Raw genomic sequence first — 56,989 nt, 5'->3', positions numbered from 1 at the left:
ACGCGCAGAAGCTGGAGGACCCGGCGCTGCTCGAGCAGAAGGACCTCTGGGACCAGCACCTGGTCTCCGAGACGCGCGAGGTGTACCGCGCCGAGTACCTGGCCGCGTGCATCCTCTCCGACGCGGAGGAGGGCAAGAACGGCCTGTCCCTGACGGGGCTGCACGCGGCGGTGATCGGCGGGACGCTGCTGGAGCCCGTGCGCGCGTACGCGGCGGACCGCTTCGACGAGGGCTACGAGCGCGGCGTGCACGACGTGGACGCGGCCGCGGTGCTGGAGAAGCTCCTGGCGCTGCACCAGGGCGCGGGCCTCTTGCGCTTCGCTCCGGTGCCTCGCGCCCTGGCGGCGCTGTACTGGGCCTTCGACACCGAGGAGGCGGCGCGGGCGCTCCTGCACCGTCGGGCGCGCAGCCTCGCGCGGCTGCGGCAGACGTTCTCCGCGGCGGGCGGCCTGCACGAGCTGGGCATGGCGCTGGGCGAGGCCGTGGGGGCCTTCCTGAAGGCGCAGGGGCTTTCGCACTCACCGGCGGAGGCGCGGCTGGCGGGTGGCTACCTGGTGGAGGAGCTGGCCGTGGAGCGGCCCCGCTTCACCACGAGCGGCGAGGCGCTGGTGCTCCGGGACGCGTTCCTGGCGCAGCTGGAGCGGCAGGGGACGCGCACGGCCTTCGAGGAGGATTTGCGCGGGCTGGAGAAGGACCTGGCGTCGCGGCTGGACATCGCGCGCGCGTGGGTGCAGGCATGGCTCGCGCAGCGGGACGGCGGCCCCGGGGACTCCGGCTACTTCGTGCTGGAGACGGCGGTGTTGCTGCTCACCGAGCGCAAGCTGGACCGCGAGCCCGCGGGCGCGCTGACGGCGGCCGAGGTGACGGGCCTGCTGGGCAGCCACCCGCGCATCCAGGACCGCAAGCTGCCGTTGCGCCTGGATGAGTTCCTGGCGCGCCTGGGTGAGTTCCGGCAACTCCGCGTGCCTCGCTATCAGGCCTACCGCGCGCTGCAGCGCGACCTGCTGGAGCGCGAGCGGCGCAAGCTGCGCCTGGAGGAGCTGACGCCGAAGGTGCTGTCGTCCTTCGTGCGCAACCGGCTCATCGACGAGGTGTACCTGCCGCTCATCGGCGCCAACCTGGCCAAGCAGCTCGGCGCGGCGGGCGAGGGCAAGCGCACGGACCGCATGGGCATGCTGCTGCTCATGTCGCCGCCGGGCTACGGCAAGACGACGCTGATGGAGTACGTGGCGAGCCGCCTGGGCCTCACCTTCGTCAAGGTGAACGGCCCCGCGCTGGGTCACTCGGTGAAGTCGCTGGACCCGGCGGAGGCGCCCAACGCCACCGCGCGGCAGGAGGTGGAGCGCATCAACCTGTCCTTCGAGATGGGCAACAACGTGATGCTCTACCTCGACGACATCCAGCACACGGACCCGGAGCTGCTCCAGAAGTTCATCTCCCTGTGCGACGGCCAGCGCCGCGTCGAGGGCGTCTGGAATGGCCGCACGCGCACCTACGATTTGCGCGGCAAGAAGTTCTGCGTCGTCATGGCCGGCAATCCCTACACGGAGACGGGGGAGCGCTTCCGCATCCCGGACATGCTCGCCAACCGCGCGGACACGTACAACCTGGGCGACATCCTGGATGGGAAGGAGCACCTGTTCGCGCTGAGCTACCTGGAGAACGCGCTGACCTCCAACACGGTGACGGCGCCGCTGGCCACGCGGGACTCGGCGGACACGCACCGGCTCATCCGCATGGCCCAGGGCGAGGAGGTGCCCGCGGGCGAGATGAAGCACGGCTACGCGGCGGCGGAGCTGCAGGAGATCATCGCCATCTTCCAGCGGATGTTCCGGGTGCAGTCGGTGCTGCTGAAGGTGAACATGCAGTACATCGCCTCGGCGGCGCAGGACGAGCGCTTCCGCACCGAGCCGGCCTTCAAGCTCCAGGGCAGCTACCGCAACATGAGCAAGCTGACCGAGAAGCTCGTCTCCGCGATGACGGACGCGGAGCTGGAGCGGCTCATCGACGACCACTACCAGGGCGAGTCCCAGACGCTCACCACCGCCGCGGAGCAGAATCTGCTGAAGCTGGCGGAGATGCGCGGCCGGCTCACCCCGGAGAAGGCGAAGCGCTGGGAGGAGATCAAGCAGGGCTTCGCGCGCGTCAAGCGCATGGGGGGCAAGGAGGACGACCCCGTGGCCCGCGTCACCGGGCAGCTCAGCGGCATCGAGGAGCAGCTGGGCGCGGTGCGCGACGCCGTCTCGCAGGCGGCCACGCAGCTGGCCCAGGGCGCCGCGAATGACGAGGCGGACCCCACGGCCGAGGCCCTGCCGTACCTGGAGGCCCTGCGCGACGCGGTGCTGGAGGTCGCGCGGGTGGGCCGTGAGGTGAAGCAAGCTCCGGTCGTCGCGGCCGCCGCGCCCGTCGCCGCGAGCCCGGATCTGACGCCGTACCTCAAGCACCTGGCCCAGCTGCTCAAGGCGCTGACGGAGCGCGCGGCCGCGCCCGTGCAGGCGCCCATCGTCCAGCAGGCGCCCGCGCAGGACTTCGGGCCGTACCTGGACCAGCTGTCGCGAGCGCTCGCGGCGCTGGCGGATCGTCCGGTGAACGTGTCGGCCCAGGTGCCGGCGGAGGCGCTCCAGCGGGCCGCCGTGGCCGGACCCTCGCCCGCGGAGCTCAGCCGGCAGATCGAGCTGGTGGAGGGTGTGCTGCTGCCCCTGGAGCGGGCCTCCCGTCGCGCGGTGCAGGGCGAAGGGGAGGGCGTCAAGTCGCTCCAGGTCTGGCAGAACGTCACCGAGGCGCTGGAGCTCCTTCGCTCGATGCTGCGGCGCTGAGGGGCTGGCCGGGGCTCGCTTCGGGCGAGCCTCGGTCCGCGGCGCTCGGGGTCAGCGGAACTGCTGGGTGCCGCGCACGCTGTCGTCGTCGAGGACGCGGGGGAGGGTGTCCTCCACCTGCTCGCCGGTGGACGACGTCACGCGCACGGTGAACGCGCCTTCGCCCATTCCGCCCGACTCGACGAAGTAGTTGTAGTCCTCGCGCGGCACGTTCTTCCAGGCGCCATCGCCGCGTCGCCACTCGAGCTTCGAGATGGGCAGCCGGTGGTTGCGGACCTGGATGGCGGTCCACCACGGGTTGCTGCCGTTCTTGAAGTGGTACTCCAGGTTGCCGGCGACGTCGCAGGAGACCACCTTCCAGGTGATGTCCACGCGGCCCAGGCGCATCTCGGCGATCTTCGCGAAGGCCTCGCGGCTCAGGTCCAGGTGGCCCGCCTCGCATTCAGGGCAGCGGTCGACGATGCGCACTCGCACCGAGCCGCTGGGGCCCTGGATGTCCACACACTGGCCACAGGCGGCGCTGTTGGCGTACTGGGGCGTGTTCATCGCCGCCACCATCAGGTCGTCCGGGCTGGCGTCGTAGCTGCAATTGCCCGCGCCGGTGGCGTCGTAGAACGTCGCGATGCCCTTCTGCTCCTCGCCCAGCGGCACGCCTCCGCCGGAGGGGTCATCTTTTCCGCAGCCGCCGCAGGCGAGGAGGGAGGCGGCGAGGGGAACGAGCAGCACTCGGGAGGACAGGTGGGATGGGCGCATACGTGGCGGAGGATACCGCAAGGCGTCCTCCCGGTGCCCGGGCCCGTTGCCCGGAAATGTCGGTGCAATGACTTGCAGGCTGCTAGCGTGCGGGCGCTGTTCGCGAACCAGGGGGTTGTCACGTCATGCGAAGCTTCCGACGCGCTGTCTCTCTTTGTGCGGCGATGGTCCTTCCGGCCTGTGGTGTGGAGGAGCCCACGGGCGGACTCGAGGAGGTGTTCGACGTCCGCGAGGCGGAGCTGGTCTCGGCGGTGTCCCGTGGGTGTGTCTTCGAGCTCACCTCGGTGGTGCGCGCGGGCACGCTTCCGCCCATCCACGACATCTTCCTGAGCCGGCTGGCCTCCGGGACGTGCGCGTGGCCCGCGGCCAGCATCGGGCTGGGCACCTCCGTCAACTCCACCCCCAGCCTGTCCCTGGTGGCCAATGACCTGGGCGTGGCGGCGGGCTTCACGGTGAAGAGCGGCTACAGCGGAAGCTCGCCCAGGACCGTGGGCATCAGGCATGTGGACCCGGAGCTGCTGACGGTGGTGCGCAACACCGGCTTCGCCGTGTACCTGGGCACCGGCAGCGTCTTCCTGGGCTACCTGGCCATCGGCGCGGACGGCACCACGCTCACCGCGGGCGGGACGAAGGCGGGCATCATCAGCCCCAACGAGACGGGCAGCGGCAGCAACTTCATCGCGACGTTCCCGGACTTCTTCACCAGCACCACCCCGCCCAGCGTCGTCGCGTACTGAGCGCGGCCGCGGGCGGGCCGGGCCTCCAGGTGATTCTCGGAGACAGAGAGGATGGGGTTGGAGTTCTCAGCGCGTGAGCCTTTGTCTGGGCTGCGATTCCGGATGCAAGGCATTGCGGGGGTGGTACGGTGCCGCCGCCGTATTCCTGAATCGGGGGTTGTCACGTCATGGGGTTCCTCAAGAAGTCTGTCTGTCTTTGTGCGATGTCCGTCCTCTCCGCCTGCGGTGGCGAGATTCCCGGGAGCGAGCGCGAGGAGACGCTGGAGGCCCGGGAGGCGGCGCTGTCGTCCACGGCGACGTCCAGGGGCTGCACGTTCGAGGTGACGTCGGTGGTCGTGACGCAGGCCCCGGTGCCTCCCGTCACGGAGAACAAGCTGCACCGGCGCGCGTCCTCGTCGTGCCCGTGGGCCGCGGCGAGTCTGTCCCTGCCCTCGTCCAGCGGCTACGCGCCCCCGTCGCTGTACGTCGCGGCCAACGAGCTGGGCGTGGCGGTGGGCCTCACCTACAAGAGCAGCTACGGCGGCGGGCCCTACCGCACGCTGAGCTTCTTCCACGTGGACCCGGAGACGATGACCATCGTCCGGCGGGATGGCCACCAGGTGTCCGGCACGATTGACCTGACGTCGGTGGCCATCGAGCTGGACGGCACGACGCTGACGTCCTACGGGACCAAGGCCGGCGTCATCTACGGTGAGACGGGCACCGGCTCGGAGTTCGTGGTGTCCTACCCCGACTTCTTCACCAGCACCACGCCGGGCACCGTCCTCGCGTTCTGAGCGGGCGTGTCGGAAAAGAAAGTGGGGTGGAAGGCTCCCCCAGTGGGCCTTCCACCCCACGACCCCCGACAGCGAACGTCTCTTCAGCGACCGCGCGCCGAGGCACCTGACAGCGCGCGGGCCTGCGTCACCAGCCGGACGAACTCGGCGCGGTCCGCGTCACCGCCCACCGCGCCCTCGGCCAGCTTCTGCGCGGTGGCCAGGCTCCAGCCCTCGGCGGCCGGGTTGCCGCGCAGCACGTCGGCCGTGGCGGCCACGGCCAGCGCGAAGCGGAAGTCGGGCGAGGCCGCCTCCAGCGACTCGCGCAGCAGCGAGCGCTCCAGCGGGAAGGCCTGCTCGGAGGCCTCCGTGCCGTTGGGCGCCTTGGCGCGCACGCGCACCGTGGCCAGCGACTCCCTGGAGCCCTTCACCAGCTCCACCTCGTACAGCGCCGTCACGTTGTGGCCCGCGCCAATCTCCCCCGCGTCCACCTTGTCGTCGCGGAAGTCCTTGTCCGCCACGTCGCGGTTCTCGTAGCCGACCAGGCGGTAGCGGCTCACCGAGGCGGGGTTGAACTCCACCTGCAGCTTCACGTCCTTGGCGATGACCTCCAGCGTGCCCGTCAGCTGCGTCTCGAAGACCTTCTTGGCCTCCTTGTAGCTGTCCACGTAGAAGCTGTTGCCGTTCCCCTTGTCCGCCAGCTTCTCCATCATGTCGTCGCGGTAGTTGCCCATGCCGAAGCCCACGGTGGTGAGGGTGACGCCCTCGGCCACGTACTTGCGGATGCTCTCCAGCATGGACTCCGGGGACACGCTGCCGATGTTGGCGTCGCCGTCGGTGAGCACCACGACGCGGGAGATGACCTGCCCGGACGCCTTCTTCACCGCGTGCTTGTAGGCCATCTCCATGCCCGAGCCCATCGCCGTGCCGCCGCCGGACTCCAGCCCGTCCAGCGCCGCGTGGATGCGCTTGACGTCCGTGGCGGGCGTGGGCGACAGCACGTCCCGCGTCGAGCCCGCGTAGGTGACGATGGCCACCGTGTCGTTCTCGTTGAGGTTCTTCACGGCGATCTTGATGGCCTCCTTGGCGAGCGGCAACTTGTCCTGCGACGCCATGGAGCCGCTGGTGTCGATGAGGAACACCAGGTGCGCGGGCTTGCGCTGCGAGCGCGAGACGACCTTGCCCTGCACGCCCACGCGCACGAAGTGGCGCTTCGAGTCGAACGGGGAGGGCGCCGCCTCCAGGTGCACCGTGAACGCGCCCTTCTCCGGCGGGGCGTAGCGGTACTTGAAGTAGTTGACGAACTCCTCCACGCGCACCGCGGAGGCCGGCGGCAGGTTGCCTTGCTGCAGGTAGCGGCGGGCCACCGTGTACGACGCGGTGTCCACGTCCGCGGCGAAGGTGGACAGCGCGTCCTTGGCCGTCTCGGTGAAGGCGTTGGGCTTCCAGTTCTCGAACGTGTTGCCCTGGTGCGTGGTGTCCGCGTCCGCCGGGGCCAGCGTGTCCTGCGCGGGCTTGCGCGTGGGGAGGCTGGGCATGCTCTTGCTGGGGCCGGGGGCCGCGCGCTTGGCGAGCTCCATGGCCCTGGGCGCGGCGCCCGCGCCGCCCAGCGTGGCGGGGCTCGGCGGAGGAGGCGCGGCCATCATCACTGCGCTCGGCTCCTCCATGGGCGCGCCTTCCACCGCGGAGGACTCGTCGTGCTCGGTCTCGGCGAACGTGTGGGGGTCGGCCTTGGGCGCCTCGGGCCGCATCGCCTGCGCCACGGCGCCCGCGGGGGCCTTCTCCCTGCGCTCGTCCTTGGCGCCGTCCTGCGCCGAGTCATCACGGTGGGCGGCCCGAGGCTTGTAGTCGGCCTGGGGGGCCGCGGAGAGGCCCTCCGCGGTGGGCTTGGACGACGTGCACGCCGGCAGGGTGCAGGCGACGAGCAGGGCACTTCCCCACTGGCTCAGGCGGCGCTTCAGGAAGGACTGGGACATGCGTTCTCCGGGGGACGGATACGACGTTCGCCGCTTCGAAACGCACGACCTGGGAAATGGGTCTATTCCCCCGGATTTTCCCGTGACAGGGTGCCCCTCCATGGAGACCTCGAGACCCTTCCGAATCCTGGGCGTCCAGCAGATCGCCATCGGCGCCGCCGACAAGGCCCCCCTGCGCAAGCTGTGGGTGGACCTGCTGGGCCTGACGCCTCACTCCACCTATCGCAGCGAGCGCGAGAACGTGGACGAGGACATCGTCACGGCCGGAGCGGGCCCCTTCAAGGTGGAGGTGGACCTGATGCAGCCCATCAACCCCGAGGGCAAGCCCCGGGTCCACGAGACGCCGCTCAACCACGTGGGCCTGTGGGTGGATGACCTGCCCGTCGCCGTGGCGTGGTTGGAGAAGCAGGGCCTGCGCTTCGCCCCCGGCGGCATCCGCAAGGGCGCCGCGGGCTTCGACATCTGCTTCGTGCACCCCAAGGCCAACGAGCAGTTCCCCTACAGCGGAGAGGGCGTGCTCATCGAGCTGGTGCAGGCCCCGCCGGAGGTCATCTCCGCCTTCGAGAAGCTGGCGTCAGCTTCCCACTGACGTCAGCGCCCCACGCGGGCGCTTCGTCACGGCCCGGAGCGCGCTCTTCACCAGGCGCTCCAGCCCGTCCCACGCCAGACACAGCATCCACGTGGCGACGATGAGCACGGCGGTGAGCAGCCAGTACTGGGGCCAGTCGCTCTGGTCCCCCCAGAAGCGCTGGAACGAGAAGACGCCCCCCAGCCGGTAGAACAGCAGCATCTCGTGGAAGAAGTACGCGGAGAGCGACGAGGTGCCGAACACCTCGATGAACCGCCGCAGGCGCGAAGGCGCGCTCGCCTCCGCCACGCGCCCCTCCAGCCACATCAAGCCGAGCAGCACCGCGCTCACCCACGCGAAGCGCGCCGCGGAGTTGGACGGGTTGGCCACGAAGAAGCGGTGGTGCGGGTAGAGCTGGAAGAGGAAGTCGCCGGACGCGGCGCCCACGGCGCCCACCGTCACCAGCGCCAGCAACGCCAGGGCCAGCGCGCGCCGGCCCCACGCCCCCGCGAGTGTTCCCGCGAACGCGCCCAGCCACCCGAAGCCCAGCCAGGGCAGCAGGGGGAACGGCGCGAAGGAGGACTTGTTCGTCAGCGTGGCCCACGGCCCCGTCACCTGTTCCCCCAGCGGCGCCACCGCGAAGACGGCGAACGCCAGCGCGAGGCTCAGTCCGGCCAGCACGCGGGGACGCGAGGCGAGCAGGGCGGCCACCGGCAACATCAGGAGCAGGCACACGCCCACGCACTGGAGGATGTCCATGCGCAGCAGCCACCTCGGCTCGCTCAGCAGGGGGAACCAGGCCCAGTTGACCAGCGAGGCCACCAGCAGCACCTCGCAGGCGCGGCGGAGGTTTCGCGGCACGCGCTCGCGCAGCTTCCCGGCGGCGGCGCTGCGCACCATGACGAGGGCCAGGGCGAAGCCCGCGGAGAAGATGAACGCGGGGGCCACCAGCCCGTCCACCTTGAGCAGGCGGCCCACCCAGACGCTCTTGCGCAGCTCCGGGGTGAGCAGGGCCAGCGAGTGCGTCTGGACCATGAACAGCACGGCGATGCCGCGCAGCCAGTCGATGGCGCGCACGCGCTCTTGGGACACGGCGAAGGTGGGGGATGGGCTCACGGCGGGCGAACCCTACGGCAACCCCGGGCGAAGGTGTACGGGGAGCGGGCTGGCGGGCCCCGGACGTGAAAGAATGCGCCCCGGGCTGGCCGGGATTAGAGGCTCCGGACGGCGTCACGCGTGGCAGGAGGCCCCTTGAGCGAGGAAGTCAGTCGGAGAGCGGCGCTGCGGTTGCTCGCGGTGGCGGGGGCCACCACCACGGCGAGCTGCACGAAGAGCCCGGGAAAGGCAGAGGAGCAGGGGATGAGCCAGTCGTCGAAGGGGAGTGAAGCGCCACCCGTCATCCTGGGGATGGGCCCCCTGCGGGGCATGCCCTGGCCCACGCCGGACCCGTTCCTGTTCTGCGTCCACCACGTCGACGCCTACCCCCAGGGCAACGAGCAATTGGGGCCCACCGCGTCGCTGGCGGGCCGGCAGCTGGGCCAGGACTTCGAGGGGCGCGACGGCTGGAACATGTACCACGGCACCGTGGTGCCGGGCTTCCCGCAGCATCCGCACCGGGGCTTCGAGACGGTGACCATCGTCCGCAGCGGGCTGCTGGATCACTCGGACTCGCTAGGCGCCGCGGCGCGCTTCGGCGGCGGGGACGTGCAGTGGCTCACGGCGGGCAGCGGCGTGCTGCACTCGGAGATGTTCCCGCTCCTGAAGAAGGACGCGCCCAACCCCGTGGAGCTGTTTCAGATCTGGCTCAACCTGCCGCGCGCCGACAAGCTCGTGGCGCCGCACTTCTCCATGCTCTGGGACGACGCCATCCCCCGCCACGTGGCGAAGGACGAGGCGGGGCGCACCACCGAGGTCACCGTGGTGGCCGGCAGGCTGGGGGACGCGAAGCCGCCGTCGCCTCCGCCGAAGTCCTGGGCCGCGCGGGTGGACTCGGACGTGGCCATCTGGACGGTGAAGCTGTCGCCCGGCGCGCGCTGGACGCTGCCCGCGGCCCAGCGCGGCAGCAACCGCTTCGTGTATTTCTTCAAGGGCTCGGCGCTGAAGGTCGGCGGCCGGGACGTCCCCGCCCGGCACGTGCTGCAGCTGCGCCCGGACGCGGACGCGCTGCTGGAGAACGGGCCGGACGAGACGGAGCTGCTCATGCTCCAGGGGCGCCCCATCAACGAGCCCGTCGTGCAGCACGGGCCGTTCGTCATGAACTCGCGGGAGGAGATCGTCCAGGCGTTCAACGACTACCAGCGCACCCAGTTCGGCGGGTGGCCCTGGAAGAGCGACGACCCGGTGCACGCGCGCGAGGAGGGGCGCTTCGCCCGGCACGCGGATGGCCGGCTGGAGCGACCGGCCTGACGAGTCCCCCGCGCCCCGTGCGTGATTCCGCCGGGGCGTCGGCCGAGTGCCGGCCGCCCGGTGGCAGGGTGGGCGAGGGGCCGCCCGCGCGCAGTGTCGTGGAGCGTGACAGTCGCGCGGCCACATGTGCATAGAAGAGAGGTGTCCGACTCCCCTGGCTCCTCTCCACCCGGCTCGCCGCCCGCGTCCTCCCAGAGAGGCTCCCGGCTGGCGTCCATCGCGGTGGCGAGCGCGCTGTTCATGGAGTTCGTCGACTCCACCGCGCTGTCCACCGCGCTGCCGACGTTGTCCGCGGCCTTCGGCACGGACCCCATCCACCTCAAGCTGGCGCTGACCTCGTACATCCTGGCCCTGGCCGTGCTCGCGCCGGCGAGCGGCTGGGTGGCGGACCGCTTCGGACCTCGTCGCGTCTTCATGGTCGCGATGAGCGTCTTCCTGCTGGGCTCGGTGCTGTGCGGCTTCTCGCGCACGCTGCCGCAGCTGGTCCTCTTCCGCACGCTGCAGGGGCTGGGCGGCGCGCTGATGACGCCCGTGGGCAGGCTCATCGTGGTGGGCTCGGCGCCACGCGAGAAGCTGGTGTCCGCGCTGAGCTGGTTCACCATGCCCGCGCTCGTGGGGCCGCTCATCGGTCCCCCCATCGCCGGGCTCATCCTGGGCGTGGCCGACTGGCCGTGGATCTTCTTCGTCAATGTCCCGGTGGGCCTGTTGGGCATGCTCGCGGTGGCGCGCTTCGTCCCGGAGCTGCCGCAGCCGCACCCGGGGCCCTTCGACTGGAAGGGCTATGCCATCGCCGCCGTGGCGATCACGCTGACGATTGTCGCGGTGGAGACGCTGGGCGTGGGGCTGGTGCCTCCGGAGACGCAGCTGGGCATGGCCCTGGTGGCCGTCGGCGCGGGAGTGCTCTACGTGCGCCACGCGCTGCGGCGCCATCGGCCGGTGCTGGACGTGCGGCTGGTCAAGGTGGCCACGTTCCGCGCCAGCATCGCGGGCGGAGGGCTGGTGCGCATGGGCCTGGGCGCGACGCCCTTCCTGCTGCCGCTGCTCTTGCAGGTGGGCCTGGGATGGGGCCCCTTCGAGGCGGGCATGATGACCATCGGCACGGGCCTGGGGGCCATGTCCTGCAAGCCGCTGGCGCCGTGGGTCATCCGCAAGCTGGGCTTCCGCGCCACGCTGACGGGCTCCAACCTGGCCGCCGCGGTGCTGACGGCCGTGCCGGCGTTGTTCCGCGTGGGCACGCCCATCCCGGTCATCGTCGTCACGCTGTTCGTCAGCGGCTTCGTGCGCTCGCTCCAGTTCACCGCCATCAACGCCGTGGCCTACGCGGACATCCCCCCGGAGAAGATGAGCCAGGCGTCGACCATGGCGGTGGTGACGCAGCAGATGGCGTTGAGCGTGGGCATCAGCTTCGGCGCGCTCATGCTGCACCTGGCGCGCGGAGCCGGCGAGCTGCCCCTGACGCCGGACCGCTTCCTGCTGCCCTTCATCGCCATCGGCGTGGTGTCCTCGCTGGCGGGGTTCTTGTTCCGCCGGCTGCCCGAGGACGCGGGCTCGCGCATCGGTGGACGCGCGGCCCGGGCCTCGTGAGGCACCCGGGCCGCGAGGAATGGCGGTGACTACAGGCCGTCGTGGTAGCAGAAGCCCATGGTGCGGTCGAAGCCGCCGGGCGGACGCGAGTAGCTGAAGTAGCCCAGCTCCTCACCCGGGCCGCAGTTGGTGCGGGCCCGCTCGTAGCGCAGGCAGGTGGCGGTGCCCGTGCGGCCCAGGTCCAGGCACGTGCCGCGCGCGCCCTCGCTGCCGCAGAACTCGGCGAACGTCACGCCCGGGGTGCACGTGGAGCCCACCGGCGCGGTGTCGAACCGGAAGCCGAACGACTGCAGCACGGCCTGCGTGGTGCACAGGCCGTAGACGCCGCACATCATGCCCTCGGGGCACCCGGGGTCGGCGGCCAGGAAGTCACACGTCTGGGTGCACTGCGCGTTCTCCGACAGCAGGTCCGTGCAGGTGTAGCCCTGCTCGCAGTCCGTCGACGCCAGCTCGTACTCGCTCGCGGCCGGCGTGGTGGTGCACGCCTCGCCCTGCGTCTTGGTCCCCAGCGAGCGCTCCAGCGTGCCGTCCGAGGCCACGTAGTTGGTGGGCACGCACGTGGTGTCCGGCAGGTTCGCCGTCAGCGAGCCCTGGCGGGGATCACACCCGCCCTGGCGCACGGTGTTCCACGTCGCGAAGCGGATCCACTTGCACTCCCCACCCGGCACCAGCGCGCTGCCCCAGAAGGGCGCGTTGAGGGGCGGGGCGTCCACGGCCTCGCGCAGCACCACGTTGGCCAGCGCGCCGATGGTCTGGTCGGGGGACACCTTCAGCGCCAGCAGCAGCGTGCCGGACTCGGCCACCAGGTCCTTCTGCGTGGCCGCGCCCGAGTCCTTCGTCCCGAAGACGCACTGGTCGCACGCGAAGGTGTTTCCGCCCGCGGTGGCCAGGTTGTAGAGGCCCGGCGTCGTGTCCACGTCCAGGCGGATGAACGCCCGGTCCCGGGCGGCCGGGTCTCCGAAGCTGCTGAAGTCGCCGCGCAGCGTGGGCTGGTTGGTGTACATGACCGGCGTCAGCTCGACGCCATTGGCCATCTCCCCGAGGGTGATCTCCTCACAGCCCGGAGGCGCCGTCAGCAGCCTGGCCTGCTCCTCCAGGGAGCCCACCTCCTGGTGTTTCGTCGCGGGCTCCTTCGTCGTCGTGGGCTCACAGCCCACCAGGCCCGCCAGCAACACCGCACCCCAACGCAAACCCTTCACGCTCGAAACAGCTCTGACGTAGGACGCCATGTGTCTCCCTTTCGCTCGAATGCTGACTGGAATGACATGGGCGCCGGTGTGCCGGCCTCCCATGCATTGGATTGAACGAGCGGGGGCGGGAATTGTCGCGGGAGATTTGTCAGGATTGGCTATTTTGTCTGGATTTCATGGTTAGGTGTGGCTGGGTGTGTGATTGATGTCACTCGCGGCGTGGCTCATCTCGCGGATGGGGTGGGGTGGCCAGACGTGGCGGCTCCTTCCTTTGAGAGGAAGGGGCCGCCATGCTGCGGACGTCAGGGCTGGTAGTCATTGACGCGGAAGCCGCCGACCCAGGTGAACCCGTTCGGGTCCCTGGCCGCGAAGCCAATCACATACCGCTCACCGGCCAGGATGGTGTGCGCGGGAGGCGTGCCCCGCGCGTCCATGCCTCACCCCAGGCCGCGCGGCTCACGGCAGGAAGTAGCGGGCGCGGAAGCCGTAGAAATTGACGCTCGCGTTGGGGTCGCGCGTGCCGAAGCCAATCGTATACCGGTTACCCACCGTCACCGTGTGGGCCGGCTGGGACGCGGAGAAGATGGGGAAGCTGGTGAAGCCGCCGTTGAACGCCACACCCGAGGACTGCCAGGTGCCTCCGAAGCTGCTGAAGTAGGTGGGCGCGAACGTCGTATCCCCCGTGCTCCAGATGGCCGCCTCGAAGTATCCGGCGGTGGAGTAGTCCAGGCCGTAGGCGATGACCTCCTGGATCTGCGCGCCGTTCGGGAGGTCCAGACCGCAGACGAAGGTGTTGCGGGTGGCGTTGGCGTTCACGGTGCAGGGGAAGAGGTTGTCCCCATCGGTCCGGAGCGTGCCGCCGCCACTGCATTGGCCCGTCGTCGCCGCGGCCGCGGTCCCCTGCGGCGTGCAGGCGATGGCGGGGATGGACACGTAGTACGTCCCGGCCAGCAGCTCCCGCGGGCCGGTCTGCGCGAGGGTGGCTGGCTTGGACTGGCAGCGGATGGACCCGTCCGGCGTGACGCTGCCAATGGCGTCCGCGCCGCACGTCCGCGCCACCGACTCCATCCTCGCGTCCGAGTACGTGGGCGCCGCTTGGGGCGAAGCCTTCTCGGTGACGACCACGGCGGGCGGCGTGGCCTGGGGGGCGACGGGCTCGCCGCGCTCCTCGGCGGAGGCAGTGGACAGCGTGACGAAGGCGGTGAGCGCGGTCAGCGCGTGCACGGTCGACAGATGACGAGGCATGTCGATGTCCTTTGGGTTCGGAGCGCGTGCGTGGGTACTCGCGCCCGAATGTCGATGGGACAACACATGTTGGAGTTGCTGCAATTGCGGTTTGGTCTCGTTGTTGTGAATCCTACGTTTCCCGCCGCACCTCGAGGATGATGCCCTCGGACTCGGGCGTGCCGAGCGAGACGAGCTGCTCCAGCTCTCCGCAGACCAGGAAGTTCGCCTGGGCGCGGAAGTAAGCCGTTGCATCCTGCAACTCCAAGGTGCGTTGGACATCCACCAGGGTGGCCTGGGGTTGGAGCAATCGCAGACGCACTCCGGACGTCTCTGCGTCCGTGTTCTCATCTTCCAGGTTACCCATGTCCGCAGACGCGGCGAGGGTTGCGGCGAGTGCGCGGGACATCAGCGGAGCCGCGTCCCCGACGGCAGTCTTCACCCAAACCAGGATGGACAGTCTCACCTCACATCGACGTCGCTCAAGAAAGCCTGCGGCGCGCGAGCCTCGCAGGTAGGCCACCACGGCCTCGCTGGCGGTCGCGGGCGCGCGGTAAAGGCGCAGCATGGATTCCTCCACCACGTAGTCGTCCCCCCGTCGCAGTGGACGCCCTGGTGGCGATTCCACCTCTACCACCTGGCCCGCCGCGTTCGCAGGCAGGGCGAAGTCCTTGCGTATGCCATCGCCGGCCCAGCGAAACACCTGCGCGAAGTAGGACGGCTGGCGGAGCGAGGTGAGGTCATCGCCCTCGGGCAACGCGAGCCGCATCCGCGTGGCGATGACCTCCACTCCTGCATCGATATCGGTGGAGGGGCCTTTTGACGGGCCGGCCGACACCTCCACCGACTCGGGCATCGCGGCGCGAAGCACATCGTGGAAGTAGGACTCGATGGCGAGGAGCATGGGATGGGGGCTCGCTATCTCGGGAAGAGCGCGTACGTCTCCTGCCGGGGGATGACGACCTGGAGTCCGGAGAGGGTGACCTCACCGGCCACGCGGGACTGGACGATGAGCTCGAGCGGTGGTGCTTCGCCCGTTCCACCGGGCGGAGTGAGCACCGCCAGCGCCTGGGCGTCCAGGTGGACGACGCCGTCACCATCCGGTGTCACGTCGAGCACCTTCGTGCCCCAGCGCAACTGGAGCCGGGGCGGTGGCGGCGGCACGGGCGCGAAGGGGCGGAGGCGGGGACGGGCGCAGGCCCAGAGCGGCGCGGCTCCCGGGGCCTCTCCGGGCAGCTCGCTGTCGCGCGGCAGCCAGGGGCCGGTCGGCTCGGTGCGATGCAGCGTGGTGTCCGGTGTCACCGCTCCCGGCTCGGGTGTGCCGGACGCGGGCTCGAGGAGGCTCCAGAGGACCTCTCCCTCGTCGGTGGTGACGACCACCCACCAGCGCCCCTTGTTCAGCGCGAGGGGCTTGGGGAGCGTGAAGGACACCCAGCGCGCGGTCCACGGCGGAGGCCCCGACGCCTCGAGCAGCAGTGGCACGGCGCTCCCCGGGAGCGGTGCCTCGTCGGGCCGGTCGTGCACGTCCGCGTGGAGGGCGACGGTGCCCGTCACCTGGCGCGTCCCCGGGCGCAGGTGGAGGTCCACGGCCGTCAACGCCCCCGGAGCACGCGACGCGATGAAGGCCTGTGCGGCGGAGCGCCCGGAGCCGCAGCGATGAGCGCGCGAGGGCCGCGCGGGTGGACGCGGAATCAGCGGCAGGTGCTCGTCGCGCAAGGCGTGGCGCACGTGGAAGCGCACCTCCGACAGCGCGCGGTCCCTTGGGACGGAGACGCTCGCGATGGCGGTGCCGTCCGTGTCCAGCGCGAGCGTCCGCTCCTCGGCGCCGTCGCTGAAGCGCCGGATGTCATCGAGCGTGTCCAGCGCGAGCCGGACGCGGTCGAACATGCCCAGGCCGGAGGCGCGCAGGGACACCGTCACGCGGCCCGCCTCGAGGTTCGCGGGCCAGGCGCGCTGGAGCGCCTGGGTGAGCACGTCCTCCATCACCAGCTCCTGGCGCGCGTTCATCGGGAGCGCCTGGTGGAAGAAGAGCGCGCCCGAGCCCGTACCCGCGGAGGCGGTGAGGTCCGGCGGACGCGCGGGCGCGCGCAGGGTGAGGCTCGCGAGCTTCGTCGCCGACAGCGTCTTCGGCGTCCCCAACGGAGGATGGGAGTTGTTCGCCTCCACGAACTCCACCAGCAGGCGGCTGGCGAAGATGCCCGGCAGGGGCTCCACGGCGTTGACGCCCACGGTGTCGGACGGCGTGGGCGGATACCAGGCGCCGCCCTCCGCGATGCTGAGGCGGCCCTTCTTGGCCGTCTGGGTCGGTGACGCCGGAAGGGTCAGCTCCATCGAGGACAGGGGCCGCCGAGAGCCCCAGTCCAGGCTGAGCCAGGTGATGGCCTGGCTCGCGTCCACCACGTTCTGCCCGGTGCTCGTGGCCAGCGTGGCGGTGGGAATCAGGTTCACCGTCACGTCGTCGCCCGGGGCGCGCAGGGCGAGCGACGCGCGCAGCAACACCACCCCCGCCGGCACCTCCAGCGCGACGACGAGCCCGGCCGGGTCCACCGGCACCTGCGCGGGCGTGGGAGGAGTGGCCGTTCCGGTATAGGTCAGCGTGGCGCCGACGCGCGTGTCGCTCATGGCAGGAGTCTCTGCGCCGCGGGGCTTCAGCGCGCGGCGTGCGGGAGGTTCGTCACGGTGGCGTTGTTCGCCTCGTCGGCGGGCAGGAGCTCCTGGAGCACCTGCATGGCGCCCTCGATGCGCAGCATCGTCTGCACCAGCCCCGTGCGCTTCGCGTCCAGCTCCGCGAGCATCTTCTGTCCCGCCTCGTGCTCGGCCTTGAGGTCCGCGAGACGCTTCTCGATCTGGCTCTTCATCCGTGCTGCTCCTGGTCGTGGAGGCGCTGCTCCAGCGCCTCGATGCGTGTGTCGTAGTGCGCCTTGAGCTCCTGGAGCGCCGCGATGGCCAGCACGCTGAAGGCCTCGTACGCGAGCCCCTTGAGCGGCTTGCCGTCCTCGAGCATGGGCGCGTCCGAGACGAGCTCCGGGAACAGGGGCTCCACCTCCTGCGCGACGAGCCCCAGCTGGTGATGGCCCGTGGACTTCAGGTCGAAGCTCACCGGGCGCAGCGCGAGCACGCGCGGGAGGATGCCCTGGAGCGACTCGATGTTCTCCTTGAGCTGGACGTCGGAGAACTTATGCCACTCACCATCCTGGGGCATGTAGCGGCCGTTGCCGCTGCTGTGGAACATGTGGAAGGTGCCCTGGCCCTCGTACGCGATGTCGATGTAGCGACCGGAGGTGTTCTCGCTGAGGCGGATGCCCACGTTCGCCTCGCGCTGCTGGACATGCAGGGGGGCCGAGGGCCGCGCCGCGCCGATGCCGACGTTGCCGTTGACGATGCACAGCCGCTCCGCGGTCCCCTGGAAGATGGCGAACGCGTCCCCTGGGTCGTTCTCGACGCCGATGACCAGCCGGCCATTCTCCTCGTCGCCCGGGAGCGGATTGGGGAGCCGGTAGTAGCGGATCCACGCGCCGTCGCCCGCGCCACCGAAGGCGTCCACGGGGAACTGGATGCCATTGCCCGTGGAGTTCCCGATGGAGGGCGTGATGGCGCCGCTGACGCGCAGGTTGCCCCCCTGGACGTCCAGCCGCGCGCCCGGCGTCTGCGTGCCGATGCCGATGTTCCCATCCGCGTTCATCCACAGCGTCGACGTGTTGTTGACGATGAAGGAGAACGCGTTGTTCGCGCGCGCACCCACGTCCCAGAACAGGCCGGAGGCCGTGCCGCCGCTCAGGCCATAGCGGATGGAGGCCCGCGACTCGCCCTTGTGCCAGACGACGTGGGGGTTGTTGATCATCAGCCCCGCGGCCTGCCCCGCGCCGATGGTGACGTGGGACATGCCAGGGGACCAGTCGCTGGTCAGGTTCACCACGAAGCGGTCGAACCCGGACGCGCCCCCCGGCAGCCGCACGTCCAGCGCGCCCTGCGGATCGTTGGTGTTGAGCCCCACGCTTCCGCCGGCCTTGATGTGCAGCCGAGGCGTGCCCGGGCCCGAGCCCGTCTCCGGGTCTCCTCCGTCCTCGGTGATCTGCAAGCCCAGCGCCGCCGAGCCGGGCTCTCCGCGCACCTGCCAGCTCTTGGTTCGGGTGCGCAGGAGCATGGACGCGCCCTCCGCGCCGCCCATCGTCTTGACGACGAGGCCGATGCCCCAGGTCTGGCTGCCCGAGGTGCGCACCTCCAGGGGCGCGGGGGCCTCGGTGTTCGGCGGTGCCACCACCAGCAGGCGCTTGGTCCCCGGCGCCGCGCCGATGCCCACGTTGGCGTTCACCGTCAGCGGGCCACTCAGGGTGCCCCCCGTGAGGGACAGCTTCTGGGCCTCCAGGTCCAGGAAGCGCGTGGTGACGTCGACATTCCTCACCACGAGGGTGTCGGTGGCCTCGACGCGGGTCACCTTCAATATGGCGGAAGGGGAGATGCTGTCGCCCGCGAGCTGCTTGCCATCCAGGCCGCCGCGGTGGGTGTGGTTGTGGATCTCCGCTCGCGCCTGCAACTGCATGTTGTTCCAGGTGTCCGCGAGGATGGGGTCACCGGGACGGGCGGGGTAGTAGGGCTGACTCATGGCTGGAACCTCGAGGTATCGAAACGGGTGCCGTCGAAGACGCCACCCCAGGTCAGCGACTCCTGGGGCGCGGGGAACTGTTCATGCAATTCGATGTGGGAGCCGAACGACGTCAGCGCGTCGGCGGGGACGAGCCGCTCGGAGAAGTCCGCCTCCAGCACGACGCCCAGCGGGCCCTCGCGCGCCACGAGCGCCTCGGCGGGCATGGGCAGCGTCAGCTCGATGCGCGTGCGCACGCCGGCGCACCGTCCGTACTCCAGCGCGGCGGTGAGCTCCTGCACCAGCCCTGGCAGTCCGGGCGTCACGCCCTCCTCGTTCGGCTCCAGCAGGTGCGGCGGGATGTGGTCCGCGGGGATGCGCAGCGAGAAGGTGGCGGGGGACACCTCCGTCCAGTCGAAGCGCAGCTCCAACGGCGGGGTGTCCCGCTGGGGCAGGGCCTGGGCCTCGGCCTCGAGCACGTCCTCCTCGCTCCACCCGAGCAGATAGGCGCGCACCTCGGGCCGCTCCAGCGTGCCGTAGGTCCAGTGACTCTCGCCGGGCGGCAGCTCCGGCAGCCGATGGTCCTCCTTGAACACGGAGAAGCGGGAGTCCACCGCGTCGAAGCGCGTCGGTGGGCTCGTCCCGTTCTCGTCGGAGAAGCGGGTGGGGTGGGCCAGGATGATGGGCCGCTCCACGGGGACGCCGTCGAGCATGGGCGCGAAGCCGTCCCGCAGCTTCAGCGTGGCGCCCTGGGGGATGCGGCCCAGGTAGATGAGGTCGAGCCCGGACTCCGCGTGCCGCAGGATGGGGACCGCGACCTCGCGCGAGGTGGCGCGCAGGGTGATGGTGGGCATCGCCGTCGCGAGCCCCGCGTTCGTGGTGAGCAGCCGCTGGCCGCCGCTCACGTCGCGGAAGCCGGCGGTGGCGGGCGTCTGCGGATTGTCCACCAGCTCCAGGGTGAGCGGCCGGAAGGTGCCGTCCTTCCGGGGCACGACGAGCCGGGCCACCGTCCGGCCCTCCTCCCACGTCACCGCCGGAGGTTGCCGCGCCATGTAGACCAGGGAGACCAGGCGCAGCAGCGCGGACGCCGAGCCCAGGCCCGTGCGGTGCAACTCCACCACCGTCGCCAGTCGCGTGCGGAAGTACTCGGCGGACTCACCCCGGCGGGGCAGCAGCCCGTGGAGCGCCCCGAGCCGCCCCAGCTCGGAGAGAGCCTTGTCCGCGGGCGACTCCGCCACGGCGAAGCCCCGGGCCAGGGTGTACCAGCGCGAGCGCATCAGCCGCGTCAGCCCGCCCTCCATCTGCTCCAGCTCCAGGGCGAGCGTGGAGAAGAACTCGTTGAGCTTCGTCCCCGATTGGAGGACCGGGGGAAGGTAGCCGACCATGCGGCGTCTGCGCTGGTCCGCGCTCATCCGACCCCCACCAGCTCCGCTCCGCCGAACACGAGGCGCAGGTCGGCGGACACCTCGAGCTGCGTCACCTCCTCGGTGAGCGCATTCGCGGACGGGGCGGAGACCAGGGCCACCGTGGTCCCCGACGGCAGCGTGACGTCACAGCCGAGCAGCCCCGCGACGTGGGCCTGCGAGCGCAGCGCCTCCTCCAGCTTGCCGCGCGTGAGGTACGTCGGGAGGGTGGGGCGCTGCTGCGCCTCCTCGGTGAGCCGCGCCGCGTGGACCTCCATCGCGCCGCGCAGCGCGTCGCGCACCTGCTCCGCCGTGCGCGTGTCGCCCTGGGCGAGCGTGACGACCAGGTCCAGCCGCCACGTCGGGGGGCGCAGCCGGGTGATGCGTGGCGGCTTGCGCACCAGGTCCACGCGCGCGGCCTCGAGCGACTCCAGCCGCCAGTCCCGGTTGGCCCCATACAGGCGGCTGGTGGACTCCAGCACGAGTGTCTTCTCGAGCGCGGCCTCGGAGGCGGTCCCCCACACGTACGTCTCCACCTGGATGTCGGAGATGCGCCGCACCGCCGGGTCGCCGTAGAACAGCGCCTCCAGCTTGCGCCGGCTCACCGACGCGCCCACGGGCAGCTCCCGCATATAGCTGGACAGCTTCTGCTGGAGCTCGCGGCGCAGCCGGTCGAACGTCGCCTCGTCCATGGCGTCGTCGTTCGGCTCCACCTTGAAGTCGAGCAGGAAGAAGATGGTGCGCGCATAGCGCAGCCGCACCAGGATGCCCGCGGCCTTGGACTCGCGGATGGCGGCCTCGACGCGCCGGACGCCCTCGACGTCCGACTCGAAGTCCGTGTCGCCCACCAGCACGTCGACGACGCCAGGCGGCGCGTCCGCGGGCTCTCGCACCGTGACGTGTTGGACCCCTTGCTTGCGCACCGCCGCGGCGATGGACTCCAGCGTGCCCTTCTCGCCGTCGCGCATCGCGGTGCGCGCGCGGGCGCGCAGGTCCGTGTCCGTCTCGTCCTCCGAGTCCCGGCGCAGCGGGGCCGGGTTGGAGACGGCCTCGATGCCCAGGATGGGCCGGGGCATCAGCGTCAGCTGGAAGGGGTTGATGACGGGGGGCGCCTGACGCGCGTCCTCGTCGTCCGACTGGACCTCCTGCACCGGGATGAGCACGCGCGTGTCGCCCTTGCGCAGCGTGGCGTCCTCCCGCGTCTCGAAGAGGGGCAGGGGCTGGCCGTCCGCCGCCATGCCCGTCACCTGGCGTCCGGCGGGGATGCCGATGTCCTCCGGCGCGGGCGCGGCGCGGCTGAGCTCCACCTCCCCGGTGAGGCGTCCGGCGCGTGCGCGCGTGAGGCCCAGCACGGCCACCACGTTGTCCAGCGCCGCGCCCTCGGCGGTGTCCAGGTAGCCCGAGCGGTGCGCCAGCTCCATCATCGCGTAGAACGTCGCCATCTCCCGCGCGTACGCCTCCGCGAGGGTCCGAGCCATGCCTCCGGCGTTGGGGTCCGTTCCGGCCCCCATGTTCGCCAGCAGCCGCTCGACGATGGCGCTGAACGTGGTCGTCTCCGGAGGGATGAGGCTCAAAAGGAGATCTCCCACGTCATCTTCATGACCATGTTGGAGCCCCGGTTGACCTCCTCGAAGCGCACGCGGTTGAAGAGGATGGGCGCCCCCGTCCCCAACGTGACGAGGATGCCGGCCTCCGTCAGGGGCTGGACCGTGGACTGGGCCGGCGGCGGGGGCAGGGTGGCCGTCACCAGGGCGCGCACCGTGCTGGTGCCGTCGCCGAGGATGACCTCCTCCACCTTGGGCGCGGTGTCCGCGGCCAGGTCCACCTGGTTGTCGAGCTTGATGTTGGAAGGCATCGGCTGCGTGGTGCCGGTGCCCACGGCGATGGACCAGCTCGTGGTCAGCGCGTTGACGCGCCCCATGAGCAGCTCCGCCACCAGCCGCTTGCCGGCGATGGTGATGAGGTTGGGGACCTTGCGGCGCTCCATCAGCGTGCCGTCCAGGTTCAAGAGCTCCAGGGTCAGCACTCCGTTCATGCCCTGCGTTTCCTTGCCGTTCATCACGCTCTCCCGAAGTCGTGTCCGTACCCCGTGTGTCCCGCCGCGCTCAGCCCAGGTCGAGCGACAGCCCCAGCTCCACCGGGTCGCCGGTGATGGCGCGGATGCGCGCCCGCACCTCCACGGCCCCCGGGAGGTCCGGCCGCGCGGAGACGGTGAGCTGCAGCACCTCGTCCACGCGCGGGTCCTCCTTGATGGCCTGCCGCACGTACCTGCGCAGCAGGTCCAGGTTGGCGCGGTCCAGCGGCTCGCCGATGAGGTCCGCCACCCGGCTGCCGTAGCGCTGGTGGCCCAGCTGCTCCAGGTGTCCGCGGTAGACGAGCAGCCGCATCGTCAGGGCCTGGATGAGGTTGTCCTTGCCGCTCACCGTCGCGGCGCCGCCGTCGTCGGACCAGTCCAGGTCCACGCCGCCCGACTCCTTGAAGGAGAGCCGCAGGTCGGTCTTGAGCGCGTCCGCCATCAGAGCAACCTCCCCGGGCCCGCGGTGGCGCCGGGCGAGCTGGGGATGCCCGGGGCGACCTTCAGGCGCGTCATCATCTGCGTGAGCGCGTCGGCCAGCGTCTGCGCCATCGCGCCCGCCAGGTCCGGCGCGTTCTCTCCCCGGATGCCACCGGCCTGGAGGAAGCCGAGCGCAATCGGCTGGAGCATGGGCTTGGCGGGCGCGGCGCCCATGAGGCTGCCCGGCGACGTGGTGGTGAAGCCCGCGATGGCCATCCCCGGCGCCACCATCACCGTCGTGGTGAAGAGCACCAGGGCCTGCTCCACCGTCTGCGCGATGGCCTTCGCCAGCGCGTCGCGCTGCTCGCCGTTGAGCTGGTTGGACGCGAGCAGGCCCTTGGCGATGGGCTCTATCTGCGACGCGCCGGGGCCGCCCGCGGGCGGGGGCAGCATCATGCCGGGCCCCGCGGTGCTGCCGGCGCCCGGCGGCGGAGGCGCGGCGGCGGGGATGCCTGGTGACACGATGGCCATGTTCGCGAAGAGGGTGAACGCCTGGCCGCACGCGTCGCCGAGCGCGGTGGCCAGGTCCGGGGCGTTCCCTCCCCGGAGCCCCGCGGACTGCATGGCGCCCTTCGCCAGGCCGCCTATCTCGCTTCCGCTCGGTGCGGGCATGGTTACTTGGCCTTCACGTCCTGCGAGCCCTTGAGCGGCGCGCCGGTGAAGTAGCACTTGTGGCTCTGCTCGGTGATGACGCCGCTGCCGCCCTTGCCCAGGTCGATCTTCCCGGACGCGTCCACCGTGCAGTCGGTGCACTTGAGCTGCACGTTGCCCTCCACCTCCAGCGACAGGTCCGTCTTGCCCTTGATGGTGATGACGTCGTCCTGCTTCACCGTGACGACGGTCTCCCCGGCGGTGATGACCACCGACTGCTCCTGGTCGATGGCGATGGACGTCTTGCCGTTGGGGGGCGAGACGACGCGCCACTCGTCCGCCTCGTGGATGGGCGGGTTGAGCGTGTCCGAGTAGAGCCGGCCGGTGATGACGGGGCGGTTGGGGTCGCCGTTGAGGTACGTGATGACGACGAGGTCCCCGGCGTGCGGCGCGCTCACCATGCCCAGGTGCGGCGTCGCGATGGGCACGCGGCGCAGCTCCAGGCCGCTCTCGCGCAGCTTCACGTTGCACTCGTGGTTGTGCGCGTCGCCGTCCGCGTGCGGGAAGGCGCTCGTCACCACGCCCAGGTCTCCCAGGCGCAGCGAGGCCAGCTCGTCGCGGATGATGGCGCGGATGATGGTGACCAGGTCGCTCATGCTCCGCCTCCCACGAGCTGGGGCGCGCCGGACGGCAGGGCGGTGAACGACTCGGTGCCGGGGGCGACGAGCGCTTCGGCCAGCTCCTTCAGCGTGTCCTTCAGGTCGATGACGGCCCCGCGCAGCGACGCGAGGGACTGCTTGGGCAGGTAGCCCTGGAGGACGACGGTGACGCCCGCGCGGATCTTCTCCAGGAGCTGGTGCGCCGCGTGCGCCGCGCCCGCCAGCGGGGCCAGGGGCTCCAGACCCATGTCGCGCATCTCCTGTTCGGACTTCTCGCCCAGCGCCTTGAGTCCATCGAGCGCGGGGTCCAGCGCGTCGAGCAGGTCCGGGATGGCCGCGACCTGCTCCAGCTTGCCGATCCACGTGATGATGAAGTCCAGCGCCTTGTCCATGCCGTCGAGGACGACCTTCACGGGGGCGCCGATGCCGCACTTGCGCACCAGCCGGACGATGGCGGCGACGGTCTTGGACTCGAGCAGCTCGTCCAGCGCGTCGATGAGCCGGGTGATGCCATCCACGATGTCGGCCGTCGTGCTCACGGGAGTTTCTCCAGGTCCTTGAAGGGGCCGAGCGGATCGAACCCGCTGATGACCTCGCCCAGGGCGACGGCCTCCTTGCCCACGCGCTGGACCTTGGCGAGGAAGTCCCCGGCGCCGGCGATGTCCTTGATGATTGCGAGCGCGTCGCCCAGGTCCAGGCCCGTCATCTGCTCCAGGATGTTGATGCCCTCGGTGGCGAGCTTCTCGATGAACTCGCCCAGGCTCCCCGCCTGGCTGAGCGACTGCACGAAGCCGATGATGGCGCCGGGGTTCACCTTGCCGAGCTTGCCGAGCAGGCTGCTGAAGTTGCCTCCGGTGAGCGATCCCCTGGTGCCGTTGACCACCGAGCCCAGCTCGTCCGGCGACAGGTGGCCGAGCAGCTCCGGGTTCGCGTCCACCGCGTCCATGAGCGTCTCCGGCTTCTGGAGCACGCCCGCGGCGTCCGTGGAGCTCCTGGCCCAGGACCGCGCATCCTGGGAGACGGCGTCATTCACCGCGCCCACGCCCGCGTCCGCCTTGGCGGGGGGCTCGACGTACTCCTTCACGCGCAGGAAGAAGCTGAAGCGGCTCTGGTGGCCCGCGAGCTGGCGCACCTGGAAGTCCGCGATGAGGACGTCGGTGAGGTCCGCGCCGGCGATGGCGTCCGAGGCGAACGACAGGGGCGTCGCCTTCATCTGCGCCTGGCGCAGCTCCTCCAGCGCGGCCTGCGGGTCCTCGCCGAGCAGCAGGCCCTCCATGACCACGGTGACGGGCTCGCGGCCCAGGTCCTGGAAGACGCTGCCGGCCTGACCGGGCACGCGCTGCTGGACGAGGTTGCGCGCGTCCTCGGTGTAGATCTTCGTGAGCCCGATGAGCTCGATTCTTCCGATGCGGACGGGCATGTCAGAGCTCCATCCGGGTGGTGAAGCCCGTGCGGGCGTCGAGCTGGTGGCGCACGGTGCGCACGCGGAGCACCTGTCCGGAGAGCAGGTCCTCCACGGGGTGTCCCTGGGGGATGTCCGTCACGGCGATGAGGTCTCCGGGTTGGACGGCGGGCGCGCCGAGCACGACGAGGAAGCCCTGGAGCTTGCGTGACGCCAGCGCGGTGACGCGGCCCTTGGCCTGCGCGGAGGCGCTGTCACCGCTGCGCACGGCGCCGTCCTTCACCTCGCGCGAGTGCTTGCCCACGGAGCCAGCGCGGACCTGCCCCTGGTCACCCAGCGCGGCCTTGCCGTGGATGGGGGCGACGTCGTCCACCAGCCAGTGGGCCTTGCTGTCGCCCTGGGAGCTGGCTGCGCCCTCGCCCCAGACCTCGAAGCCGTCGATGGCGGGGAGCGCCTGGTGCAGCTGCGTGCGCAGCACCTGGGTGCGGTAGACGAACGTGTGGTCCGCGCCGCCCTTCCTGGGCGCGGAGAAGTGCACCTGGCCTCTTCCGTTCGTGAAGACGTCGAAGCCGCACTGTTCGGCCAGGCGCTGGATGTGGCGCAGGGCGCGAGGGCCGCGGTGGAGCACGTAGCTGGGGAACGTCAGGCCGTCCTCGACGGTGCCCGCCTTCGCGCTCGCGAGCCCGAGCAGGTCCCGCACGATGGCGCCCGCGGACATCTGCTCGTAGGCGCCCGTGGCGTCGATGCGCGCGAGCTGGGTGAGCGCGTCGCCCCCGATGACGACGGCGGAGTCCGCGGCGGCGCGGGCCTCCAGCACCTGTCCGGTGAAGACGGTGACGGAGCCGTCACCCGGGTCCAGGGCGATGGTGGTGGACTCGCCGGGAGCGGGGAGCCCCGCGTCGGAGGGGACGAGCTCCACGGTGCACCGTCCGCCCACGCCGTCCATGGTCAGCTCGCTGGAGATGGAGCGGACCAGGGCCTGTCCCTGTCGGGAGGAGTTGGAGGCCCGGAGCGAGCCGATGCTCACCGTGTATCCGATGCCGGCCATGGCTCAGACCTCCAGTCCGTGGCGACGCGCCGACTCGCGGAGGATGTCCACCAGCGCGTCCTCCAGCGTGCGCCGGTCCATGCCCGTCGCCGCGTTGTCGGTGCCGACCTGCACGCTCACGTTGAACGTGTTCTGGACGGGGGCGCTGGTGTTGGGCTCGGTGCTCGGGGCGGGGACGGAGAGCTGTCGCGCGTGCTCCAGCATCGGCGCCATCGCGTGGGAGACCTCACGCGAGAGGGGGAGCACCGGCTGGGGGGAGGGCGCGGCAGCGGGCGACGGCGCTTCGGGAGGCGCGAACGTGAGTCGGGACTTGGGACGAGCGTGGGGAGTCGTGGGCGACGGCGGTGTGGGAGACAGCAGCTGCACGACGCGCGGGCGTGGGGCGACGTCCGCGCTCGTGGGAGTACCGCTCGCGGCGGGCGAGGGGAGGGGGACCTCGAAGGCTCGCTCGTGCGGAGCCGGGAGGTTCGTCGCATCGGCGACGAGCGGCGGCGCGGAGGTTGGCGCGGGCACGGCGGCGCTGCTGGGAGGCAGGGCTCTCATGAGCCGGACGACCTGTCGCTTCGGCGAGGCCGGGTCCGTGGACTTGACGGTGATGCGGAGTCCTTCCGGTGCGGGTCTTGTTGCGGCGGAAGCAACGGGCGTCCCGGCGGAGACCTCGGGCCCTCGGGGAACGCTGGCGTGCGGCGATGCATCGGGGCGCGGTCCCACGGAGACGGACAGGGGCGTCGTGGCCATGCCGCTTTGGTCATCGCTCGCGAACATCGAGGTGTCGGAGGACCACCCCCTCGGAGCTGGAGAAGCTCCGAGGGACTCGGACGCCCGCGACGCAACTCCGTGCTGCATGAGCGGAGCGTGGTCTCGTGTCGCGGAAGCACCGGTTCGCACCGAGTCACCCGACGAGGCGTGAGACGCGGACGCTTCAGGGGAGAGCCCCCGAGCGGGGAGGGCGGCTTCGCTCGATGACGCAAGCGATGTGAGGTCGGATGCCCCATGCGCCGCATCACGGGATGAGGCCCAAGACGGGCTGGAGGCCGCTGCTCCATCTGCTGCGTGACTCGCGACGGGACCGTGCCGAGCCTCGCGCGTCGCAACCATCGAGAGCGCAAGAGCGCGCGTCCCATGGGCTGTGTGACTCGCGCGCGAAGCGTGCTGCATCTCACGCGTCGCATCCGTTGAGAGGGCGAGGTCGCGTGTCCCCTGCGCAGTGTGACTCGTGGAAGGAGCCTGCTGCGCCTTGTGCGCGGCATCCGCGGAGGGGACGAAGTCGCGCGGCCCAGGCGCAGTGTGACTCGCGAAAGGATCTTGCTGGGCTATGTGAGCGGCATCCGCCGAGGGGACGAAGTCGCGCATCCCAGGCGCAGTGTGACTCGCGGAAGGAGCCTGCTGGGCCTTGTGCGTGCCCTCCGTCGAGAGGGCGAAGTCGCGCGTCCCAGGCGCTGTGTGACTCGCGGAAGGAGCTTGCCGCGCCTTGTGCACGCCATCCGTCGAGAGGGCGAAGTCGCGCGGCCCAGGCGCTGTGTGACTCGCGGAAGGCTCCTGCTGGGGCATGTGCGCGGCCTCCGTCGAGAGGGCGAAGTCGCGCGGCCCAGGCGCTGTGTGACTCGCGGAAGGAGCCCGCTGGGCCTTGTGCGCGGCCTCCGTCGAGAGGGCGAAGCCGCGCGGCCCAGGCGCTGTGTGACCCGAGGAAGGGCCTTGGGGGGCCATGTGCGCGGCCGCCGTCGAGAGCGCGAAGTCGCGCGTCCCATGCGCTGCCTGACTCGCGGCCACGCCCCGCTGGAGCTTGTGCGTGGCATCCGTCGAGAGGCTGTTCGGAACGGATGCTCGGGACGCAAGCCCCCGCGTCTCACTCGATGGGGAGAGGGGTGCTCGTTGGGGCGGCTCTACGTCCCTCGACGAGAGGCCTGAGGACGCCTCGTGTCCATGCGCGGGCTTCAAGAGGGCTCCGTCATTCGCCATGACGAGCGCTCCGGACCGCATGTGGCTTGACGGGTTCGGAGTGCGAGCCAGGCGGGATGCGTCGGTTCCAGCTGTCGCGCTCGCGACGTTCTCCTCGGCTGGCCCGGGACGTGGCTCCTCGACGGGGCGCGGGAGGGGCGCGCCGATCTGCCGCGCGACCCCTTCGAGTGCACGCAGCGCCGGGGTGCGCAGGCGAGAGGTCAGCTCCGCGGTGGTGAACGTCGTTCGCATCAGTCGTCCTCCACCTGGATGACCACCGCATCGGGAAAGTCGGACAGCCGCGGGGCCCGCGATGCGGGGGCCTGCCGCGGAGGCGGAGCAGGAGGCTCCGTGAGCTTCAACATCGTCAGCAGTCGGTCCACCTCGGAGGCGGGCGTCGCCCAGACCTGGGCGGGAGTCCACCCCAGGGCACGGCACAGCTTCAGCGTCATCTCCGCGAGGACCCGGGCCTGCTTGCCGGGCGCCTCCAGCATCCGGTCCTCGGGACTCGCGGCGTCCGCGTTGACGGTGACCACCGCCTCCAGCAGCGCCGCGGTGGTGGCGCCGTCCAGCGACTCCAGCGCCACCGGGGGAGCCCACTCGACGACCGACGCGTCGAGCATCCCGCGCAGATACCGCTCCAGGCTCAGCTCGCGGGCGCCATCGGCCAGCGTGACCAGGCTCGCCTCGAGCACCTGGGTGCGCTCGGCGAACGTCCAGGGGCGCAGCCGGGCACGCACCTCGCCCACCTGCCGCCATCCCTCGGGTAGCACCCCGACGGACGGCTCGCGAAGTCCACACAGCGCCCACCACAGCGCGAGCGGCGCCAGCTCCGTGAAACGCGACTCCGCAACGCCCGAATCCCGCAGCACGTCGAGCGCGAAGCCCTCCGCGTCGAAGTCCAGCCTGGCGCCCTCCAGCCGCGCATGCGAGTCCAGCGCGCGCAGGTGCGCCCCGAAGCCCCACCGTCGGAGCGGGACGCGCTCCCCGGTGGCGACCTCCACCTCGATGCTCCGCGAGGAGTCATCGGTGTGGAGGCGGAAGCGCCGGCCGTCGATCTCGATGGAGAGCGACGCTCCGGGCGACTCCGTGTGTGGGCTCGCGGGCGCCTCCCTCACGGACTATTCCTCGCGCAGGCGGGTCGCCGTGAAGGCGTACGTCGTGGCGGCGCTGCCGTGGGCGTCCATCTGGAACGACTTGCTCTCCACGAAGCAGTCGTCGAAGGACAGGGTGCGCGTGTCGTCCGTGCCCTCGGTGCGCTTGAGGTTGGCCACCAGTTGGAACTTGCCGCGCGCGTCGAGCAGCGAGTCCAGCTTCACGGCGGCGGAGCGGATGACCAGCTCACCGATGACGGTGCGCAGGCCGAAGATGACGTCCACGCGCTCGTTGGAGCCGATGGCGCGGATGTCCTCGCGCTCCGTGACCACCCGGAAGGCGAGCGACTGGAGGCCGTCCACGGCCTCGCCGTCGACGAGGATGCTGCTACGGTTGGCTGAGAATACCGTTGGCATCGATGCGTTCCCTCATCAGACCTGGACCGTGATGGTCGCGTAGATGTAGTCGATGGCGCGCACGGGCCTGACGGCCATGTTGACCCTCACGATTCCGAGCGCGAAGTCCTGCTGCGACGAATAGACCTCCACCTTGAAGGCGGGGTCCTTCCCGTCGGTGGAGGGGACGATGGCGCCGTCCTTCTCCATCTGCACCAGCGCTTCCACCAGCTTCTGCTTCAGCGCGCTGCGCCCGTCCGCGTTGTTGAGCAACCCGATGAACAGGTCGCCCACCATCTTCAGCGTGCGCACCGCGCGGTCCGCCACGCGGCGCACGTTGATCTGATCTCCATCCGTCGTCAGACCCCGCACGACGATGGTGCCCCGGCCGCGCTCCGTGACCACCGGCACCACGAAGGCCCTGAGCAGCGCCTTCTGCTCCTCCACGCTCAGGGACAGCTCGTTCAACCCGGACACGCGCTTGAACGTGGGCGACTGGTGCGGCGTGAGGCCGCCCACCATGCCCGCCACCGCGCCCACCACGCCGTGCGGCGCGACGAGCACGAACCTGTCACTCACCAGGTTGGAGGCCAGCTGCGCGGTCTCCTCCAGCGTCCCCGTGGGGGGGATCTGTCCGAAGCCCAGGCGCCCCTTGCTCTCGCCGCTCAGCGCGTTGCAGTGGCTGATGACATCGCCATAGATGCGCGACAGCTTGGCCCTGTCCGTGAAGTCCTGCACCGCGGCCAGCACCAGGTCCACGTCGGGGTGGTCCTTCAGCTTCCCCAGCGCCGTGGCGTACTCGTCCGGCGACGCGTCCTTGCCGCCCGCCAGCGTGTACGTGCCCGCCGTGGGCCAGCCCACGCCCTTCGTCGTGTCCACGCGGATGAACGACGAGGTGTCCAGCGTCGACACCAGCCCCGCCGAGTTCACGTTGCGCAGCACCTCCGCCGCGCCGCTCGCCGGGTGGATGACCTCCAGGTCGAACGACACCGTCTTGTCGATGTTGTCCCGGTAGCTCACCTTGACGGTGATGCCGTTGGCCCACGGGCCGGCGACTCGCGCCTGGAACGTCGCGCCATACTTCTCCCCGGTGGAGCCGGAGGGATACTTGCTCGCATCCGGCGGCGCGGTGATGGTCGCGCTCGTCCCCGCCGTCGCGGCGAGCGGTGAAATCACCAGCTCCGACACACCGTTGTCCAATGCCTGCCGCGCCTCCGGGAGGCTGTAGGCGCTCGCGCGCCCGGCCACCTCCAGGAACCGCGACCAGCTGCTGGCGCGTATCACCTTGCCCTGGGCTGACTCCAGGAAGCCGGTGATACCGAGAACCCCCGACGGCGCGAGCTGTTGGGGCAACACTTCCTTGACGACCGTGACCTGGACACCGGGAATGATGAGACCTGTGGCCATACGCTCCCCGACCCTCGTGAGCGAGGGGGTATCGAACCCTGCTCAGGGTGCAGGTTCCCCGGACCGTGTCACTGGGCACACGCCCACCCCGACCGGGGCACGGTCCTATTCAATGACTGGTTGATTTTGAGCCGACGACGTCTGGAATCAGGGATTGGTGGCGGGAATCTGCACGCCCGTCTTGCGCAGCGCCGCGAGCGTCGCCGGCAGCAGCGTGGACGCCTCGTTGATGAGCGCCTTGCCCACGTTGAGCAGCAGGTCGACGATGGCGACGATGTGCTCGACGCCCGCTCCCACGAAGTCGACGATGATGTTCAGGAAGCGCTGTCCCGTCAGCGCCAGGTTCCGCGCCGAGTCCGGCAGCAGGTCCAGCGTGGAGTTCACCAGGTCGCGCCCGGCCTCCAGCACGTTCTTGATGGAGTCCACCACGTTGGGGTCCATCAGGGGCTTGATGAGCCCTTCCACCTGCTTGAGCACCGAGCTCAGGACGTTGCGCACCGGCGTCCAGATGACAGCAATCTTGTCGGTGATGCTCTTGAAACCCGAACCGCTCACCGCCAGATACAGCTTGTACAGCGCCTGCTCGACCTGGATGGCGATGTTGTCCACCGTGGCCAGGGCGTCGGATACGTTCGCCGCTGCGTCTGCTGCCATGGAATGTCCCCCTCGGATGATTTGAGTGCGCTCATGCGAAACATGAACGCACACGGAGAGTATGTGAGGGAACACTCCGGATTCAAGGTTTTATCGGGTAGGCAACAAAACAGCGTTTCACCCTACCAGGCTTGAGTTGTCGCGAGTGACCCATGCGAGGGCCTTCTAGAGCGGCGCGGGCCAGACGAGCGCGCCCAGGCCCAGGTGGGCTCCTTGCGCGTCATGGACGAGCCACAGCTCCACGTCGTGAATCCTGAACAGCTCCCCGCCCTTGGTGACGCGGATGCCGGAGTAGCCCTTCATGAAGCCGCGCTCCTGGACGGATTGAATCAGGGCGGCGCGCTCCTGCTGGCCGTCGGGTGGCGCGCTGAGCCGAGCGGGCGTCTGGAGGAACTCGTCGGCGGAGTAGCCGAACTGCCGGGACGCGGCGGCGTTGGAGTAGAAGTAGACCGGCTCTGGCTGGGTGTCCTGGGCCAGCAGCATGAAGGGCGCCTGGGTGTGGACCCACGAGAGGCGGGTCGGGTCGGAGACGTGCTCGAGGTGGGGAGGGCAGAAGCCGACGCCCAGGGGCTTGTTGAAATATCGCCGGTAGGTGGTGTCGAGCAGCTTCAGGAGAGGCATCACCTCATGGATGGCTTTCATCGGGGTTTCTCCGGGCAAGCGCGGGCGGTCAGAGGTTGCCGGCGCGGGGGTTGAGGCCGAGCACCTGTTCGCTGTCGACGGGGATGGTCACCAGGATGGACTGCCCCGCGCGAGCACGGTGGAGGCTCAGGATGGCGTCCAGGTTGGTGAGGTCTGGCTTCAGCTCGAACCCCACCCAGCCACAGGCGCGAGCGATGTCGCCGAACTCCATGGGGGTGAGCTGGGTGTGACGGCGCGAGGCCTGGATGCCCGGGAGGATGGTGGGCAGGGCCTGCTCGACGATGCCGTAGCTGGAGTTGTCGAGCACGAACAGGAGCAGGTCCAGGTGGCTCGCCTCGGAAAGACATCCCGCGAAGAGCCGGAAGCAGCCGTCGCCGGTGAAGCCGACGACGTGGCTGTCGGGGCTTGCCAGTCGCGCGCCGATGCACAGGCCCAGCACATTGCCCATGGCCGAGCCCCGATAGAGTGAGAAGAAGCGCGCGTTCGGATGGGGGCGCTGGGTGACGTATTGCCGGTCCTTGTAGGAAAGACAGACATCATCGAAGCCGAGTGTCCCCGGAGCCCAGCGGGAATCCAGCTGGGTGAAGAGCTGGCGCAGGTCCACGAAGCCAGGACGGGGTGGGGGGCGCGGCGTGTGGTTGAGGTTCGCGGGCGCGGGGGAGGCGCGTCGGGTTCGCGGAGGGCTGTGCTCCAGGTGCTCGACGAGCGCATGCAGGGCGCTGTCCAGGGGCGTCACCCATTGATGGAACTCGTGCCGCGCGCGGTGGGCGAAGCTGCCGTCGAGCTGGCCGTAGCCGTCCTCGATGGACGTGACGACGAACGTCTTCCCGGCGGGGTAGGGCTGGAGGTTGACGGTGTATTCGTCCGGACAGGCTCCGAGCACCAGGAGGACATCTTCCTCGCCCAGGCCCTTCCAGACGTCCATGGCCGCGTCGTTGCCCCCGAAGCAGATGTAGCCATGGCCCCACGGGTTCTGTCGTTCGACACCGTTGGCGCCGTTGATGCTCCAGACGAGCGAGGCTCCGAGCTGCTCACACAGGCGGGTGGTGAGCTTCGGTGCCCCCGGCGCGCGCGCCAGCTCCTCGCCAGCGAGGATGACGACGCGCCGCCCCTCCGCCGCGGCGTGGAACGTCTTGACGAAGTGACGGACGTCCTCCGGCTTCGCCTCGGGTGGACGGAGCGGGTGGAATTGGCAGGACTCCTCGCCGCTGGGGAGCTTGAGGAGGTTCGGCTCGATGACGAGCACGATGGGCTTGGACTGCTGGAGCCGGTGCTGGGCCTGGCGCAGCTGTGGGATGAGGGTGGCGGGCTGGTCGAGCACGAACACGCCCCCGGGGAGCTCCGCCTGGAGCTGGGGAACGATGTTGCTGCCGAGCGGGGAGGTGTCCTGGAGCGGGCTGAGCCCCGGACTCTTCGTGGAGCACAGGGGCACCAGGAAGACCGCCGGGATTTCATGCAGCTTGGCGTCGCTCAAGCCGCAGGACAGCAGCTTGGTCGCCGCGCCCGTGGTCGCGACGCAGCATCCCAGCCCGCCCGTGGCGAGATAGCTGCCCAGGGGTGTGAAGCCCGCGGCGTACTCGCCCAGCGTGAAGAACCAGGGAGCCTCCTCGCCGCGCGGCTCCTCCCGTCGTCCTGGATGGGGCTCCAGGTTCTGGAGGAAGTGCAGCAGGCCGCCACCCGTGACGCCAGTGCAGGTCGTGACGCCCCAGGCCCGCAGCGCGGACAGGAGCACGTCATAGCCACTCGGTCGCTTCATTGGATTGGTTGTCATGAGCACCAGGATAGGGGTGCGAGCATTTGTCTGCACGACTGTGTTTGTGAGGGATGGGAGCATGACAGGGCCTCCCTGCGGGCAATGGTCGTGTCGAATGTTTGTATTTGATTTTGCGTGGATGACTTGTTTCAGGGCGGGGCTCTCAGCGGGCCGTGTCATGCGGGCTCGTCCGGGTGCGGCATGCGGGCCCAGGCAACTCATTCGGGGGTTGGACCGACAACTGGGTGGTCAGTCATTTCCTCCAGCGCCCGGGAGTCTGCCCATGACCGCTCGCATCGATGGCAAGCCACGCCCACACGTCGGGAACACCCAGAAGAAGGAGGTGGCTTCGGCCGTGCCGGTCCGGATTCCCTCCGGGAACAGCGTCGCGGAGCGGGCGCGCCAGCAAGGGGGCGTGGATGCCTTTCAGGGAGCACGGCTGAGCGAGCGTTCGCTGGCGAGCCTCGGCAATCCCACGGCGCTCGCGAAGCAGGGGGAGGCGTGTCCTGTTCCGGTGCTGACGCCCGCGGAGGAGGCGGAGGCGCGGCGGGCCATCGAGGAGGCGACGGGCGGGGAGAACCCGGAGTCCATCGCGGAGTGGTTGAGGGCGCACCCGGACCCCGCGGAGCAGGCGGCGTTCATGGACATGCTCTTCGAGTACGGCCCCACGGTGGGGAACATCCTCGACAACGCGGACGACCTGAGCCCCGAGGACCAGCAGCTCCTCTCGGACGCGCTGGACGCGGCCTACCGGCGGGGAGAGGTCACGCTCGACGAGCTGAAGGAGGCGGTGGGCTCCCACGGGAACGGGACGTGGAGCGGCGAGTCCCACGAGATGTTGGCGAAGATCATCGCCGGGACGGGGAACCCGGACCTCATCAATGCCTACGTGGAGCGCGAGCTGGAGATCATGCAGGCCGACAACGTGGAGGACCCCGCGCGAGCGGTGGCCATCGCCACGGCCCTGGCGAGCCTCCCGCCAGGCGAGCTCCAGACGTTCCTCGAGCGCAACCCGGAGGTCGTCTCGCGGGTGTTGAAGAACCTCGAGGAGCCCATCGCGCGCATGGGGACGGGGTCGTACGAGGCGCTCGGGAAGCTCCTGGACGCGGCCGGCGCCATCCAGCCGCCCACGCCTCAGTCCCTCCAGGTGTTCATGGACAGCATCCCGTACCTGGGTGAGAACGAGGAGTCCCGCGCCGCGGCGGCCCGGTTCTTCACGCGCAACGCGGATGCCATCCTCGCGTCCGTGGCGGACGCCTCTGGAGCCATCAGCAGCCAGAGCGCCGGGAAGCTCGCGGAGTTCTTCACGAGGACGCTCTTCACCGACCCTTCATTCGAGGGACAGGAGGCCCTGCACACGTTCGTGGTGCAGAAGCTGGGGGAGATGCAGAGGCGGCTGGAGACCGAGGCGACCGCCAATCCTCCTTCCCAGGACGCTCAGCGCCTGGCCCGGGGCATGGGCAGCCTCGTGGGCGCCATCGAGGGCGGCTTCATGCTCGCCGTCGAGGAACTGGACGCGCGCAACGAGGCCACCAAGGGCCTGGTGGGGTTGATCTTCAAGGCCAAGGACCTGCTTCCGGACGTGTCGCTCCCCGTGATTGGGAGCGTGCGCGACCTCACGCTCGACCAGATCCAGGACTGGGTCACCGACGCGCTGAAGGAGCATCCGGATGACCCGAAGGATGCGATTCCCTTCCACCTGCTCTTCGGAGAGGCCATCTCCAATCCGCTGCTGGCGACCATCTACGAGACCGCGCGGGGCACCGCCCTGGACAACCGCGAGCTCGGCCTGGACGACTGAGTCCGGACGGGAACGGCACGGCTCCGGCCCTCGAGTCGAGCGCCGGAGCCGTCGTGGTGGTTGCTACCAGGCCACGCTGTCCAGGTGGACGGTGCCCGTCCAGCCCGCGTTGGTGATGAGCTCCACGCCCAGTTGGTACAGCGGCGTGGTGCTGTCCGAGGGCAGGGGAATGGTCAGCGTGTTCCAGGCCCCCGTCTGGAGGCTGCTCGCGGCGGTCCACTTGCCCCTGTAGCGCCAGTTGCTCGTGGCGCCCTCCAGCGCGAACGGCTGGACGGCGGTGAGCTTGCTCCCCGCGGGAACCCACAGGCGCATCGTGACCACGCCCGCTTGAGGCACGGTGGCGGTCATCACGGACACGACGCCCGTGCCCGCGGTGCCACTGAACGGAATCGCGAGCGAGCGCGTGCCCGACTGGGGCCGGGTGGTGGTGGACGTCGCGGTCTTGAGCGGCGCGCCCGTGGCGGACCAGCCCTCGGTGCCGGACTCGAAGCCATACCCACGACCCGTGCCCCCGCCCGAGCCGGCATCCGGTGTCCCCGCGTCGGTGCCGCCCGAGCCGGCGTCTCGCGGTCCCCCTGCATCCGGAACCCCCGCGTCGGTTCCTCCGTCGGTGCCAGTGCCCGGGACGGGCAGGGTGGTGCCCGTGGCCGGGAGCGTCAGTCCACCGGCGGTCAGGAAGGGCGACGCGTTGCTCTTGAGATAGGGCTGGCCGTTCGTGCCCAGGTCATTGGTGTAGGAACTCTGTCCGCCCGCGCCCGCGCCGAAGAGCAGCGCGATGACACCCGCGTTGGCGAACTTGCGCCGGTGCGCGTCTCCAGCGGGGCCGAAGAAATACTCGGTCCGGTTGTCTCGGTAGCCCGCGCGAGGGGTGCCATCGTTGTTGATGTTGCGGTGCTGTGAGTTGCCGAGCGGAATCTGCCAGAGCACCCAGCGCTTGCCGGAGGTCTGGTTCATCAGCGTGAGCCACTGGTGGTAGCGATTGAACGAGCGCGAGGCGATGGCGGCGTTGTCGTTCGTGTCCCACCACACGTCCTGGCCCCGGGTGAGCTTGTAGAAGTCCGCGTCACGGTCCAGCGGGTCTCCGACGAGCACGTCGTACGTCGCGCCGGTGCTGTTGGCGCCCAGGCCCAGCGGCTTGAGGAAGTTGACGACCTTGTCCACCTCCGGCTGCAGGGGATCGCTGATGGAGCAGCAGGAGATGTCCTTGCCGCTGGCCCACGCGGAGATGTGGAGGCCGAGGATGACGTTGTTCGCGCCCACGGCCTTGCGGAGCTGAAGGAAGGCGAGCCCCCATCCCGCCACGGTGTTGGGCAGGCCCGCGAGCTCCGGCATGCCCGTCGCCGCGACGGCGGCGTACGTGTTGGGGTTGGAGTTCGTATAGAACTGGAGCAGGCCCACCGCGTCCGGTTCGATGGGCATCAGCACCGGCCTGCCGTACTCCTTCGCGCGCTGGAGGAGGATCTTGAAGTCACTGAAGTAGCCGCGCATGGTGTCGATGTTCTGCACCTTCGCGAGGGACTCGGCCTCGCCGCCGCCTGGCTCCGCGAAGAGCTGGTAGAAGACGGGCGCGGGGATGAAGCCCTGGGTGTTGGACTCGGTGAGGAAGGTCTTCGCCCACGCGCCGTCGCGCTGGCCCCAGCCCCAGTTGTCCACCCAGCCCTTGGTGAGGTAGCGGTAGCGCACGTCCCAGGGGACGCCGCTGTCACGCATCCAGTTCTGGCCCGCCTCCTCGAAGAGGCCGATGGACAGGCGATTGGGGAGGCCCGTGGGCACGGGGCCCTTCACGCCGGGCGGTGCGGCTTGAGCGAACGCGGACGACACAGCCAGGGTCGTGCAGGCCAGCGCCAGCACGGCGACGGTTCTTCGGAGCGTTGTTCTCATGCCCCTGAATACAAACGGCGTGCGGTCGCCACGCCGGTTGCCCGCAGCGGGAGTCTCGTCGCCCGCTGCACGTCCGGGGCTTCAGCCCCTCGGTGTCACGGACCGGGACAGGCGAGGCCCGGCTCGGGCGCGTCCGTGTCCTGGAAGGCGAGCAGGCAGCGGAGCGCTTCCGGGTCCGCCGAATCCGCCAGGTACGTGCGTCGCCACAGCATCGCGGCCACGCGGTTGGGCAGTCGCGGGTCCTGCGCGATGAGCGCGCGTCGCACGCCGTTGGCGCCGATGGGCACGGTGGCCGCCGCGGCCTCCAGCTTCGCCACTTCGTCGGGACAGCCGTCCGGGCAGTTGTAGAGGAACACCGCGTGCCCGTGCTCCAGGTTGTGGACGTACAGGCATCGCGACACGGGCTCTTCGTAGATTCCACAGCGAGCCACGCTGGCGCAGTGGGGCCCGGAGTTCGGAGGGTTCTCCCCGTTGCCGCAGGCAGGGCTGTCGCAGACGGCGAGGTGCCCGGAGGACGTCTGCGTGGAGAGGGGGAAGCTGAACTGGCCGCAGCCGCCAGGCGCCGCGTCCGAGGAGTCGCAGGCGGACAGGGACAGGAGCGCGAGCAGCGAGGGGAGGGTGAGGAGGCGTTGGGCGTGCACGCCCCCGTCATACCGCATCAGCCGGGGAACGCGCCGCGACGCTCCACGTCCTGGGCGCGCAGCCCTGGCAGCCCCACGGCATCGGCGAAGCGGAGGAAGTCGGACTGGCTCACGTTGCCTCCCGTGGCGCGAGCATGGCCGTGGCCCAGCTCCTCGCCCATCGGCGGCAGGCCCAGTCCCTGGATGAAGGCCCTCAGGTCGATGGGCGCATGGCTGCGCATCGCGAAGTTCACGCGGCCGGGCAGGTAGCCCGTGTTGGCCGCGATGACGATGTGCTCGGGCAGCCGCTGCGTCCATCGCACGGCCACCAGCGGATGAACCTGCGCCTCCGAGCTGAACAGGAGCAGCGCCACGCGCGACGCGACACGGGGCGGCGTGCGAGCACACCGCTCGACCTCGCGGCGCACCTCCACGCGGCAGTCGTGCAGCTCGTCCACGCCGGGCACGCGACCCTCGGAGATGTCCTTCGCGGCCCCCGCGCGCAGCAGGACCTCCAGGGCCCGGGGCGCGGCGAAGCGGGCCGAGCGTCGGGCCGCGTTGATGAGGGACACCGTCTCCGTCACCGCCTTGCGGTTCGCGCGTCGCAGCGCGTCCTTGAGGAACGGCATGGGGGCATCCGCGCCCAGGTCCCCCACGGTGCCCAGCACCGCCAGCCACTCCAGCGGCCCCGGCACGACGAGCGGCGACACCAGCACGTAGGTGAGCAGGCTGCTGCTCGCGATGGGCTCATGGCCATCCGCGGTGACGACCTGTGCCCCGGGAGGGAAGGACTCCGCCGCGTGGTGGTCCACGATGAGGGTGGGGACGGAGGGCAGGAGCGGCGCGGGTCGGCTGCCCATGTCGAGGACGACGAGCGCGTCGGGCTTCGTCGCATGAAGCCGCTCCAGGAAGCCGGGCGAGTGGGCATGCTCTCCCTTCCCTGGCACGCGGACGGCGACGCGGGCGCCCACGGCCTCGAGCGCTCGCACCATCAGGACGCCGGAGGCCAGGCCATCCGCATCCGAGTGGGGCGCCACCAGCACGCGCTTGCCGCGCTGGGCTTGGATGAAGAGGCGGGCCTCGGCGAGCGCATCCTCGGACGCGGGCCAGGTGGGGTCCTTCGTGTGACCGAGCAACATGTCTTCAAGCTGTAACGCCAACCTCTGACAGCAGAAGGAGCGGCAAGGGGGGCCTGCCTGCTCCACGAGCGTGCCCGAGTGGGGCTGGTGGCCCGCTGTGCGTGGGCCCGTTCGTGGCGAGCTTGTCCCAGGTGATGGAAGGCTTCGACACCTATCGACTCGGCTATGTCGCGCAGAGCCTGACGCTGGGCGTGAGCGCGGGGCACACCTGCCGCCTGGCGGGCGCCACGCCCCAACGCCTGGAGTCGCTCATCGCGCAAAACCTCGAGGAACTCCAGCGCCTGCTCGAGTTCAACGCCTCGCGAGGCATCGAGCTGTTCCGCATCGGCTCCTCGCTCATCCCGTTCGGCTCGCACCCGGTGAACACGCTCCCGTGGTGGAAGACCTTCGGCCGGGACTTCGAGCACCTGGCCCGCCTCGCACGCCGCTCGAATCAAAGGCTGTCGATGCATCCCTCGCCGGCGGGAGCCTCGCTGTCCTCCCGACACGCGCGGGTTCGCGAGGCCTCGCTGGCGGAGCTGCGCTACAGCGCGCGCGTGTTGGACTTGCTGGAGGCCGGGCCCGAGTCGCGCGTGGTGCTCCACGTCGGGGGCGCCGCGCCGACGCGCGAGGAGGCCCTGGTCGCCGCACACCGATTCCTGGACGAGATGCCCGTGTCGCTGCGCGAGCGGCTCACCATCGAGCACGACGACAAGGTGTGGAGCGCGCGGGAGGTCCTGCCCCTCGCGCGCGAGCACGGCGTCCCGATGGTGGGAGACAACCTCCACAACGCGGTCCTCGCCTCGACGCCTGTGATGTCATTGAAGGAGCTCCTGCGCGAGGCCGCGTCGACGTGGACGGCGCTGGACCTGCGGCCCAAGTTCCACCTGGCCAGCCAGCGCCCCCAGTCGCGGGCCGGGGCGCACTCGGACCGGGTGGACCCGGCGGACTTCCGGAAGATGGTGGCCGCGCTGCCGGTGCCGGCGGACCTGATGCTGGAGGCGAAGGAGAAGGACGTCGCGGTTTTCGCATTGCGTCAGCTTGCGAACGAACGCCGAGGCCGACGCGGTGGGGTGGGCGCGCCGGCGCCGTAGACATTGTTTTCTTGGATGTCTTCGGGCAGCGGTTCCTCTACGGTCCGCGTCCATGAACCGGACCCGACTCACGCAGTCGTTGCTGCGCTCGGCCCTCGCGGCCCTGGCGCTGACCGCCGCCCCTGGCCTCGCCCAGACGCCCGCCGCCAAGGCCACGCCCGAAGAGGCGAAGCAGTTCGCCGAGAAGGTGAACGCCGACCTCAAGCGCCTGTGGACGAAGCAGGCCACCGCCGAGTGGATCAAGTCCACGTACATCACCGACGACACCGAGCGGAACGCCGCCTACGTCAACGAGGAGGTGCTCGGCTACGTCAACGGCGCCATCAAGGACTCGCGCCGCTTCGACGGGCTGAAGCTCGACGCGGACACCGCGCGCATGCTGCACCTCCTGCGCGTGTCGCAGGCGCTGCCCGCGCCGTCGGACGCGAAGAAGCGCGCGGAGCTGGCCACCACGGCCGCCAAGCTCGAGGGCCTCTACGGCAAGGGCAAGTACTGCGGCGCCGACGGCAAGGGCAAGTGCCGCGACCTGGAGGAACTCTCCGACGTCATGGCGGAGAGCCGCGACTACGCCGCGCTGCTCGACGCGTGGCAGGGCTGGCACTCCATCTCCCGGCCCATGCGCCCGCTGTACGAGAACCTGGTCACCATCTCCAACGATGGCGCCAAGGACATCGGCTTCAACGACCTGGGCACGCTGTGGCGCTCCGGCTACGACATGCCGCCCGCGGAGTTCGAGAAGGAGGCCCAGCGCCTCTGGGGCCAGGTCAAGCCCCTGTATGACGACCTGCACTGCTACGTGCGCGGGCGGCTGGCGAAGCAGTACGGCGCGGACAAGGTGCCCGCGGGCAAGCCCATCCCGGCGCACCTCTTGGGCAACATGTGGGCCCAGGAGTGGAACAACATCTACCCCCTGGTGGAGCCGTTCCCCGGTCAGGCCAGCCTGGACGTGGACGCCGCGCTGAAGGCGCAGAACTACGACGCGCTGAAGATGGTGCGACTGGGGGAGAAGTTCTTCACCTCGCTCGGCCTCAAGCCGCTGCCGGAGACCTTCTTCGAGCGCTCACAGTTCACCAAGCCGAGGGATCGCGACGTCGTCTGCCACGCCAGCGCCTGGGACGTGACGTACGAGAACGACCTGCGCATCAAGATGTGCATCAAGCCCACCGAGGAGGACCTGGTCACCATCCACCACGAGCTGGGCCACAACTACTACTACACGTACTACTACAACCTGCCCGTGCTCTATCAGGCCGGCGCCAACGACGGCTTCCACGAGGCCATCGGTGACGCGCTGACGTTGTCCATCACCCCCGCGTACCTCCAGCAGGTCGGCCTGCTCAAGGAGGTGGCGAAGAACGACAAGAACCTCATCAACCTCCAGCTCAAGGACGCGCTGGAGAAGGTGGCCTTCCTGCCCTTCGGCCTGCTCGTGGACCAGTGGCGCTGGGAGGTCTTCTCCGGCCGCGTGAAGCCGGCCGACTACAACAAGTCCTGGTGGGCCCTGCGCCAGAAGTACCAGGGCGTGGCCGCGCCGGTGGCCCGCTCCGAGCAGGACTTCGACGCGGGCGCCAAGTACCACGTCCCCGCCAACGTCCCCTACACCCGCTACTTCCTGGCCCGCATCCTCCAGTTCCAGTTCCACAAGGCCCTGTGCGAGGCCTCCGGCTACAAGGGCCCCCTCCACGAGTGCTCCATCTACGGGAACAAGGAGGCCGGAAAGCGGCTGCAGGCGATGCTGGAGCTCGGCGCCAGCAAGCCCTGGCCGGATGCGCTCCAGGTCGTCACTGGGACTCGTCGCATGGATGCAACACCGTTGCTGGATTATTTCAGCCCTCTGCGTCAGTGGCTGAAGACCCAGAACAAGGGCCAGAAGTGCGGATGGTGAAGGTCCCTGGTGGACTTCCCGGGGAAAGGCCGCGTAGATTCTCGGGGTCCGTTAGAGTTCGCTCGGTAGGACCGGACGGCGGATTTTCGCGTCCGTGACGAAAGAAGAAGAAAGCAAATGGCTACTGGTACCGTGAAGTGGTTCAACGATGCGAAGGGCTTTGGCTTCATCACCCAGGACGGCGGTGGTGAGGACGTGTTCTGCCACCACACCGCCATCAACATGGATGGCTTCCGCACCCTCCAGGAGGGGCAGAAGGTGGAGTTCGAGGTCGCCCGCGGCCCCAAGGGTCTTCAGGCGCAGAACGTCCGCGCTGCCTGATTCCCGGCGTCGTTCGTAACGACTTCCTGGATGCATCATGAGGGTCCGGCCTGCCAAGGGTCGGGCCCTTCGTGCTTTTTCGGAGCGGTCCATGTCCTCGTCGAAGTCGTGTCTGGTGTCCCCGCTGCGTGCCTGGACCCTGGTGATGTTGCTGGGGTGCTCCATGACGCCCCCCACGCCGACGCCCGCCTCCGCGGTGGACGCGCGGCCCGCTCCCGAAGGCCCCGCGATGAAGCCCACGTCCGACGCGCTGGCCCAGGTGACGGCGGAGCTGGTGGCGAAGCACGGCGAGGCGCAGCGCGCGCGAATCGAGCGCGGCGTGGCGCAGGTGGCGCTGCTGTGGCGCGCCGAGGACGGGGACCTGGCCGGCTTCGCGCGCGAGCAGTTCGTGTCGGACCCCCAGGTGCTGGACGCGACCTTCGCGCGGCTGGAGCGCCTGTTCGAGCAGCTCGACGGGCACATGCTGGAGCTGGGGCGCGAGACGCAGTGGTACACGGACCTGGACCTGGGGCCGCTGCTTCCCGTGGAGCCGCTGGTGGCGTCGTATGATCCGTCCTCGCATGTGACGGAGGATCTGTTCCGCGCGAAGGTCGGCTTCGTGGTGCTGCTCAACTTCCCGCTGACGACGCTGGAGGAACGGGCGCGCCAGGGCGCGACGTGGACGCGGCGGCAGTGGGCCGAGGCGCGGCTGGCGGGGCGCTTCAGCATGCGCATCCCCGCGGACGTGCAGCAGGCGTCCTCGCGCGAGGTGGCGGCGGCGAACCTGTACATCGCCGAGTACAACGTGTGGATGCACCACCTGGTGGACGAGCGCGGTGAGCGGCTCTTCCCCAAGGGCCTGCGCCTCATCAGTCATTGGAATCTGCGCGACGAGCTGAAGGCGGACTACGCGGACCCGCGCGGACACGAGAAGCAGCGGACCATCGTCCAGGTGATGGAGCGCATCATCACCCAGACGATTCCGGCCGCGGTCATCGACAACCCGAGGCTGGACTGGAACCCGTTCACCAACGCCGTCACGGTGGCGCCGCCCCAGACGGTGGAGGCGGACGCGCCCCCGCGCGAGGCCCGCGCGGACGCCACGCGGGAGGCGGACGTGCGCTATGCGCGGATGCTCGCCATCTTCCGGGCGGAGCGGAAGCTGGACGCGTACGCGCCAGTGGCGCCCACGCGCATCGCCCGCTCGTTCGAGCTGGGACGTGAGCTGCCCGAGGCGCGGGTGAAGGCGCTGCTGACGCAGGTGCTGGAGTCACCGCTGGTGCCCCGCGTGGCCGCGGAGATCCAGTCCCGGCTGGGACGGAAGCTGGAGCCTCAGGACGTCTGGTACGCGGGCTTCAAGCCGGGAGCGAAGCGGCCGGAGTCGGAGCTGGACGCGCTGACGCGCAAGCGCTACCCGACGGCGGAGGCGTTCGCGAAGGACCTGCCGCGCATCCTCCAGGGCATGGGCTTCAGCGCACAGAAGGCGGACTGGCTGGCGGCGCGCATCCGCGTGGATGCCTCGCGTGGCGCGGGCCATGCGCAGCAGGCGCTGCGGCGCGGTGACTTCGCCCGGCTGCGCACGCGCGTGGAGAAGGGGGGCATGGACTACAAGGGCTACAACATCGCGGTGCACGAGCTGGGGCACAACGTGGAGCAGACCTTCGGGCTCTACGGCGTGGACCACACGCTGCTCACGGGTGTGCCCAACAACGCCTTCACGGAGGCGCTGGCCTTCGTGTTCCAGGCGAGGGACCTGGAGCTGCTGGGGCAGGGCAGGCCCACGGTGGAGAGCGAGCGGGAGCGGGTGCTCGGCGACTTCTGGCAGACCTGGGAGCGCTCGGGCATCGCGATGGTGGACATGGCCGTGTGGCATTGGCTGTACGCGAACCCGGAGGCCACGCCCGCGCAGCTGCGGGACGCGGTGGTGTCCATCTCCCGCGACGTGTGGAATCGCTACTTCGCGCCGGTGCTGGGTGGAAAGGACACCACGCTGCTGGCCGTCTACAGCCACATGATCAGCTACCCGCTGTACCTGCCGGACTATCCGCTGGGGCACCTCATCGCGTTCCAGATCGAGGAGCACCTGTCGCGCAAGGGGCCGCTGGGGGCGGAGTTCGAGCGGATGGCGACGTACGGCGCGGTGACGCCGGACCTGTGGATGACGCACGCGACGGGGGCGCCGGTGAGCGCGGAGCCGCTCCTGCGCGCGACAGAGGCGGCGCTGAAGGCGCGGCCGTAGGGTAGGCTCGGCGCCGCTCATGCCCATCAAGCGTCGCATCAAGGAGCTGTTGGCCCAGGGGTTGGTGAAGGGAAGCCGGCGGCTCGGGTTGCTCGACGACCCGAGGCTGTTCCAGGTCTACGAGCGTGGCGGCTACCACGTCACGCCGAACCACTTCTATCAGCCCATCCCCGACACGGGCTCGCTGCCCGAGGCGCTGTGGGGCACGCGCTCGAAGATGGTGGGAATCGACCTGCGCGAGTCGAGCCAGCTCGCGCTGCTCGAGCGCCTGTCCTCGAAGTACCGCGACGAGTACCAGGCGTTCCCGCGGTCCGCGACGGGCGAGCCGCACGTCTACCACCTGGGCAACAGCGAGTTCGGGACGGTGGACGCGGAGGTGGCCTACGGGCTGGTGCGCGAGCTGCGGCCGCGAAGGCTGTTCGAGATCGGCTCCGGCTGGTCCACGCGGCTGTCCGCGCAGGCGTGTCGGAAGAACGAAGGGGAGGGCGCGCCCGCGTGTGAGCTGGTGGCCTTCGAGCCCTATCCGAGCGAGGTGCTGCGCGCGGGCTTCCCGGGCCTGACGCGCCTGGAGCCGCTGAAGGCGCAGGACATCCCGTACTCGGAGGTGGAGCGACTGGAGGCGGACGACATCCTCTTCATCGACTCCAGCCATGTGTTGAAGGTGGGCAGCGACGTGCAGGTGGAGTTCCTGGAGCTGCTGCCCCGGCTGAAGAAGGGCGTGGTGGTGCACGTCCACGACATCTTCCTGCCGGCGGAGTACCCGCGCGCGTGGGTGCTGGAGCACCGGCGCTTCTGGACGGAGCAGTACCTGCTGCAGGCGTTCCTGAGCTTCAACGACAGCTTCGAGGTGCTCTGGGGCAGCAGCTTCATGCACCTGACGCATCCGGAGCGGTTGCGTCAGGCGTTCCCGTCGTACCGGGGGGCTCCCGAGGACTGGCCCGGGAGCTTCTGGCTGCGTCGGGTGAAGTGAGGCGCTGACTACTGACGGGTGTCGCCGGGGATGGCGACCAGCTCCACGTCGAAGGTGAGGACGGCGTTGGGCGGGATGCGCGAGCCGGAGGGCGGACGCTCGCCGTACGCGGTGTCTCCAGGGCAGGTGAGCTTCGCCTTGCCGCCGACCTTCATGCGCGACACGCCCTGCGTCCAGCAGGGGATGACGCCGTTGAGGGGGAACTCGACGGGGATGCCGCGCTTGGCGGACGTGTCGAAGATGGAGCCGTCCACGAGCCGGCCCTCGTAGTGGACCTTGACGGTGTCGGTGGCGCGCGGGCTCTTGCCCGTGCCCGCCTGCGTCTCGCGGTAGATGACGCCCGAGGGCAGCTTCACCGCGCCGGGCTCCCTCGCCGCGCGCACCAGGGCCGCGTTGCCGGCCTGCGCCTGCCGCGACTTCGCGAAGGCCTGGATCTTCGGCGCGAACTCCTTGGGCTCGAGGGCGGCCGTGCCGGCCATGCCGTCCACCATGCCGCGCTGGAGGATCTGCACCTCCTCCGGCGTGAGCGCGAAGAGGGACAGGTCCTTCCCCACGCTGGCGCCCAGCGCGTAGATGGTCTGCTGCTCCTCGGTGAGCTCGCCGGGGTCCACGGCCGCGGGCGCCGTCGCCGGAGCCTTCGCCGCGGGCTCGGCCTTCTTCGCGGGAGCCGGAGCACCGCCTTGCGCGTGCGCACCCGTGGCGCCGAGCACCAGGGCGAGCGTTGCCATCCTCATCGTTCGCATGGTTCCACCTTTCCTCATGGGCACTGGAATATAGGGCCCGAGCGTCCGCGCCCAGCACGAACTGGGAGTCGCGAAAGGGTCGTTTTCTTGCGCGACACGCTCGTGCCTCTACCCTGCGTCCAGGTTGCTTCAACCCCGGAGCAACCTGTTGCACGCAGCGAAGGAGCTGGAGCGATGAGCGACAAGCGTAAGTCGAAGCGGGCGCCCCTCGACATCTACCTGAACAAGTACATGGGCGGCGTGCCGTACATGTCGCGGGCCGCGGACATCAGCCCGGAGGGTGTGAGCCTGGCCCGGTTGATCGAGCCCCAGCACGACGCCAAGCGCGTGGGTCTCCAGTTCCAGCTGCCGGGCTCGGAGGAGATCATCTACGCGGAGGGCGAGGTGGTGCGCGAGTGGGTGGAGCTGTCCACCGCCAAGCGCGAGCACTCGGGTGTGCGCTTCACGCTGCTCACCGAGCGGCACCGGAAGATGATCGACGCGTACGTGGACCGCCACGGCCGCGCGGGCAGCGAGAACTGACGCGCCGCGCTGTCGGGCCTCGGGGGTTGCCTTGACATCCTTCGAGGTGGGCTCGTTGAATGGGTTGCCATTCTGCCCTGGGACTACCCAAGGTATCGGGTGAGGACAGGAGGAGCTCCGTGAGCCGAGCACGATGGGCGGTATTGCTGGTGGTGCCGATGGTGGCATCGGCCCAGGGCAAGGCGGTGAAGCCCGCTCCCACCGTGGAGGTTGTCCGTCCGGTGGGAAGTGTGGGTGTGAACTGGGAGGGGCAGGTGCTCCGGGCGACGGGAGCGGGTGCTCCGGACCTGAAGGCCGCGAATCCCTCTCAGGCGAGACTCGGGGCCGAGCGGGTGGCGCGGCAGGTCGCGTCCCGGAATCTGCTCGAGCAGGTGCGCGCGCTGCAGCTGCGGGCGGACCGGAGCGTCGGTGACGAGATGGCGCGCGACGACGTGCGCGGCCGGGTGGAAGCGGCCGTGAACGGGTTCAAGGTGGTCGCGAAGCGTTTCTATTCGGACAGTGGCGTGGAACTGGACGTGGAGGTGCCGCTGGCGGCGATCACCTCCGCGCTGGTGGACCGCGGGCCGGAGTCCGTCATCGTCTTCAACCGCGAGGGCGCGAAGAAGTACACGGGCCTGGTGGTGGACGCGCGAGGGCTCGGGGCGAAGCCGGTGCTCGCGCCCAGGTTGTTGGATGCGGCGGGCAAGGCGCTCTACGGCGCGGGTGCGTTGGCGAGCGAGGTGCGGGAATCGACGGGGGTCGCCGCGTGGTTCCGGAGCCTGGATGCGGCGAAGAAGGCCGCGCTCGTGGGCGAGAAGCCGATGGTGGTGAAGGCGACGGGGCTGAAGGGCTCGGACCTGGTGCTCGCGTCGGAGGATGTGAAGACGCTGGGTGAGGTCGACGCGCGCTTCCTCGCCGAGGGCCGGGTCGTCATCGTCACGCAGTGACCCGGACATGGATTCGCGGCGCGACTCCGCGGGGAAGAGTGGGTGACGGGGTGCGACGCCGTTTCGTGGTCGGGTGGAGTGCGTGGCTGGTGGTGGGCGTGCTGTCGGGGTGTGGGCGCAAGGAGCCCGACTCCGTGGCGAAGGCGCGCGAGCTGATGGCGGGTGCGAAGCCGACCAGCGGGGATGTGTCGCTGCGCTGCGTGCCCGAGGACGCCGAGGTGTATCTGGACGGCGTGCTCCAGGGCGTGTGCAGCGACTACGCGGGCAATCCCCGGGGGCTCAGCCTGGGCGTCGGGCTGCATCAGATCGAGGTGAAGAAGCACGGGTACTGGCCGTACACGACGTACTACGAGCCCAGTGGTGCGCGGGCGCGGCTGAATGTCACGCTGCGCGCCACCGAGTCCGCGCCACCCGCGGAGGGAACGCCCTGAGGCGCGTGAGTCCTCGGCGGTGACTCGGGCTCGTCGCGGAGACTCATCTGGAGCTCGGCGCGACGGTGATTCCGGGGGCGGGCCGGACCTCGCTCGGGATGGCGGCCCTGTGTTCGATGTCGCGAGGATGTACGTGCACGGCGCGCTCCCCTCGGGCCACGAGGCGCCTGAGCAAGGAGCCCCTCCGGGGTTCTCGTTCCTCCGCACCTCGGGACGACCCGCGAGGGGCACGGCGGCACTTCGACCAGCCAGGCGCTCGCTCGCCGAGGTATTCAGGGCTGCGAGGGCGCGGCCCGAGGTGGGTCCTTCGTCCAGGAGGGGCTTGCAAGCTAGGCTGCGCGCTTTCGGGTCGTGACATGGCGGCTTGTAAGGAGCCGGAGTCCGCGAGTGCTTCGCGGAGGAGCGTGGGTCATCGGACGGCGCAACAAGAAGAGCAGCCCTGGGTCCATCAGCCGTGCGCCGGTGCCGCCCGTGCTTCACTCGGTGAAGACGGAGGAGCCTGTCGCGCCTGGGGCCGTCGAGCCCGTGCCTGATGTCGAGCTGACGGAGACCGAGGCGCGCCGCATCGACCTGTGGTGGTCGGCGGTGATGGTGGGCTCGCTGGGGCTGGTGTTCGCGCTGCTCGCGGTGTTCGGCGGCGTGGCGGTGCCCGTGCTGCTGGCGCTGTCCGGCGCCTACATCTTCAACCCGATGGTGACGTCCCTGGAGCGCCGCGGACTCGATCGGACCCTGGGGACGACGCTGGTCTTCGTGGCCGGGACGTTGCTGCTCGTGGGCGCGGTGCTCTACCTCATCCCCGTGTTCCGCGACGAGGCGCTGAAGCTCCCGGACTTCTTCTCGCGAGCGAGCACTCAGGTGGTGCCGCGTGTGGAGGCGCTGGTCGGCGCCTCGTTGCCGGACCTCATCCGTCAGCGCACGACGGAGCTGGGGCAGCAGGCCTCCGAACTGGTGCAGAGCGCGGGGCCCGCGGCGGCGCGAATCGTGGCGGCCTTCGCGGGCAACACGGCGCGCTTCGTGGTCACGCTGCTGGGGCTCGCCGTGGTGCCGGTGCTGGCGTTCTTCTTCCTCCAGGACTACCCCCGGTTGATGGGGCGGGTGAAGGACCTGCTCCCGCGCCGCTCGGTGGCGCTGGTGGCGCGCCGCTTCGCCGAGGTCGACGAGGTGCTCTCGGCCTTCGTGCGCGGGCAGCTGACGGTGGGGGCGCTGCTGTCGGTCATCTACGCGGCGGGCCTGTCCATCGGCCGCATCGACATGGCCATCGTCATCGGGGTCATCGCCGGCTTCGGCAACATGGTGCCGTACCTGGGCACGGGCGTGGGCATCCTACTGTCCCTCGTGGGGCTGATGCTGTCGTGGCAGGGCCCCTGGCAGATTGGCGTGGTGGCGGGCACGTTCATCATCGGCCAGATGCTGGAGGGGTTCGTCATCACCCCGCGCATCGTGGGCGAGAAGGTGGGCCTGGCGCCCGTGGCGGTCATCATCGCCATCCTGGCCTTCGGCGAGCTGTTCGGCTTCGTCGGCATCCTCCTGGCGGTGCCGGTGGCGGCCATCCTCAAGGTGGTGCTGCGCGTGGTGGTGCAGCGCTACCAGCGCACGCGCCTGTACACCGGCGAGTCGCAGTCCGCCTGATGGGGCAGGGCGGCTCCCTGCGAGCCGCCGGGCCACCCCTCGGGTGGGAACCCCGCGCCGGGAGCGGGCCTCCGCGTTATGCCCGGTCTGGTTTCGAGCGGCGGAGGGCCGCATTGAACAGGAGCGCGCGTTGACGAAGCTGGAGAAGCTGCACCAGGAGATCACCTCGTGTCGGGCCTGTCCCCGGCTGGTCGAGTGGCGCGAGGAGGTCGCCCGGGTGAAGCGCCGTGCGTACCGCGAGTGGACCTACTGGGGCCGCCCCGTCCCCGGGTTCGGTGATCCACGGGCCCGGCTGGTCATCGTCGGTCTGGCGCCGGCCGCGCACGGAGCCAACCGGACGGGGCGGATGTTCACGGGAGATCGCTCGGGCGACTTCCTGTTCGCGGGGCTGCACCGGGCGGGGTTCGCGAGCCAGGAGACCAGCGAGCACCGGGACGACGGCCTGGCCCTGAAGGACGCCTTCATCGTGGCGGCTGCCCGCTGCGCGCCCCCCGACAACAAGCCGCTCCCGGAGGAGGTGGCCCGCTGCGCCCCGTTCCTGGATCGCGAGATGGCGCTCCTGCCCGCGCGGGTCCTGCTCGCCCTGGGCGCCATCGGCTGGAACGCGGCGCTGGCCTCGCTGGAGCGGACGGGGGTGACGTTCGGCTCTCCCCGGCCGGCCTTCGGGCATGGGGCGGAGCTGCCGCTGCCGGGCGGGCGGACGCTGGTGGGCTGCTACCACGTGAGCCAGCAGAACACGCAGACGGGGCGGCTGACGCCCGCCATGTTCGACGCGGTGATGGCGAGGGTCCACGCGCTGATCCGCTAAAAGAAGGAAGATCGAAGGCTCATCTGCGTGTTTGCTTGACAGTCGCGGGAGCCCGCTGGTATTCCCCGCGCCACCTCAGCACCAACGGGTCGTTAGCTCAGCGGTAGAGCACTACCTTGACACGGTAGGGGTCAGTGGTTCGATCCCACTACGACCCAACTCAGTTGAAGTGAATCTCCAGCGGGCGGCACGGCTTCTCAAGAGCCCTGCCGCCCGCGGTTTTTTCGGAGGTATCGCATGTCCGACATGATCACCGTGACGCTCCCCGACGGCACCCAGAAGCAGACGGCCCGGGGGACGACCATCGCGGACTTCGTGCGGGAGGGCATCGGCGCGGGCCTGGCGAAGGCCGCCCTGTTCGCCCGGGTGAACGGCCAGGACATGGACCTGAGCCGCAAGCTGGACGAGGACGTGAAGCTGCAGATCTTCACGCCCAAGAGCCCCGAGTCCCTGGAGCTCATCCGTCACGACGCGGCCCACGTGGTGGCCAGCGCCGTCCAGCGCATCTTCCCTGGCACGCAGGTGACCATCGGACCGGCGACGGAGGAGGGCTTCTACTACGACTTCTTCCGCGAGAAGCCCTTCACGCCCGAGGACCTGGAGAAGATCGAGGCCGAGGCCAACGCCGAGCTGAAGAAGGACCTGGCGTTCGTCCGCACCGAGATCTCCATGGAGGAGGCCATCCGCCTCTTCGAGGAGAAGGGCGAGAAGTTCAAGGTGGAGATCGTCAAGGACATCGCCGAGCGCGGCGCCAAGACGCTCACCCTCTACACCCACGGCGACTGGGTGGACTTCTGCCTGGGGCCCCACGCTCCGAGCACGGGGAAGATCGGCGTCATCAAGATCCTCTCCTCGAGCGGCGCCTACTGGCGCGGCGACCACCGCAACCCGATGCTCCAGCGCGTCTACGGCACGGCCTTCTTCGACAAGAAGGCGCTGCAGGAGTACCTGACGCGCGTCGAGGAGTCGAAGAAGCGCGACCACCGCAAGCTGGGCAAGGAGCTGGACCTCTTCCACTTCCACCCGTACGCGCCGGGCGCGGCCTTCTGGACGGCCAAGGGCACCACCTTCTACCAGACGCTCTCCGACTGGATGCGCCGCCTGACGAAGGACGACGGCTACGTGGAGATCAAGACCCCCTTGATGTTCAACAAGGGGCTCTGGGAGACCAGCGGCCACTGGGGCAAGTACAAGGAGAACATGTTCCTCGTGCTCGACAGCGAGTCGGGGGGGCATGACTTCTCGCTCAAGCCGATGAACTGCCCGTCGCACCACCTGTTCTACGGCTTCAAGAAGCACAGCTACCGCGACCTGCCCCTGCGCCTGCACACCCAGGACGTGCTGCACCGCAACGAGGCGGCGGGCTCCCTGGGCGGCCTCACCCGCGTGCGCCAGTTCGCGCAGGACGACGCGCACATCTACTGCACCGAGGCGCAGATCACCGACGAGGTGAAGCGCTTCGTGAAGCTGCTGGACCACGTCTACAAGGCGGTGGGCCTGACGTACGCGGTGAAGCTGTCCACCCGTCCCGAGCAGCGCCTGGGTGACGACTCCCTGTGGGACCGGGCGGAGGCGGGCCTCAAGACTGCGCTCGAGTCGCTGGGCCTCGCGTACGAGCTGGCCCCGGGCGACGGCGCCTTCTACGGCCCGAAGATCGACTTCGCGGTGTCCGACAGCATCGGTCGCCGGTGGCAGCTGGGCACCATGCAGCTGGACTACCTGGCCCCGGAGCGCTTCGACCTGTCCTACGTGGGCGAGGACAACGCGCTGCACCGCCCCGTGGTGCTCCACCGCGCCATCTTCGGCTCCTTCGAGCGCTTCACGGCCATCCTCATCGAGCACTTCGCGGGAGCCTTCCCGGCGTGGCTCGCGCCCATCCAGGCGGTCATCGTCGTGGTGGCGGACCGTCAGGCGGACTACGCCCGCAAGGTGCGCGACACCCTGCGGGCCAAGGGCTTCCGGGTGGACTTCGATGATCGCGGCATGTCGCTCAACGCGAAGATCCGCGAGGCCCAGCTCCAGAAGATCCCGTTCACGCTCGTGGTGGGCGACAACGAGGTCTCTTCCGAGAGCGTGTCGCCCCGTCGCTACGGCGGAGAGGACCTCAAGAGCATGAAGCTCACCGACTTCGAGGCCCTGCTGGCCAAGGAGTCCGCGCTGCCGTGAGCAGTTGGCCCGCGTCTTGCGGACGGGTCTTGACTCCCAGTTGCACCCAAGTAAGGTGCGGCGCTTTCCGATGGGGGCGTACACCGCTCGGGTGGTGAGCGAGCGGGTGGCTGGGCGAGGGTGGAGGACTGGGAGGGTGGCCAGGGCGGACGGACGGTGTGGGAGTGGGGAGGCAACCTGGAGAGGCGGCGACCGTGTAGGCGCGCGGTGCCACTTCTGAGTGCGGTAGCCGTTCCAGTCGAGACGAAAGAGTGATACAGGCTGCCGCCTCCCGCCGTGGCCTGGAAGTGACAACGCCTGAGGCCGCGAAGCTGACGGCACGCTGTAAGGAAGGAATCAGGACGATGCCGAAGTTGAAGACCCGCAGTGGCGCGAAGAAGCGCTTCCAGGTGAAGAAGAGCGGCCAGGTCAAGCACGGCAAGGCCTACGGCAAGCACCTCTTCACGCACGCCAAGACGCCGAAGCAGAAGCGCGGCAACCGCGGCACCAGCCATCTTCGCGATATGGACGCGAAGAAGGTCATCAAGGAGATGTTCCCCTACGGGGCCTGAGCCTCGGCTCGGCAACCCTGACGTCCCTGGTGGAGCGGCGTGAAGCCTGCGCCCCGGGACCGACAACCTACGCAGTACGGAGTGAGTGAGACATGCGCGTCAAGAAGGGTGTAAAGGCTCGTCGCCGTCGCAATAGTATCCTGAAGCTGGCCAAGGGCTTCCGCGGCCGTCGCAAGAACTGCTACCGCCGGGCGAACCAGGCGGTCGAGCGCGCGCTGGACTACGCCAGCCGTGACCGCATGCAGCGCAAGCGCGACTTCCGTCGCCTGTGGATCGTCCGCATCAACGCGGCGGCCCGCACCGTGGGCCTCTCGTACTCCAAGCTCATCGCGGGCCTGGCCAAGGCGAAGATCAGCCTGGACCGCAAGGTCCTGTCGGACATGGCCATCGCGGATCCCGCGGGCTTCGCGGCCGTCGCCAACATCGCGAAGGCGGCCTGAGACACGCCGGCCCTCACGGGCGGGTGACAGAGCGGGTGGGGTGGCCTTCACGGGCCGCCCGCCTGCGAGAGTGAACGGGTCGCCTCACCAGGCGGCCCTTTTTTTTGTCCCGGAAGAAGCCCACGGGCCCGGGGAAGCGACAACGGAGGCACACGGCCATGCGAGACAGGTTGCAGGCGTTGGCGGAGGCCGCGCGGCAGGAGATTGCGGGCGCTTCGGACAGGCCCGCGGTGGAGGCGCTCAAGGTCCGCTACCTGGGCAAGAAGGGCGAGCTGTCCGCGGTGCTGGGCGGCATGGGCAAGCTGGCCCCGGACGAGCGCCGGGCGCTGGGCGAGGTGGCCAACACCGTGAAGGCGGAGCTGGAGACGCTCCTGTCCGCCGCCCTCCAGCGGGTCGAGGACGCCGAGCTGGAGGCGCAGCTGCAGGGCCCCGGGCTGGACGTGACGCTGCCGGGCCGCGCGGTGAAGCCGGGAAGCCGGCACCCTGTGTCGAGGACGATGGAGGACATCGTCCGGACGTTCTCCCGGCTGGGCTTCGACGTGGCGAGTGGTCCGGAGATCGAGCTGGACTACTTCAACTTCGAGGCGCTGAACCTTCCGAAGGACCACCCCGCGCGGGACATGCAGGACACGTTCTACGTGGACGAGCCGTCGCTGGGGCACGCGAAGAAGGCGGACAGCTCCGTGCTGCTGCGCACGCACACGTCGCCGGTGCAGGTGCGCTACATGCTGCAGCGCAAGCCGCCCATCCGCGCGGTGATGCCGGGGCGGGTGTACCGGCGCGACTCGGACATCACGCACACGCCGATGTTCCACCAGGTGGAGGGGCTGCTGGTGGACAAGGACGTGACGTTCGCGGAGCTGAAGGGCTCGCTGGACGCGTTCGTGAAGGCGTTCTTCGGCTCGGAGACGAAGACCCGCTTCCGTCCGTCGTTCTTCCCGTTCACCGAGCCGTCGGCGGAGGTGGACATCTCCTGCACCTCGTGCGGCGGCAAGGGCTGCCGGGTGTGCAAGCAGACCGGGTGGCTGGAGGTGCTGGGCAGCGGGATGGTGCACCCGAACGTCTTCACGTCCGCGGGGTATGACCCGGGCGAGGTGACGGGGTACGCGTTCGGCATGGGCGTGGAGCGAATCGCCATGCTGCGCTACCGCATCGACGACCTGCGGATGATGTTCGAGAACGACGCTCGGTTCCTCGAGCAGTTCTGAGTCCTGGCGGGCGCGGGCCCGCATGCCGCTCCCTGGAGGAGTGGCGCGGCCCGCGCTCCTGTCTTCGTCCCGAGAGAGCAAGAGGGTGGACCTGTGAAGATTTCGGTGAAGTGGCTCGGCGATTACGTGGCGCTGCCGCCGTCGGTGGACGAGCTGGCGCGCAAGTTGACCGCGGCGGGCCTGGAGATTGAGGGCCAGGAGAGTCCGGCCGAGGGCCTGCGCGGCGTGGTGGTGGCGCAGATCAAGGAGTCGGTGCAGCACCCCAACGCGGACAAGCTCTCCGTCACGAAGATCGACGCGGGCGGGGACGCGCTCATCCAGGTGGTGTGCGGCGCCAAGAACTACAAGGTCGGCGACAAGGTGCCGCTGGCCACCGTGGGGACGAAGCTGCCCAACGGGATGGAGATCAAGCAGGCGGCGCTGCGCGGTGTGGACAGCTCCGGCATGCTCTGCTCCTCGAAGGAGCTGGGGCTGAGCGAGGAGTCGAGCGGGCTGCTCATCCTCTCGCCGGACCTGAAGCCGGGCACGCCCATCGCGCAGGCGCTGGGGCTGGATGACGTGGTGCTGGAGGTGAACGTCACGCCGAACCGGCCGGATGCGCTGAGCCACCTGGGCGTGGCGCGCGAGGTGGGCGTGGTGACGGGAGCGGCGTTGAAGCTGCCCCAGCCGAAGCCGGTGGAGTCGGGCTCGCCCGCGTCCGAGAAGGTGAAGGTCCGGGTGGAGAGCCCGGAGCGCTGCCCGCGGTATGCGGCCCGGGTGGTGGAGAACGTCACCATCAAGCCGTCGCCGCAGTGGATGCAGGAGCGACTGAAGGCCTGTGGCGTGCGGGCCATCAACAACGTGGTGGACGTCACCAACTACGTGAACCTGGAGTACGGCCAGCCGCTGCACGCGTTCGACCTGGACAAGCTGTCGGGGCAGGAGCTCGTCGTCCGCACCGCGGCGAAGGGCGAGAAGCTGACCACGCTGGACGGCAAGGCGCGCACGCTGGACGTGGATGACCTGGTCATCTGCGACAAGGAGCGGCCGCAGGCGCTCGCGGGCGTCATGGGTGGTGGGGACAGCGAGGTCACCGAGAAGACGACGCGGCTGGTGCTCGAGTCGGCGAACTTCGCGGGCGCCGGGGTGCGCCGGACGGCGAAGCGGTACGCGCTGCACACGGAGGCGTCGCACCGGTTCGAGCGGGGCGCGGACCTGGATGCGGTGGTGCCGGCGATTGATCGCGCCGCGCAGCTCATCGCGGAGCTGTCGGGTGGCACGGTGGCGTCGGGCCGGGTGGAGGTGTACCCGGCCGAGAAGCCGCGGCGGCAGGTGACGCTGCGCTTCGCGCGGGTGGAGAAGGTGCTGGGCGTGGCGGTGCCGGAGGTCGAGGTGCGTCGCATCCTGGCGGCGCTCGGGTTCGAGCAGGCCCACGTCTTCAACGCCGCCGTCAGCTACAAGTTCGGCGACAACTGGACGGTGGGCTCGGTGCTGCACTTCAACACGGGCAGGCCAGAGTCCGGCGAGGTCTCCTCCGTCACCCAGC

52 protein-coding genes and 1 tRNA gene (1 of these 53 cut by a window edge) are annotated in these 56,989 nt (G+C 70.0%); 23 read left to right on the top strand and 30 right to left on the bottom strand.

The annotated features are described in order from the left end of the window. Positions 1-2,816, top strand: the 3' portion of a protein-coding gene (locus tag FL311_RS02125; protein WP_141323115.1) for a DNA repair ATPase. It extends 2,698 nt beyond the left edge of the window; only the last 2,816 of its 5,514 coding nucleotides appear in the window; the start codon falls outside the window, past its left edge; the stop codon is at positions 2,814-2,816. 51 nt (positions 2,817-2,867) lie between these two features. On the opposite strand, the gene FL311_RS02120 is transcribed toward FL311_RS02125, so the two are convergent. Next, entirely contained in the window at positions 2,868-3,569 is a 702-nt protein-coding gene (locus FL311_RS02120; protein ID WP_141323114.1) for an expansin EXLX1 family cellulose-binding protein, read from the bottom strand. Between the two features lie 164 nt (positions 3,570-3,733). Between FL311_RS02120 and FL311_RS02115 the strand changes: the two genes are divergently transcribed. Then, positions 3,734-4,306 carry a hypothetical protein gene (locus FL311_RS02115; protein WP_228556625.1) on the top strand — a complete coding sequence of 191 codons (573 nt, stop codon included), beginning with the start codon at positions 3,734-3,736 and terminating at the stop codon, positions 4,304-4,306. Positions 4,307-4,509: 203 nt separating this feature from the next. After that, positions 4,510-5,082, top strand: coding sequence for a hypothetical protein (locus tag FL311_RS02110; RefSeq protein WP_141323112.1), 573 nt, complete (start codon positions 4,510-4,512; stop codon positions 5,080-5,082). Between the two features lie 83 nt (positions 5,083-5,165). Here the strand turns inward: FL311_RS02110 and FL311_RS02105 are convergent, their stop codons facing one another. Further along, the gene (locus FL311_RS02105) at positions 5,166-7,037 is read right to left on the bottom strand and encodes a VWA domain-containing protein (protein WP_141323111.1); all 1,872 of its coding nucleotides are present in this window, start codon (positions 7,035-7,037) and stop codon (positions 5,166-5,168) included. 100 nt (positions 7,038-7,137) lie between these two features. Between FL311_RS02105 and FL311_RS02100 the strand changes: the two genes are divergently transcribed. Then, the gene (locus FL311_RS02100) at positions 7,138-7,626 is read left to right on the top strand and encodes a VOC family protein (protein ID WP_141323110.1); all 489 of its coding nucleotides are present in this window, start codon (positions 7,138-7,140) and stop codon (positions 7,624-7,626) included. Here FL311_RS02100 and FL311_RS02095 read toward each other — a convergent pair. Then, positions 7,612-8,721 carry a heparan-alpha-glucosaminide N-acetyltransferase domain-containing protein gene (locus FL311_RS02095; RefSeq protein WP_141323109.1) on the bottom strand — a complete coding sequence of 370 codons (1,110 nt, stop codon included), beginning with the start codon at positions 8,719-8,721 and terminating at the stop codon, positions 7,612-7,614. The genes FL311_RS02100 and FL311_RS02095 overlap by 15 nt on opposite strands. Positions 8,722-9,030: 309 nt before the next feature. Here FL311_RS02095 and FL311_RS02090 point away from each other — a divergent pair, with 309 nt between their 5' ends. Together FL311_RS02090 and FL311_RS02085 are read left to right on the top strand one after the other, a co-directional pair. Next, positions 9,031-10,011 carry a pirin family protein gene (locus FL311_RS02090; protein ID WP_194869009.1) on the top strand — a complete coding sequence of 327 codons (981 nt, stop codon included), beginning with the start codon at positions 9,031-9,033 and terminating at the stop codon, positions 10,009-10,011. A 222-nt stretch (positions 10,012-10,233) separates the two neighbouring features. After that, positions 10,234-11,595, top strand: coding sequence for a DHA2 family efflux MFS transporter permease subunit (locus FL311_RS02085; RefSeq protein ID WP_141323130.1), 1,362 nt, complete (start codon positions 10,234-10,236; stop codon positions 11,593-11,595). A 29-nt stretch (positions 11,596-11,624) separates the two neighbouring features. Here FL311_RS02085 and FL311_RS02080 read toward each other — a convergent pair whose 3' ends face one another. The 23 genes from FL311_RS02080 to FL311_RS01975 all read right to left on the bottom strand — a co-directional run bounded on the left by FL311_RS02080 (position 11,625) and on the right by FL311_RS01975 (position 34,135). Further along, positions 11,625-12,824, bottom strand: coding sequence for a hypothetical protein (locus tag FL311_RS02080; RefSeq protein ID WP_141323108.1), 1,200 nt, complete (start codon positions 12,822-12,824; stop codon positions 11,625-11,627). A gap of 263 nt (positions 12,825-13,087) precedes the next feature. Further along, a complete protein-coding gene (locus tag FL311_RS45880) occupies positions 13,088-13,219 on the bottom strand; it encodes a hypothetical protein (protein ID WP_255510287.1) in 132 nt (43 codons plus the stop codon). A gap of 22 nt (positions 13,220-13,241) precedes the next feature. Then, the gene (locus FL311_RS02075) at positions 13,242-14,030 is read right to left on the bottom strand and encodes a hypothetical protein (protein ID WP_141323107.1); all 789 of its coding nucleotides are present in this window, start codon (positions 14,028-14,030) and stop codon (positions 13,242-13,244) included. Positions 14,031-14,142: 112 nt separating this feature from the next. After that, a complete protein-coding gene (locus tag FL311_RS02070; RefSeq protein WP_141323106.1) occupies positions 14,143-14,913 on the bottom strand; it encodes a hypothetical protein in 771 nt (256 codons plus the stop codon). A 14-nt stretch (positions 14,914-14,927) separates the two neighbouring features. Continuing rightward, on the bottom strand, positions 14,928-16,631 hold the full coding sequence (locus FL311_RS02065) for a choice-of-anchor R domain-containing protein (protein WP_141323105.1): 1,704 nt from the start codon (positions 16,629-16,631) through the stop codon (positions 14,928-14,930). Positions 16,632-16,657: 26 nt separating this feature from the next. Further along, complete coding sequence (locus tag FL311_RS02060) at positions 16,658-16,867, bottom strand: hypothetical protein (RefSeq protein ID WP_141323104.1); 210 nt, start codon at positions 16,865-16,867, stop codon at positions 16,658-16,660. Beyond that, the gene (locus FL311_RS02055) at positions 16,864-18,612 is read right to left on the bottom strand and encodes a tail fiber domain-containing protein (protein WP_141323103.1); all 1,749 of its coding nucleotides are present in this window, start codon (positions 18,610-18,612) and stop codon (positions 16,864-16,866) included. Before FL311_RS02055 ends, FL311_RS02060 begins: the two co-directional genes overlap by 4 nt. Beyond that, positions 18,609-20,003: a hypothetical protein gene (locus tag FL311_RS02050; RefSeq protein WP_141323102.1), complete on the bottom strand. Its 1,395-nt coding sequence runs from the start codon at positions 20,001-20,003 to the stop codon at positions 18,609-18,611. Before FL311_RS02050 ends, FL311_RS02055 begins: the two co-directional genes overlap by 4 nt. Next, entirely contained in the window at positions 20,000-21,568 is a 1,569-nt protein-coding gene (locus FL311_RS02045) for a baseplate J/gp47 family protein (RefSeq protein WP_141323101.1), read from the bottom strand. The genes FL311_RS02050 and FL311_RS02045 overlap by 4 nt, the downstream gene beginning before the upstream one ends. Then, the gene (locus FL311_RS02040; protein ID WP_141323100.1) at positions 21,565-22,053 is read right to left on the bottom strand and encodes a hypothetical protein; all 489 of its coding nucleotides are present in this window, start codon (positions 22,051-22,053) and stop codon (positions 21,565-21,567) included. The genes FL311_RS02045 and FL311_RS02040 overlap by 4 nt, the downstream gene beginning before the upstream one ends. Before the next feature lie 46 nt (positions 22,054-22,099). Further along, entirely contained in the window at positions 22,100-22,510 is a 411-nt protein-coding gene (locus FL311_RS02035) for a GPW/gp25 family protein (protein WP_141323099.1), read from the bottom strand. Next, a complete protein-coding gene (locus FL311_RS02030) occupies positions 22,510-23,160 on the bottom strand; it encodes a hypothetical protein (protein WP_141323098.1) in 651 nt (216 codons plus the stop codon). The genes FL311_RS02035 and FL311_RS02030 overlap by 1 nt, the downstream gene beginning before the upstream one ends. A 2-nt stretch (positions 23,161-23,162) precedes the next feature. After that, complete coding sequence (locus FL311_RS02025; RefSeq protein ID WP_141323097.1) at positions 23,163-23,795, bottom strand: phage baseplate assembly protein V; 633 nt, start codon at positions 23,793-23,795, stop codon at positions 23,163-23,165. Continuing rightward, positions 23,792-24,337, bottom strand: a complete 546-nt coding sequence (locus tag FL311_RS02020) for a hypothetical protein (protein ID WP_141323096.1) — start codon at positions 24,335-24,337, stop codon at positions 23,792-23,794. Before FL311_RS02020 ends, FL311_RS02025 begins: the two co-directional genes overlap by 4 nt. Then, positions 24,334-25,218, bottom strand: a complete 885-nt coding sequence (locus tag FL311_RS02015) for a hypothetical protein (protein ID WP_141323095.1) — start codon at positions 25,216-25,218, stop codon at positions 24,334-24,336. Before FL311_RS02015 ends, FL311_RS02020 begins: the two co-directional genes overlap by 4 nt. A 1-nt stretch (position 25,219) precedes the next feature. Next, positions 25,220-26,248 (bottom strand): hypothetical protein, encoded by a 1,029-nt coding sequence (locus tag FL311_RS02010; RefSeq protein WP_141323094.1) that lies wholly within the window; start codon positions 26,246-26,248, stop codon positions 25,220-25,222. 3 nt (positions 26,249-26,251) lie between these two features. Next, the gene (locus tag FL311_RS02005) at positions 26,252-26,791 is read right to left on the bottom strand and encodes a hypothetical protein (protein ID WP_141323093.1); all 540 of its coding nucleotides are present in this window, start codon (positions 26,789-26,791) and stop codon (positions 26,252-26,254) included. Between the two features lie 1,646 nt (positions 26,792-28,437). Further along, positions 28,438-29,304: a hypothetical protein gene (locus tag FL311_RS02000; RefSeq protein WP_141323092.1), complete on the bottom strand. Its 867-nt coding sequence runs from the start codon at positions 29,302-29,304 to the stop codon at positions 28,438-28,440. A 3-nt stretch (positions 29,305-29,307) separates the two neighbouring features. Further along, positions 29,308-29,697: a hypothetical protein gene (locus tag FL311_RS01995; protein WP_046713998.1), complete on the bottom strand. Its 390-nt coding sequence runs from the start codon at positions 29,695-29,697 to the stop codon at positions 29,308-29,310. 15 nt (positions 29,698-29,712) lie between these two features. Next, positions 29,713-31,083, bottom strand: a complete 1,371-nt coding sequence (locus tag FL311_RS01990) for a phage tail sheath C-terminal domain-containing protein (protein WP_141323091.1) — start codon at positions 31,081-31,083, stop codon at positions 29,713-29,715. Between the two features lie 147 nt (positions 31,084-31,230). Next, positions 31,231-31,737: a hypothetical protein gene (locus FL311_RS01985; RefSeq protein ID WP_141323090.1), complete on the bottom strand. Its 507-nt coding sequence runs from the start codon at positions 31,735-31,737 to the stop codon at positions 31,231-31,233. Between the two features lie 165 nt (positions 31,738-31,902). Further along, positions 31,903-32,379 carry an MEKHLA domain-containing protein gene (locus tag FL311_RS01980; protein ID WP_141323089.1) on the bottom strand — a complete coding sequence of 159 codons (477 nt, stop codon included), beginning with the start codon at positions 32,377-32,379 and terminating at the stop codon, positions 31,903-31,905. A 28-nt stretch (positions 32,380-32,407) separates the two neighbouring features. After that, positions 32,408-34,135: a thiamine pyrophosphate-dependent enzyme gene (locus FL311_RS01975; protein ID WP_228556624.1), complete on the bottom strand. Its 1,728-nt coding sequence runs from the start codon at positions 34,133-34,135 to the stop codon at positions 32,408-32,410. 280 nt (positions 34,136-34,415) lie between these two features. Here FL311_RS01975 and FL311_RS01970 point away from each other — a divergent pair, with 280 nt between their 5' ends. Beyond that, on the top strand, positions 34,416-35,933 hold the full coding sequence (locus FL311_RS01970) for a hypothetical protein (protein WP_141323087.1): 1,518 nt from the start codon (positions 34,416-34,418) through the stop codon (positions 35,931-35,933). A 63-nt stretch (positions 35,934-35,996) separates the two neighbouring features. On the opposite strand, the gene FL311_RS01965 is transcribed toward FL311_RS01970, so the two are convergent. The 3 genes from FL311_RS01965 to FL311_RS01955 form a co-directional block, all read right to left on the bottom strand. Then, entirely contained in the window at positions 35,997-37,814 is a 1,818-nt protein-coding gene (locus tag FL311_RS01965; protein ID WP_141323086.1) for a hypothetical protein, read from the bottom strand. 95 nt (positions 37,815-37,909) lie between these two features. Further along, entirely contained in the window at positions 37,910-38,473 is a 564-nt protein-coding gene (locus FL311_RS01960) for a DUF3105 domain-containing protein (protein WP_141323085.1), read from the bottom strand. After that, complete coding sequence (locus FL311_RS01955) at positions 38,473-39,573, bottom strand: DHH family phosphoesterase (RefSeq protein WP_141323084.1); 1,101 nt, start codon at positions 39,571-39,573, stop codon at positions 38,473-38,475. The genes FL311_RS01960 and FL311_RS01955 overlap by 1 nt, the downstream gene beginning before the upstream one ends. A 113-nt stretch (positions 39,574-39,686) precedes the next feature. Between FL311_RS01955 and uvsE the strand changes: the two genes are divergently transcribed. From uvsE to FL311_RS01930, 5 genes are all read left to right on the top strand, one after another. Next, the gene (gene uvsE, locus FL311_RS01950) at positions 39,687-40,646 is read left to right on the top strand and encodes a UV DNA damage repair endonuclease UvsE (protein ID WP_141323083.1); all 960 of its coding nucleotides are present in this window, start codon (positions 39,687-39,689) and stop codon (positions 40,644-40,646) included. 52 nt (positions 40,647-40,698) lie between these two features. After that, positions 40,699-42,531, top strand: a complete 1,833-nt coding sequence (locus tag FL311_RS01945) for a M2 family metallopeptidase (protein ID WP_141323082.1) — start codon at positions 40,699-40,701, stop codon at positions 42,529-42,531. A 117-nt stretch (positions 42,532-42,648) separates the two neighbouring features. Continuing rightward, positions 42,649-42,852 (top strand): cold-shock protein, encoded by a 204-nt coding sequence (locus FL311_RS01940; protein WP_015349926.1) that lies wholly within the window; start codon positions 42,649-42,651, stop codon positions 42,850-42,852. A 91-nt stretch (positions 42,853-42,943) separates the two neighbouring features. Continuing rightward, positions 42,944-45,070 (top strand): hypothetical protein, encoded by a 2,127-nt coding sequence (locus tag FL311_RS01935; protein WP_194869006.1) that lies wholly within the window; start codon positions 42,944-42,946, stop codon positions 45,068-45,070. A gap of 19 nt (positions 45,071-45,089) precedes the next feature. Then, the gene (locus FL311_RS01930; protein WP_141323081.1) at positions 45,090-46,040 is read left to right on the top strand and encodes a class I SAM-dependent methyltransferase; all 951 of its coding nucleotides are present in this window, start codon (positions 45,090-45,092) and stop codon (positions 46,038-46,040) included. An 8-nt stretch (positions 46,041-46,048) separates the two neighbouring features. On the opposite strand, the gene FL311_RS01925 is transcribed toward FL311_RS01930, so the two are convergent. Continuing rightward, the gene (locus FL311_RS01925; RefSeq protein WP_141323080.1) at positions 46,049-46,783 is read right to left on the bottom strand and encodes an FKBP-type peptidyl-prolyl cis-trans isomerase; all 735 of its coding nucleotides are present in this window, start codon (positions 46,781-46,783) and stop codon (positions 46,049-46,051) included. A 174-nt stretch (positions 46,784-46,957) separates the two neighbouring features. Between FL311_RS01925 and FL311_RS01920 the strand changes: the two genes are divergently transcribed. The 11 genes from FL311_RS01920 to pheT form a co-directional block, all read left to right on the top strand. Continuing rightward, positions 46,958-47,305, top strand: a complete 348-nt coding sequence (locus FL311_RS01920; protein WP_046713983.1) for a PilZ domain-containing protein — start codon at positions 46,958-46,960, stop codon at positions 47,303-47,305. Positions 47,306-47,424: 119 nt separating this feature from the next. Further along, positions 47,425-48,231: a hypothetical protein gene (locus tag FL311_RS01915; protein ID WP_194869005.1), complete on the top strand. Its 807-nt coding sequence runs from the start codon at positions 47,425-47,427 to the stop codon at positions 48,229-48,231. 50 nt (positions 48,232-48,281) lie between these two features. After that, the gene (locus tag FL311_RS01910; protein ID WP_223751819.1) at positions 48,282-48,662 is read left to right on the top strand and encodes a PEGA domain-containing protein; all 381 of its coding nucleotides are present in this window, start codon (positions 48,282-48,284) and stop codon (positions 48,660-48,662) included. A gap of 483 nt (positions 48,663-49,145) precedes the next feature. Then, positions 49,146-50,291, top strand: a complete 1,146-nt coding sequence (locus FL311_RS01905; protein WP_223785871.1) for an AI-2E family transporter — start codon at positions 49,146-49,148, stop codon at positions 50,289-50,291. Positions 50,292-50,421: 130 nt separating this feature from the next. Beyond that, positions 50,422-51,099 carry a uracil-DNA glycosylase gene (locus tag FL311_RS01900; RefSeq protein WP_141323079.1) on the top strand — a complete coding sequence of 226 codons (678 nt, stop codon included), beginning with the start codon at positions 50,422-50,424 and terminating at the stop codon, positions 51,097-51,099. 86 nt (positions 51,100-51,185) lie between these two features. Then, positions 51,186-51,257, top strand: a tRNA-Val gene (locus FL311_RS01895). Between the two features lie 79 nt (positions 51,258-51,336). Further along, positions 51,337-53,265, top strand: a complete 1,929-nt coding sequence (gene thrS, locus FL311_RS01890; protein ID WP_141323078.1) for a threonine--tRNA ligase — start codon at positions 51,337-51,339, stop codon at positions 53,263-53,265. Between the two features lie 344 nt (positions 53,266-53,609). Next, the gene (rpmI, locus tag FL311_RS01885) at positions 53,610-53,816 is read left to right on the top strand and encodes a 50S ribosomal protein L35 (RefSeq protein WP_046713978.1); all 207 of its coding nucleotides are present in this window, start codon (positions 53,610-53,612) and stop codon (positions 53,814-53,816) included. A 92-nt stretch (positions 53,817-53,908) separates the two neighbouring features. Beyond that, positions 53,909-54,256, top strand: coding sequence for a 50S ribosomal protein L20 (gene rplT, locus FL311_RS01880; protein ID WP_141323077.1), 348 nt, complete (start codon positions 53,909-53,911; stop codon positions 54,254-54,256). A 158-nt stretch (positions 54,257-54,414) separates the two neighbouring features. Next, positions 54,415-55,464: a phenylalanine--tRNA ligase subunit alpha gene (gene pheS, locus FL311_RS01875; RefSeq protein ID WP_074952357.1), complete on the top strand. Its 1,050-nt coding sequence runs from the start codon at positions 54,415-54,417 to the stop codon at positions 55,462-55,464. A gap of 93 nt (positions 55,465-55,557) precedes the next feature. Then, on the top strand, positions 55,558-56,989 hold a 1,432-nt coding region (gene pheT / locus FL311_RS01870), incomplete at its 3' end, for a phenylalanine--tRNA ligase subunit beta (RefSeq protein WP_228556623.1).

Source organism: Myxococcus sp. AB025B, from assembly GCF_006518215.1.
In the GTDB taxonomy this organism is placed as follows: Bacteria; Myxococcota; Myxococcia; order Myxococcales; family Myxococcaceae; genus Myxococcus; species Myxococcus fulvus.
This window is presented reverse-complemented; position numbering and strand designations above follow the sequence as displayed.

Coding starts and splice junctions, on each gene's coding strand:
- FL311_RS02120 (WP_141323114.1), bottom strand. CDS start 3,569: ATGCGCCCATCCCACCTGTCCTCCCGAGTGCTGCTCGTTCCCCTCGCC.
- FL311_RS02115 (WP_228556625.1), top strand. CDS start 3,734: ATGGTCCTTCCGGCCTGTGGTGTGGAGGAGCCCACGGGCGGACTCGAG.
- FL311_RS02110 (WP_141323112.1), top strand. CDS start 4,510: ATGTCCGTCCTCTCCGCCTGCGGTGGCGAGATTCCCGGGAGCGAGCGC.
- FL311_RS02105 (WP_141323111.1), bottom strand. CDS start 7,037: ATGTCCCAGTCCTTCCTGAAGCGCCGCCTGAGCCAGTGGGGAAGTGCC.
- FL311_RS02100 (WP_141323110.1), top strand. CDS start 7,138: ATGGAGACCTCGAGACCCTTCCGAATCCTGGGCGTCCAGCAGATCGCC.
- FL311_RS02090 (WP_194869009.1), top strand. CDS start 9,031: ATGCCCTGGCCCACGCCGGACCCGTTCCTGTTCTGCGTCCACCACGTC.
- FL311_RS02080 (WP_141323108.1), bottom strand. CDS start 12,824: ATGGCGTCCTACGTCAGAGCTGTTTCGAGCGTGAAGGGTTTGCGTTGG.
- FL311_RS45880 (WP_255510287.1), bottom strand. CDS start 13,219: ATGGACGCGCGGGGCACGCCTCCCGCGCACACCATCCTGGCCGGTGAG.
- FL311_RS02075 (WP_141323107.1), bottom strand. CDS start 14,030: ATGCCTCGTCATCTGTCGACCGTGCACGCGCTGACCGCGCTCACCGCC.
- FL311_RS02070 (WP_141323106.1), bottom strand. CDS start 14,913: ATGCTCCTCGCCATCGAGTCCTACTTCCACGATGTGCTTCGCGCCGCG.
- FL311_RS02065 (WP_141323105.1), bottom strand. CDS start 16,631: ATGAGCGACACGCGCGTCGGCGCCACGCTGACCTATACCGGAACGGCC.
- FL311_RS02060 (WP_141323104.1), bottom strand. CDS start 16,867: ATGAAGAGCCAGATCGAGAAGCGTCTCGCGGACCTCAAGGCCGAGCAC.
- FL311_RS02055 (WP_141323103.1), bottom strand. CDS start 18,612: ATGAGTCAGCCCTACTACCCCGCCCGTCCCGGTGACCCCATCCTCGCG.
- FL311_RS02050 (WP_141323102.1), bottom strand. CDS start 20,003: ATGAGCGCGGACCAGCGCAGACGCCGCATGGTCGGCTACCTTCCCCCG.
- FL311_RS02040 (WP_141323100.1), bottom strand. CDS start 22,053: ATGAACGGCAAGGAAACGCAGGGCATGAACGGAGTGCTGACCCTGGAG.
- FL311_RS02035 (WP_141323099.1), bottom strand. CDS start 22,510: ATGGCGGACGCGCTCAAGACCGACCTGCGGCTCTCCTTCAAGGAGTCG.
- FL311_RS02030 (WP_141323098.1), bottom strand. CDS start 23,160: ATGCCCGCACCGAGCGGAAGCGAGATAGGCGGCCTGGCGAAGGGCGCC.
- FL311_RS02025 (WP_141323097.1), bottom strand. CDS start 23,795: ATGAGCGACCTGGTCACCATCATCCGCGCCATCATCCGCGACGAGCTG.
- FL311_RS02015 (WP_141323095.1), bottom strand. CDS start 25,218: ATGCCCGTCCGCATCGGAAGAATCGAGCTCATCGGGCTCACGAAGATC.
- FL311_RS02010 (WP_141323094.1), bottom strand. CDS start 26,248: ATGGCCGGCATCGGATACACGGTGAGCATCGGCTCGCTCCGGGCCTCC.
- FL311_RS02005 (WP_141323093.1), bottom strand. CDS start 26,791: ATGAGAGCCCTGCCTCCCAGCAGCGCCGCCGTGCCCGCGCCAACCTCC.
- FL311_RS01995 (WP_046713998.1), bottom strand. CDS start 29,697: ATGCCAACGGTATTCTCAGCCAACCGTAGCAGCATCCTCGTCGACGGC.
- FL311_RS01990 (WP_141323091.1), bottom strand. CDS start 31,083: ATGGCCACAGGTCTCATCATTCCCGGTGTCCAGGTCACGGTCGTCAAG.
- FL311_RS01985 (WP_141323090.1), bottom strand. CDS start 31,737: ATGGCAGCAGACGCAGCGGCGAACGTATCCGACGCCCTGGCCACGGTG.
- FL311_RS01980 (WP_141323089.1), bottom strand. CDS start 32,379: ATGAAAGCCATCCATGAGGTGATGCCTCTCCTGAAGCTGCTCGACACC.
- FL311_RS01975 (WP_228556624.1), bottom strand. CDS start 34,135: ATGAAGCGACCGAGTGGCTATGACGTGCTCCTGTCCGCGCTGCGGGCC.
- FL311_RS01970 (WP_141323087.1), top strand. CDS start 34,416: ATGACCGCTCGCATCGATGGCAAGCCACGCCCACACGTCGGGAACACC.
- FL311_RS01965 (WP_141323086.1), bottom strand. CDS start 37,814: ATGAGAACAACGCTCCGAAGAACCGTCGCCGTGCTGGCGCTGGCCTGC.
- FL311_RS01960 (WP_141323085.1), bottom strand. CDS start 38,473: ATGCGGTATGACGGGGGCGTGCACGCCCAACGCCTCCTCACCCTCCCC.
- FL311_RS01955 (WP_141323084.1), bottom strand. CDS start 39,573: ATGTTGCTCGGTCACACGAAGGACCCCACCTGGCCCGCGTCCGAGGAT.
- FL311_RS01945 (WP_141323082.1), top strand. CDS start 40,699: ATGAACCGGACCCGACTCACGCAGTCGTTGCTGCGCTCGGCCCTCGCG.
- FL311_RS01940 (WP_015349926.1), top strand. CDS start 42,649: ATGGCTACTGGTACCGTGAAGTGGTTCAACGATGCGAAGGGCTTTGGC.
- FL311_RS01935 (WP_194869006.1), top strand. CDS start 42,944: ATGTCCTCGTCGAAGTCGTGTCTGGTGTCCCCGCTGCGTGCCTGGACC.
- FL311_RS01930 (WP_141323081.1), top strand. CDS start 45,090: ATGCCCATCAAGCGTCGCATCAAGGAGCTGTTGGCCCAGGGGTTGGTG.
- FL311_RS01925 (WP_141323080.1), bottom strand. CDS start 46,783: ATGCGAACGATGAGGATGGCAACGCTCGCCCTGGTGCTCGGCGCCACG.
- FL311_RS01920 (WP_046713983.1), top strand. CDS start 46,958: ATGAGCGACAAGCGTAAGTCGAAGCGGGCGCCCCTCGACATCTACCTG.
- thrS (WP_141323078.1), top strand. CDS start 51,337: ATGTCCGACATGATCACCGTGACGCTCCCCGACGGCACCCAGAAGCAG.
- rpmI (WP_046713978.1), top strand. CDS start 53,610: ATGCCGAAGTTGAAGACCCGCAGTGGCGCGAAGAAGCGCTTCCAGGTG.
- rplT (WP_141323077.1), top strand. CDS start 53,909: ATGCGCGTCAAGAAGGGTGTAAAGGCTCGTCGCCGTCGCAATAGTATC.
- pheS (WP_074952357.1), top strand. CDS start 54,415: ATGCGAGACAGGTTGCAGGCGTTGGCGGAGGCCGCGCGGCAGGAGATT.